The sequence below is a fragment of the Gluconobacter sp. genome (assembly GCF_047722525.1).
Lineage (GTDB): Bacteria > Pseudomonadota > Alphaproteobacteria > Acetobacterales > Acetobacteraceae > Gluconobacter.
The window spans coordinates 1-40,860 of the sequence record NZ_JBDNYY010000017.1; the positions used below are offsets into that span (position 1 = coordinate 1).

Here is a 40,860-nt window from a genome sequence, read left to right on the forward strand (position 1 = left end):
TCTCCCTATACTCCCGAACGCATCCGCAGCTTGCACCGGAAAAGCGCGACAATCATTCTCTCTCCAAAGTATATTGCGATTGAGTCGGATGAAATCTGGGGCGGGACCTACTTTTCGCGGACGGGTTGGTGTGCGCACGCGCCCTGCGACGCCTCCGCTCTGTGGATAGGCGACAATTTTCGTAAGGCTCTGGAAAGCAGCGAATATTTTAACAAGCCTGGCGTCCCCTCTCTTGGTCGTGACGAAATCAATGCGATGAAAGAGGTTTCCAATACGCGGAGGCTGGCATTCTGGGGCGAAATTGCACAGACCTATGGTTACAAGGACATCGATCAGGCCGGGCGAAGATGCGATCTCGTGTTCACGTCCTGGCATGATCTGATCGAGGACTTCGTGACCCTGATGGCGACACTCCGTCTTCCGGGGAGCCATCGGGCCTGGGGCCCTATGGAAAAGAAGAAATACGCGGAGAAGCGGATTGCCGTTCCCTTGTCTGTGTCGGACGAGGCGTTAGGGCTTGCCATCCGCGATGCTCTCTCGCGCTGTGAAGCCTCGGGACGGCAGAAAATCAATACTCCGTCAGAGTAGTTTTCTTGCTGGGACGAAAGCGAAGAAACAGGTTTTTCCGTGCAGCGTTCGATACCAGTGAGCACGATTTTGGACAGATTATCGTTCAGGTCGAGATGTGCCGTAACAGTTATCATCGAATTGGATGACGTCCACTTTCAGGCTGCGCCTCGTTGCTGATCTATGACCGAAATGAGGCGTAAGCGGACCTGCTGCTTACGCCTCATCTCGGCCTTAGAGCCTGTTTGGAAAATCACGAGTGAACACTTCTGCGCATGAGATTGGCGCCCATGGCGACGAAGATGGAGGGTTCGAACAATCCCTTGGTTTCGATGGATCCTCTATGATTCCATCTCTCATCTTGTGATGAGGGGCGGATGGCATGAAGCAGCCAGGTTTCTTTGATGTTGAAGAGCGTCTTGCCCGTCTGAGCGGGCGTGGCGATCAGCTCGAGGCATTTTCCCGGACTGTGGATTTTGAAGTATTCCGTCCGGACCTGAACAAGGCTCTGGCCTATGCGGACGGCAGCAAAGGCAGTCGTCCCCTGTTTGATCCGGTACTAACGTTCAGGATTCTGGTGATCCCGACGCTAAACAACCTCTCAGACAAGTGGAAGGAATATCTGATCAACGACCGCCTTTCCTTCATGCGCTTTCTGGGACTGGACCTGTCGGATGGTGTGCCTGATGCCAAAACGGTCTGGCTGTTCCGCGAACGTCTGACGCAGGCAGGTGCGATTGAAAGACTGTTCAACCGGTTTGATACCATATTGCGGAACGCAGGTTATCTGCCGATGTCAGACCACATCCTGCACGCGCCACTAATTGCAGCTCCAAAGCAGCGCAATACCAACACTGAGAAGGCGGATCTGCGGGCAGAACGTATTCCCGAGGCCTGGAAAGACAAGCTGGCCAAGCTGTCCCACGAGAATCGACAGGCTCGCTGGACGCTGAAGTTCACGAAGGCGAAGCAGCAGGACGATGGAACCGTGCCCGCAACAGATCTTGCCATCCCGTTCTTTGGCTACAAATCCCATGTTTCCATCGACCGGAAGTTCAGGCTGATTCCTTCATCTGGAATTCCGAGCCAGAAAGATTCATCTTCAATCCAACCCATCAAAACACGGGTTTAATACACCTAGTATTTTATCCCTCACACAAACGTGGCACGCCACCGCATACAAACAGGTACAAACTTGCAGCCTAGTGGCATGGCAGGTGACAACAGATGTATATCGGGATCGATCTGGGTACGTCGGGGGTGAAAGTAGTCCTCGCGGACGAAGCGCAGCGTGTGCTGGCCTCGGAGACGGTGAAGCTGGAAGTTTCGCGCCCGCATGAGGGGTGGAGCGAGCAAAACCCCGAAGATTGGCTTGCGGCCACACTCGATGCCATCGACGCACTGGCAAAGGCCTATCCGTCCGAAGTGTCGCAGGTGACGGGCATCGGCTTGTCGGGACAGCAGCACGGTGCCGTTCTACTCGATGATAAAGACGTTGTGCTTCGGCCCTGCTTATTATGGAACGATACGCGGGCCGAAGCCGAGTGCGCAGTATTCGAGAGTCGCTTCCCCGAAAGCCGCGCGGTGACGGGCAATATTGCCATGCCGGGTTTCACGGCGCCGAAGCTGATCTGGGTAGCGGCGCATGAAAAAGAGGTTTTCGCGAAGACGCGTCGTGTACTTCTGCCCAAGGCGTGGCTGCGCTTTGTCATGACGGGCGAAGCGATTGAAGACATGTCGGACGCCTCGGGCACGTTGTGGCTTGACGTCGGGCGGCGCCGCTGGTCGGAGGAAGCGCTGTCGGCGACGGGGCTGTCGCTGTCCCACATGCCGGAGTTACGAGAGGGAAGTGAAGCGGCGGGTGTCCTCACGCCTGATCTGATGCGACGCTGGGGGATGCAGAAGGCACCGGTTTTTGCAGGCGGTGCCGGGGACAATGCCGCGGGAGCGGTCGGGCTGGGCGCGACGAAGCCGGGCGACGCGTTTCTCTCTCTTGGCACTTCTGGCGTGGTATGGGTGACGACGGACTCATATCGCGGGGGCGCCAAGGCCGCAATTCACACGTTCTGTCATGCCATACCGGGAGTGTGGCATCAGATGGGGGTGACGCTCTCGGCGGCGGCGTGTCTCGCATGGTGGTCGCGGGTGACGGGGATGAGCGAGACAGCACTTTTGGCCGAGTTACCTGACGCGCCCGATGCTCCCTCTCCCGTCCTGTTCGCGCCCTATCTTTCTGGCGAGCGCACGCCGCACAATGACGGTGCGGTGCGCGGCGGGTTTGCACTCCTCTCACAGGACACAACGCGCGCGCAGATGACACAGGCTGTGCTCGAGGGTGTAGCGTTTTCGTTCCGAGATGCTCTGGAGGGACTACGAGAATCTGGGTCTGAAATAGCCGAGGCGTCCGTGATTGGCGGCGGATCTCGTAGTACTCTGTGGGTAGCGATACTCGCCTCTGTACTGGGAATTCCCCTCCATCGTTTGGCGAATGGCGAGACGGGAGGAGCGTTCGGTGCGGCGCGGTTGGCGCGGTTGGCGGTGACGGGCGAGGATGTGGAGGCAGTGTGCCTCTCCCCCGAGCGCATAGGGACGGTTGCACCCGATGAGTCGCTGCGTCGTGCTTACGAGGTAGCCTATGCAGGATATCGCGCGCTGTATCCTGGTCTTAACACAGTGAAGACGATTATCTTGAAAAAGAAGGAGAGATTGAATAAATAACGGCTCGCTCCATCAATTATAGCCAGTATGTATCCACTGCACTTACAGTGCAACATGGTGGATATAAAATAAAATTAGTGCATACTCTCAACTCAGTACAAATTACGCCAGCCTTGATCTGAAATCCAGAGGAGGTTCCAAGATTCGATTAGTTGGAAAGTGCGTTGTTGAATTACAGAGGCGGCCACAAAGTGAGCTTTCCAAGACCACATCCTATCGGCAAAGATCTGAAGTTCCTGACATTTCAAGATATCAACGTCGAAGTTGATTGCCGTAATGATATTTCTCCTCTTGAGCGCCCCACGCGACGTCGTTAATTCAAGGACGTCGCCTTTGATCGCGATTTTTTTGGATCTGACAGTTCAGATGGAAAAAAGCATCCAAATGCTGCGAGCATAGAAAAAACTGGGCCGTGCCAACGCCATCTGCCCCGGGGTTAGCTCCAGACTATATGGACGACAGCAGCACCGTCACAATGGTGGCATAACGACAACCGATTATAGCTCATCAAGCTCACAAAACCGTCCGTACGGGCACGGCCACCTCTCCTCGCCTTTGCTTACACACTCAAAAGTACGGAATAGAAATCATATAACGAGAGATTTTTTTACTTCTTGTCCACAGGACATAGCCTCAGCCACAAAACGCTCAATAAGAAGACAGACATTTCGAGCCAACGGGCTCTGTCTCTCATGACTTGCCATGCCAATTTCGGAGAATAGCTCCCCCAGATTCAGTGGAATCCGGACGATGCCGGACGGCGCAGCATAAGTGGCATTGGCCGGGACAATCGCAACACCCAGTCCCGCCAGAGACGCCAGGTGAATAGCCGTCGTAAACTCTCGGAAATACCTGATTTTCAGCGGTACAAGACCATTCTGGTAAAAGCAGCTCAGCAGCGCGTCATGAAAACCCGGCGCATTTTCGCGTTCGAGCATCAAAAGTGTTTCCGCACTCAGGTCAGACGCTCTCAAAGAAACACGCTTCGCCAAAGGATGATATGAGGGCAAAACAGCAAAAAATGGCTCTTTCCCAATAGAACGAATATCAACATCAAGGTGCTGCAGAGGCAAACGCACAAAACCAATATCCAGTCGATGTTCTCCAATCGCCTCAACTTGACGTACGGAATTCATTTCCATCAGATCGAACTGGATGAAGGGGTAACGCTCTGCAAAATGCTGAAAAAGCTTTCCACCAAACATAGGAATAATAGACGATACGAAGCCGAGACGGACACTTCCAACAGTTCCGGCCGAAATATGTCTGGTCGACTTCCGTGCGTCATCAATAATTGAGAGAACACGTCTAGCCTCCAATAAAAAATTCTGTCCAGCAAGAGTAATAAAAACGTGATTCCGTGATCGATCTACGAGTTGAACACCAATTTCTTCTTCCAGATGCTTGATATGACCACTTAAAGCAGGCTGGACGATATTCAGCCTGGCAGCGGCACGGCCAAAATGCAGCGTTTCACCAAGCGTAGAGAACGAACGAAGGTGTTTGAGTTCCACGATATGAGTTCCTGATCACGCCATATGATCAGCTTCATCGCAAAATAGAATTGGAAGTTTGCCCTCGGACCAGAAAGAACTTCGTGATCACCCGCTCAGTCGAGCCGGAAAGAAAAGTATGACGAGGTTTTCTCATGTCCATTGCTCTTTCCAGGACGCGTCCATCCGGGCGTTGGTTGCGCATCATGCCGATCGTGTTCGTGACTTACAGCCTTGCTTACCTCGATCGCACAAATTACGGCTTCGGAGCAGCAGCAGGCCTCAATGAAGCCTTGCAGATTTCGCCTAATCGCGCAGCCTGGCTCGCATCGCTCTTCTTCCTGGGATATTTCTCGTTTCAGATTCCTGCTGCCGCCTACGCGCGTCGGCACAGCCCAACGAGAATGATCTTCTTCTGTATTCTTGGTTGGGGGGTGCTGGCCTCATTAACCGGCCTGATCAACAACTTCTGGCTGCTGGCGCTGGACCGGTTCCTGCTTGGCAGCATGGAAAGCCTGATCATTCCAGCCATGCTGATCCTGCTGACCGAGTGGTTCACCCGAAACGAACGTTCAAGGGCGAACACCTACCTCATCCTTGGCAATCCAGTCACTGTGTTATGGATGTCAGCCATTACTGGATATCTCATTTCACAATACGGCTGGCGAAATGTCTTCATCATTGAAGGTCTGCCATCTGTCATCTGGGCTTTTGTCTGGATCGCAACAATGTCGGATCATCCGGCGCAGGCCAAATGGCTGAAGGCAGAAGAGCGTCAGGTTCTCGAGCAACAGCTCGCAAAAGAACAGATGCAGATTCCAGACCGCCACGCAAGCACATGGTCAGTCCTTACGGACAGACGCGTCCTCAACTTGAGCGCTCAACTTCTTCTGTGGAGCGTGACAGCTTATGGTTTCATCATGTGGTTGCCCGATATCATCCACAGTGGCGGTTCGAGTATGGGAAATACCGGGCTGCTCGCAGCCGGGCCCTACGCTGCATCAGTGGTTCTGATGATCATCGTTTCGTACGTTTCCGACCGTTATCAGATCCGCAAGAATATTGTCTGGCCGCTTCTTGCCGTTTCAGCACTTTGCTTCTTTGGCAGCTACTGGCTGGCCGAATACAGCTTCACGCTCGCCTATTTTTGCATGGTGCTTGGATGTGCGACGATGCAGGCGCCCTTGGGGCCATTTTTTGCCATTGCTCCAGATATTCTGCCGCGTGAAGCTGCGGGAATTGCGATGGGCGTCATTAACAGCGCGGGCGCTCTGGGTGGTTTTCTTGGTTCCTGGATCATTGGTTATATCCAGGCACGGACCCATAGCGTCAGCCTGAGCTTCGCCTTCATGTCTGCGTTCATTCTGGCAGCGGCCATTCTGATGGCATTTTTCAAAACCCACCCAACCCCGAAAAATCAGACTTCTCCAGAGTTTTCTGGAGCGCATCCGGGTGTTTCCCCCTTCTAAACCTCATCATCTCATCTTCCTTACAAGGAAAAAAACAATGCTGCTCAAACGCTCACAGATTAATTCCAGCATTGATCTGGCAATTGATACCTTTCGCAAATATGGCGTCAGCCTTCCTGAATTTGCCTACTGGTCGGCAAAAGACTGGGCGACAAGAGGCCAGGAAACGAACGAGATCCGGGACTGCATGCTTGGATGGGACGTAACAGACTTCGGGCAGGGCGATTTTACACGGATCGGTCGTACTTTGTTTACCCTTAGAAATGGGTCCCTTCGTCGCCCAGGTTATACAAAAAGCTATGCTGAGAAACTTATTCTCGACCCAGAAGGACAGCGCTCTCCTGCACATTTCCATCGGACGAAAATGGAAGACATCATCAATCGAGCGGGTGGCGTCATTCTGGTGCAGCTCACAAAAGCTGGCGCAGACAACAAGCCTGCACAGGAAAGTTTTCCTATCCATGTCGACGGCATTGCACGTCAACTCAACCCAGGAGACATCATCCGACTGGAACCGGGCCAAAGTGTCTGTATTCCCCCTCGAACCATCCACCAGTTCTGGGGAGAAGACGGAACCGGCCTTACGGTCAGCGGTGAGGTTTCTTCTCTTTGCGATGACCATGAAGACAATTTCTTCCTTGAACCATCTGCTCGTTTTCCAGAAATAGATGAAGACGAGGAACGTCGATACTTCCTCTGCAATGAATATCCTCACTGTTCCTGAAATATCGTTCAGGAACAGTGAGGATATCTCTCTTCTCCTAACCTTCATGGTGAAGATGATGTGCCAATTCTTCGTCATCAGAGGCCGTATCTTCTGGATGATTTTCCTATTTTTTCTAACCTCTTCCCAATATGCACTCGCCCAGTACAGAGGTCCTATCTCGCAGACTGCTCCCTCTTTTTCTCTCGATACTCCCACATCCTACGAAAATACACCTTTCACGCCACCCGTTGAACATGTCGTGCCAGAATGGGCGGCGCTACAGAAAAAGTGGAACAAGTACGGCGTTGGCGTTCTGATTGATTACACAAGCGAGAGCGCCATGGCGCTGAATGGAGGACACGGAGGCAGTGCAGGTTATGCCCATCAGATCGGCGCAGAACTGGATCTGGACTGGGGAAAACTGGTTGGTTGGACAGGCTTCAAAACACATGCTGTCGTCATCAATCGGGCAGGCCATAATCTGGCGGCCGACTTTGGTGACCGGTCCCTAAACGGCTTTCAGGAAATATACGGCGGCGGCGGAAATGTCGGCGTCAAGCTGGTCTTTCTGTATGGAACACAGGATTTATGGCATGATCGCCTGCAGATTGCTGTCGGAAAAATGCCTGTCAATATAGACTTTTCCACGTCTCCTCTTTTCTGCACATTCATGAACAAATCGATTTGTGGAAATCCAAAATCTCTTACCCGAGGGGATCCGGGTTTTGGCACTTACCCGGGCTCTACATACGCTACCCGTGTCCGGGTATGGCCGTTGCATGGCCTCTATTTTCAGGCTGGTGTTTATGGAACAAACCCTGTCCTCGCCAGTAATGCTTATGATCGGGCCGGCTACAACTTCAGCACCAATCGTTACACAGGTGTTTATATGCCAGCAGAGATGGGCCTTATCCCATCTTTCGGAAAGAATAATCTTGTAGGGCATTATAAATTTGGTGTTGCTTACGACACGGCCAATTATTCGGATAACCTCCTCGACATCAATGGAAACGCCTGGGCAATAACCGGAAAAAAGGCCCAACAGAGGAATGGGAAAACACAGGTCTGGCTCGAAGGCGATCAGATGATTGTCCGCAATGGTGATGGTCCGCTTCATGGTTTCTATATCATGGCAGGACTTATCCGTAATGATCCAGAAACTGCCCCATATCTTTACCAATATTATGCCGGCGCTGTGAACCGAGGGTTCTTGAAGTCAAGACCAAAAGACATGCTGGGTATTATCATGACACGAGCCACAGCCAGCCCCAGACTAATTTCGACTCAGAAAATCAGGTATGCTGCCTACCAACCGCTCCCTGGAAATGCGACATTTCCGCAGAGCCACCTCACAATGCTGGAGGTGTCTTACAGTATCCATGTCTGGGACGGAGTTTCCATCCAACCCGACTATCAGCTAATTATTCGACCCAACCTGCAAAAAGACAAGAAGTCCATCAGCGCTTTTGGTTTCAGGATACATACTGTACTATGATATAAATTGTAGTTCTCAGATAGAATAAATATGATAGTATTAAAGGTATAATGCACTTATCCCTCAAATAAATCCTAAAACTATTTTAATATTCTAGAGGATTTTATGTACTTCGTTCGTAATTTTTTCAGTAATTCTGAATGACGCGAGTTTGGAAGCCGTATCCCTCTGACGTATCAGACGAAGAATGGTCGTTGGTTGTTCCGCATCTGGTTCTGACGCAAGAGGACGCGGAACAGCGGCGGCATGATCTACGCGAACTGTTCAACGGGTTGCGCTACATAATCCGATACGGGATTGCCTGGCGCGCCAAGCCGAACGATCTGCCGCCTTGATCGACAGTCTATCAGCAATCCCGTCGCTGGATGAAGGCAGGCTGTTTCGAAGCACTGGCGTCTGACTTGCGAGCTATGCTGCGCATAGCCTCCGGCCGCAAGGCGGAACCCACGGCGGCCATCCTTCTCTCAACACGCCGTCTGGATCCGGATCCACTCCGCCGTTGTGGTGTGTCCAAGAAACTAGGCTGTCTGGCTCCATCCTTCCAGTTCGTCAGGAGAGGCTCGGATGGACAGACGAGAAGAGCGGGTACGAGATAAGGATGGGATCTCAGGCATGGCGGGGCGCCCTAGTCTGGGGGTCAATGAAGAGAGGTACTCTCCCCTGCCAGCTGTCGACTCAGGACAAGAAGGCCCTACAGAATAGAATAGAAATTCAGATTTCAGATTTCAGAATAGAAAAAAGAAAATATTTTCCCCATGGTTTTATTTTAAGTATGAAAATATTCGTTCTAAACTTCCGTCTCTGTCAACTTACGAAATACATTTCACCCGTTGGAGAATCCAAACAACCGTCTACCCATCCTCCGACCTAAAGCCAATACCCTGTCCTAGCCACACACCGCCGCGAACGGGTCCCGAATAGTCGTCATGTCGAACACGGAAAGACCATTCTGCATATCCTCGGACAGCACCTTTGCCAGACCACTCTCAATGGCACAGGCCAAAATCATGCTGTCATGAGTCTGCAAGCCATAACGCCGTACAGTCGCCCAACATCTCGCATAAACGCCCGTTGTCAGGTCACGCACCGTGGTCAGACTTCTGATGCCAGAAACAAGTTCCCTGATATCATCCAAAGACAGTTTCGTCTTACGGCGCAGCGTATTCGTCATCTCTTTCAGAGACTAAACCGAGAAATGACAATCCGATTGGCTTAGAAGCGTGACCGCAATGCGCATCTTTTCTGCGTCCTGCTCCAGGCAAGCATAGAGCAGGATATGGGTGTCGAGAAAAATGGACATGCTCAGTCTTGAGGGCGTTCAAAGCGAAAGTCCTTAGGCAATTTACGGCCTATCGTTTTCAGGAACTGCAAAGCCTCTTCATGACTTTTCAGGCGAGAAAAAACAGCTTCAACATTGTCGCCTTCCTGCAAGCCAAGCTGCCTGACGATATGGGCGGGACGAGTCCCGCGGTTCGCACCACGTGTAAGTTATTAAAAATGGACGTCTTTTATGATTTTCAGTAGCCCGGATCCCCTTCTCTTCTACAAAGGGCTTCTACAAAATGAGCACTGTTGTGCTGTTTCGTCTGCAATCTGGTTTCCATTTCAGATGCGGGATTCCCGTTCGCTTTCGGCCCACTCTGGGAAAACGGGAAATCTGGCACTCCCTGGAGACCCTCGACAGAAATCTTGCCAGACCCCGTACCCGTGCCATGTATAGACTGACCTCTCAGCTTTTCGAGTGCATCAGTCTGGGCGGCAGGACCTGTTCCAGTCCATTGTCCAGACTTACGACAGTGAGATTCAGGCTCTGAAGGCTCACTATAAAACCATGAATGCCGAACACCTTCTGGCGCAGATGACCGAACATCAGGATTTCGATCTGGCTGCGGTCAGATACGGGCTCATGGCGTTCTGGCAGAAATCCGAAAATGACCTGGAAACGTTCCGGCACCTTCTCACCGAGAAAAACTGGTGCATGCGACCGGGAGAGCGGACTGAGCAGCGGCGGGAAGCGCACGTCATTGAGACAGATAACGGCGTGTGGATCGGATCATTCACACGACTGACTAAAGTCCGCATGAAGGATTTCCAAGGCCGCAAGACTGGGTCCCATTTCGAAACCTTCATGCCATTCTTCTTCAATAGACAAGCATATTAACAGTCTGACTCTCTGCCGTCTTTCAAAAGAAAATAGCTGTCACACAAAGCTCAGGCGGACTCATTCGCAAAATCCACAGTCAGGGCAGATGAGCCAATCGCTCTGTCAGAAGCCCGTAAACAGCATCAGCATCAACATGCCGGAGAACCAGCGCATTCTTCGGCAGATCCGTAATTCCCCACCAGTCAATCACACTCGCGCCCATGGTCAGTTCGCTACCTGTTTCAATCCGGACATTGACCTGCCGCCCACAATAAAAATCTGGTCGCAACAACCACAGAACCGTATTGGGATCGTGCAAGGGACCACCATCTGTCCCATATTTTTCTGCTTCAAAGCGCTTTTCAAAACGCAGCCAGTCTACCACGATCTGCGATGTTTTATTGGGAAGGGCACTGAACCTCTCAAGTCGGGCGGCACTGGTGTGCAATTGGTGTGTCACATCCAGAGGCACCATGACGATGGGAATACCCGACTCAAAAACCAGGGCAGCAGCGTGCGGGTCAACGTAGCTGTTGAATTCCGCACTTGGCGTAATGTTGCCCACTTCCGAGAAAGCTCCGATCATCGCCACGATCTGTTTCATTCTCGAACGAAGCGCAGGCTCCTTTGCAATCGCCAAGGCAATATTCGTCATGGGTCCGATCGCACAGACCGTCACGGTGCCTTCTTCACGCTCCATGACCGTTCGTATAATGAAATCAACAGCATGCTCAGAAGATGGGTTTCGGCTGGGAGGAGGCAGAACAGCCCCTTCAAACCCCGTTCTTCCATGAACATGCGCCGCATCGACAAGCGGACGTAACAGAGGCCGATCTGCCCCCGGACAGACTGGAACGTCTGCCCGTCCGACGACATCCAGCGCCACAAGTGCATTTCGTGTTGTTTGTGCGAGAGGAACATTTCCAGCCACGGTCGTGATCCCCAGAAGCTCAATTTCCGGACTGGCAAGCGCCAGAAAATACGTCAGCGCATCATCCTGTCCCGGATCAGTATCAATAATGATCGGCATGGGTGTGATCATGAGGGCTTTCTCCGACTTTTATGAGAAGGTGCCACGCCCATCCATTCAGGCAAACCATCAATCGGGCATCTGGTCCTTTATCAGTTCAACCAAAATGCTATTCCGCCCCCGTTTCCCCATCCAATAGATAATTCATATCAGCCAGAAACCATAGTTTACATAAGGCACATATATCCATTCTGGATATCATTTCAAGTATTTATAAATCAATATTAAGTATATAATTAATCACTGTTAAATTAATTATTTTATTACTCTTTCGCACCAAAATGCCAATTCTTCACAGCCTTATCCATAAGACCCATAAGCTCTCAGTTGGGGGTATAGCTCGTCGTCCAATATGAAAATCCAGAACAACTTACGAGAACCCTTTTACCTACACGGATAAGTGAGGAGAGAGGTTGCCAGCCACAAAAAACACGAAAAACAAATAACTTCATTAAAAACAATAAATTAGGATTCCATACGAATTTAAGTTCATCCTGAATGGACTTCAGTCCTGATCTTGTCATCCCGAGTGCTATTTTTTTTGCTTCGTTTTTTTGTTTGAAGGCTCTTGTGACTTCTTTTCTGACGGAGAGGAGGCGCAAAAGGAGTCTTTAAATACATGATTTATCATTCCGATCATCCCAGACGCAAAAAAGGGGTTATTTATGCAATTTCCTTAATGGTTCTATGGGTGCCATTCAGTACAAAAGCACAGAACTCTTCCAAAGAAGCTCGAGATCAGACCGGAAACCGCCATGATAACGAGATTCCTCATACCTCTATTAATTCTCCTTTACCAACCACAACGGTACGACCACATCGATTACTGGTACAACCCACACAAAAACCCAATGAAACAAAAGATGCAGCCCGGACATCAGACACGACCGAAAGCAGTTTTTTTCCGGACAGTTTTCGCGACTGGCTGACCCAGAGCACGATGACCGGAGATTGGGCTGGCTGGAGGACGTGGCTGACGAACAAGGGCGTCAATATCAGCGGCCATTATTTTCAGGACAGTGCGGGAAATCCGATGGGGGGCGCTTCGAAGAATGTCCGTTATGCCCACGAAGTCGGCGTCAATGTAGACTTCGACCTCAAGAAGCTGACGGGACTTTCAATCGGTCTGTTCCATCTCACCGTAACGTCCCGAGCGGGGCTCGGTCTGGGAGCGAAACTCCCGGCGCTCGATAGTCCTCAGGAAATTTACGGCTCTCCGACCGTGCGTCTGTCACTCCTGTCCTGGGAGATGCCCTGGAACCGCTACGTCACCACAAATGTGGGTGAGATAAACGCCGAAACGGACTTCGAATCATGGTCCATGTATTGGGGTATGAACAATTACTGCCAGTTCCAGAGCAACGCGATCTGCGGCATGCCGCAGTCGATCGCTTTCAACTCCGGATACAGTTATTACCCAACGGCCCATCCCGGAGCATGGGTCAAATTCTATCCCGCGGGAAACGACCATTATTCGATCCAGTTCGGTGCCTATTCCGTGGATCCCACAATCGGCAATACTCATAACGGATGGAAAATGAACCTGCATGGTGCGACGGGAACATTCCTTCCGTTCCAGCTTGTCTGGCATCAGGGGGGAAAGAACGATTACACCGGCCCGCTCCAGACCAACGTGAAAGTCGGTGGATACTGGGATTCATCCCAGGTCAATAACGTCTATTCCCAGCTTGGAACCTTCCAGATCCCGGCGCAGTATCTGGTCTCTGTTCCGGTTTCCAAGGTGCGCGGGCGTTTTGGCGGCTGGTTTCAGTTCGACCGGATGCTTGAACGCGACGGAAACGATCCGAACCGTGGTACGTCGTTTTTCGCCTCTTTCACATGGGGCGATCCCCGAACATCGGTTGCGCCTTATTTCGTCGACTGGGGCCTGACCCGTAAGGGAACGTTTCCTACACGCCCCAATGACACCATCAGCCTCGGCATGAAAATGCTGTGGGTCAATCCGAAGCTGACCAACTGGGTTCACGAACTCCAGGGCACGGGGGCGACTGGAATCTACAAACCCTCTGGCGAGCATGCAATCGAACTGAATTACGGCTGGCGTCCCACACCCTGGCTGCTGATCCGTCCCGGAGCTCAGTATATCTGGAGTACCGGGGGAACCAATAAATACAAAAATCCAATAATACTGGACTTTGAAACAGGAATTACACTTTGAAGTCGAAACCTCAGTAATTATCATAAGAACACCAAGTTATATCACAGAGATGTGAGGTATCTCGGAAGTTCTTATTTTTAATAACTTCGCGTGGTCAGTAATTTCCTATCCGGGAAAGGAAAACTCATGACAAATATATCCGGTTACGCAATGTTCCGGCATCTTCATAATGCCTCTTTTGTGGAATGGCTGGTACTGCTCCTTGGGATCATCATCACGCTTGTCGGTCTGGCGTTTGTCATCGGCGGAGCAGATCTCGCCATGCTGGGTGGCTCTTTTTACTACGCCATCTGCGGTCTGGTTCTGCTCGCAGGCGGTGTATTCATACTCCTGGGGCGCACGCTGGGCGCGTTCCTGTATCTCGGCGCCCTTGCCTACACCTGGCTGTGGTCCCTTTGGGAAGTCGGCTTCAGCCCGATCGATCTCCTGCCCCGCGCGTTCGGCCCCACCCTTCTGGGGATTCTCGTGGCTCTATCGATCCCGGTCCTGCGCCGTCAGGAAATGCGCTTTTCCAGTAAAGGAACAGTCTGATGCGTCGGTCATATCTTTTCGCCACAGTGGCGTCTCTGGCCCTGAGCTGTGCGCCATTTGTCGCACAGGCACAGTTTGCCCCCGCAGGTGCGGGCGGGCCGCCCTCAGCGACCATTCCGGGACCGGGCAAGGCCGACGAGCCGACCGAAAATGCGCCGGCTGATCCGAGTTATTTCGCCGGACCTTCGCCTTATGCCCCTCAGGCTCCGGGCGTGAATGCCGCCAATCTGCCGGATATCGGCTCAATCGATGCCTCCGCCCTGCCGCCCATGGTGCCGCAGCAGAGCGCCCGTCCAGCGCGTGAAGACTGGGCAACCTACGGACATGACGACAACCAGACGCGCTATTCGCCTCTGGATCAGATCACTCCGCAAAATGTTTCCAGACTGGAAGTGGCTTTCACCTACCATACGGGCAGCTATCCGCGTCCCGGCCAGACCAACAAATGGGCGGCCGAGACAACACCCATCAAGGTCGGCGACGGTCTGTACATGTGCTCAGCACAGAACGACATCATCAAACTTGATCCGACTACAGGAAAGCAGATCTGGCGGCACAATCTCAATGTGAAATATGAGTCCATTCCCTATACGGCAGCGTGTAAGGGAGTGACATATTTCACGTCTTCCCAGACGCCGGAAGGACAGCCCTGCCACAACCGCATCATCGAAGGCACGCTGGACATGCGTCTGGTGGAAGTGGATGCAGGGACCGGCGAATTCTGCCCCACTTTCGGTCATGGTGGGCAGGTCAACCTGATGCAGGGGCTGGGTGAGTCCGTTCCCGGTTTCGTGGCCATGACGGTTCCACCGATGGTCGTGAATGGTGTGGTTGTCGTCAATCACGAGGTCCTGGATGGTCAGCGCCGGTGGGCGCCATCCGGAGTCGTGCGTGGCTATGATGTGGAGAGCGGAAAGTTCGTCTGGGCCTGGGACGTCAAGCGCCCCGATGACCACTCGCAGCCGACCGGTAATAGCCATTACAGCCGTGGCACGCCTAATTCCTGGGCCGCTCTGACTGGCGATAATGCGCTGGGACTGGTCTATGTCCCGACCGGGAACTCTGCCGGCGACTATTTCAGCGGCTATCGCAGCCCCGAGGAAAATGCCGTTTCCACATCCATCGTCGCACTGGACGTCAAGACCGGATCACCGCGCTGGGTTTATCAGACGACCCGCAAGGACGTCTGGGACTACGACATGGGATCGCAGGTCACGATGATGGACATGCCGACGCCTGACGGGCAGACGGTTCCGGCTATCATCGTACCCACCAAACGTGGTCAGACATTCGTTCTGGATCGCAGAACGGGCAAGTCCATCCTTCCCGTGGAAGAGCGTCCTGCGCCGGCAGGCAATGTTCCGGGCGATACACGCGCACCCACGCAGCCCTGGTCCGTCGGGATGCCGGCCCTGCGCATGCCGGAACTTCAGGAAAAGGACATGTGGGGCATGTCCCCGCTCGACCAGCTCTACTGCCGCATCAAGTTCCGCAGCGCGCATTATGTGGGTGAGTTTACGCCTCCCAGTCTGGACAAGCCGTGGATCATGTATCCGGGCAATAATGGCGGCAGCGACTGGGGCTCCATGGCCTATGATCCGGAAACAGGGATCCTGATCGCGAACTGGAATGCGTCTCCGATGTATGCCCAGCTCATCACCCGCCGCAAGGCGGACAGTCTGAAGCTGATGCCGATCGATGCCGTGCACTACAAGCCCGGCGCCGGAGCCTCGGCGGAAGGCAATGGTCCGATGGAAGGGACGCCTTACGCAATCACGATTGCGCCGTTCTGGGACCCGTTCACCCGCATGCTGTGCCACAAGCCGCCTTACGGGATGATCACCGCCATCGACATGAAGCATGGGCAAAAGGTTCTGTGGCAGCATCCACTTGGAACGGCGCGTGCCAACGGTCCGTGGGGGCTGCCGACAGGACTGCCCTGGGAGATCGGCACGCCCAACAATGGTGGTTCCGTTATTACCAGGGGTGGTCTGGTTTTCATCGGAGCGGCGACCGACAACCTGATCCGGGCCATCGACGAGCGGACCGGCAAGGTCCTGTGGTCGCACGTCCTTCCGGGCGGCGGTCAGGCCAACCCGATGACGTATGAAGCCAATGGCCGTCAGTATGTTGCGATCATGGCCGGTGGCCACCACTTCATGATGACGCCGATCTCGGACCAGATTGTTGTTTTTGCACTTCCCAAGGACACCAACTGAAAGTTCCGGTGGTCGCAGGGCCTGTGACCACCGGAAAAGGGAGAACGGGCAGACCTCCATTATCTGAAATATTGCAAAAGCCGTTTTGCCTGCCGGCACAACGGCCAGCAGTATCCTCGGCCCTGCCCGAAGGACCTTTCAGGCAGGGCCGAGAACAGAATGCATTTCGATAATTTCGCCATATCCAGAGACAATATTTCATGCCGAAACCCCCAAAACTGATCCAGTCCATCGAGCGTGCTGTGGCTTTACTTGAAATCATCGCCCAGCAGGGCGGCGGGGCACGCCTGCGGGATCTGGCCACGATCTCGGGCCTTGGAAAAACAACGGCCCACAATATCCTTCAGACCCTGGAACAGCTTGGCTATGTTCATCGCCGCCTTGGAGACATGAATTATTATCTGGGGGGCCGCATTCTGAATCTTTCCCGCATTGTGGGGAATGATTACGTATTCCGGGACCGGATGCGGCCTGTTCTGGAAAACATCGCCCGCGACAGCGGGGCCACTGTCTATTTCGCCGTTCCCAGCGGGGACAAGGCTGCTTATGTTGATATTGTGGATCTGAAGGACCCCTTATTCGCCTCATCCCGTCTGCATGACCGCGAAAAACTGGAGGGATCCTCTGTCGGGCTGGTGTTTCTGGCTTTCGTGCCCGGGTTGGGAAAACGTGTTCTGGCAACACGCTCAAATGCCCTGAAAGAAAACATTCTGTCCGAGATCGAGAGCGTCCGGATCAAGGGATACGCCCTGGACCTTGAATCCTATCGACCCGGAATCAATGCCGTTGCCATTCCGTGGCGGGAAAGCAGCGGGGAGGTCCGGGCAAGTATCGCCCTGTCGGGACCAGCCGCCGAACTGCCACGACAGCGGCTGATCCAGCTTGCCTGGATGATGATGAAATACGTGGCCAGTGCCAATCCTTTATAAATATCGTTCAGGAATAACCTGCCGTCTTTTTTAAGTGATCTGAACTCCTGTCGTTCTCAACCATTGATTCGTCTCATCAATGGAGGCGACCATGCCTTTTCCAGTAAATACCCTCCCCAGAAATCCTACAAAAGCTCCCGGCTCTCCTGATGAACGGGAGCATTTTGATCCCTATCCTGACAAAAGCCCGATCACGGACGAGCCCCCTGAAGAAGAGCGTCCCGACACGTCATATCCACCGGAAAAGAAGGCTCCCCCTCCGTCTCCAGAGGAGACTCCCGCGCTTCCGGACGGCCCTGAAAACCCGACAAACCGGGTTCAGACCCCGCGGGAACATTGAAGGCGGACACCTGACAATGGCAAACGGCCAGGCCCCCCTCATTCTCTCGCCTGAGAGCAGGAAGCAGCTCCGGCTTGATGATCGTACATTTTCCACGATCACCTCATGCCCCGTATCCCCATGCAGAGACGCCCTGTTCTGGAAAAAGCAGAGAATTGTCGCAATTCCCGTGTGCAATGAGGAAGAGCATATCGTTCCCTGCCTCCTCGCTCTGGCAGCGCAGACGCAAACTCCCGACAGGGTTATCCTGTGGATCAACAATACGACCGATGACACATGCAAACGTGCAGTCGCCCTGAGCAGCCGTCTTCCTTTCGAACTGGAAGCCGTCACGGTCTTCTACGACCCGGAACTGGCAAGCGCAGGACTGGCACGACGGGACGCAATGGCCCATGCCGCCAAAAGCGCCTCCCCCGACGCCCTGCTGCTGACCACCGATGCCGATAGTGAAGTCGCCAGCGACTGGCTCGAAAATACGCTCTCGGCGTTTGTCCAGTATCCTGTCGAAGCAGTTTTCGGCCGGGTTCTTCTCCTGCCCCAGGAATACAGCAAGATCCCGTCCCATCTCCATGAGGACGAACGCGCGGAAAGAGCCTATGGCGCCCTCCTCGAACAGATCGGACTGCTGCTCTGTCCGGAGCCCCATGATCCCTGGCCACGGCATCTGGAACATTCAGGGGCCAGTATCGCCGTCACACATCAGGCGTGGAGCAGGGCAGGAGGCATCCCGCATGTGGCTTCGGGAGAAGATCGCCGCTTCCATCAGGCTCTGCGACTGAACGGGATTCCCGTTCGCCATGCTCCGGAAGTCAGGGTCTATGTGTCGGCACGCCTTCAGGGACGCGCCCGGGGAGGAATGGCGGAAACCCTGGCCCGGCGCCTGATCGCTCAGGATGAATATATCGACAATGCGTTCGAACCGGTCTCCAGACGCCTGCTGCGCATCCGAAGAGAAATCACCTACTGGCACGAAAGCCACTTATTTTTCCCCGCGAAACCTTACCCGGAACTTCCCGTCATCCCTATCCGGCGCAACGAACTGCACAGACATCATGAGCGCGCCCGCCGCGTTCTCAGCTCTCTTCGTCAGATGCAAGGCCATTCTTCCGGGAGTTTCCAGACAGGGACAGCCGGTCAATACGATATCCCTCACCCCTCTCTGACAGATCAGGGTGCCACTGCCTTTCACGACAGGCCCGGATGAAACACGCAGCAGCCTCGTCTCCCGTACATGGCGTATCCGTCCGGCCGGTCCAGTTCACGATCAGGATGGACCCGGCCGGAGTCAGGCTCTGCGTCACCAGAATGGCAAGTCGCTGAATGTCTTCCGCCATCAGGAAATAAAGAACTTCCGAAACAAGGACGAGGTCACAGCCAGATGCCTCAGCGACCGGATATTCCTCCGGAAGGAAAGCCTTGAGAAAACGGATGTGTCCTTGTCCTGAGCACCGCTGTCTCGCGATGGCCAACGCGTTTTCCGACGCATCGACTGCCAGAACATGCTGATAGTATTGCGAAAGCGCCAGTGTGCCCACCCCGATCGCACATCCGAGTTCCACGGCAAAGGACACAGGCAGGGGTGGAAGACATTCCAGAACCCTTGCGAGTTTCCTCTGCTCATACGGACTGTTTTCAAAGTTCCACGGATCTGGATTGCCCTGGAAAAGGCTCTCGAAGACCTCAGGTTTCCACGTCTCGTTGCTCATGACGCAATAAAGATTTCATAAGGCCGGAGCATTTTCTCCAGAAGATGGTCCGGCAGGACAAAACCCTCCGGATCATCCTCCACAACCAGTCCCCTCTGGCTCCGATGCGCCTGAACGGCCTGCCGCTTCCTGTCCAGAACAGCCCGGACATCAAGCCGCCATCCTGTCGGAACCGTCTCTTCAATGTCCATGTCAGGTGAAAGCGTCAGGCCCCAGATTGGGTAAGCGAGTATCCTGAGCCTCGGCAGCAGGCTTCTCAGTTTCTGCCCCATGATCCAGACAGCCTCATGATCGCAGTGAGGATCATACCGCCATGGAACCAGAACCGTCCTGCAGTCATGACGGCGGACGATCTCCAGAAGATGACACAACGCGGCATCGAACTCCTCCCCTTCGGTGGGAACGGCCGCATCCCGCAACCCCAGAAAAAACAGCCTGTCAGAAGGAAGACCAAGCATCGCCGCAGCATCCCGGCTCTCTGCCTGACGCAGCCGGGCCAGCCGCGGGGGTGGCCAGACCGCTGATCCCCGATGGGATGCAGAACCGTCTGAAACGATCACCACCACCGGCGGTCGCCCATCCCTTGCCGCAGTGGCGATAAATCCCCCACATCCCAGACTTTCATCATCCGGATGGGGAGACAGGACAAGCGTGGTTCCCGGAGCAATCGTCTCAAGGGGCGCCACCGGAAAGCTGGCAAAATGCTGAAGCATCTCCTGGATTTTCATGCATTGCCCTCCGGCCAGTCATGCCTGGCAAACCATGTGGCCGCTTCGGTCAACGCCTCGTCCGGGGCCGGCTGCCGCAGATAGGTCGCCAGATCCCGCATGACCTGCTCAACCGCCCTCCCCTTCACGAAAGCCGAAAGACCCAGACTTCTCTGGACAAGGGTGATGAGTTCCAGAGCGGCCCGCTCAACGGCAAGCCGCGCAAGATTGACCGTCGCGATCACCTCTTCCGGCTTCATCCCTGAACCGCCACATGCCGCGCAGGCAGCCTGCCCGACCCACATGGCGGCTGTCTTCTGAAGGATAAGCGCCTCTCCAATCCGGCCCAACTGGTGCGGATTGTCTGCCCGCCCCCGCGCCAGAAGTTCCTGCCGCAACAGATCAACCAGCCGATCCATGCCTCCAAGAGCAACCGCCGATCCACGCCAGGCGCCCGCCGAAAATTCCGGCTGCCGCAGATAATCCCCGGCCGACCCCACAATATTTTCGGAAGTAACGGTCATCCCTGTGAAATCATAGGCCCCCGTCCCACTTGCCTGCATGCCGGTCAGCAGACCCGGACCCGCTCTTCTGCGCTCCGCATCGATGGTCGGGGCCAGAATCATGACTGACTCTCCCTCCCCGGTCGTGGCTGTTATCAAGGCCAGACCGACTTCCCTGATCCCGCTGGCGAACCCCTTGATCCCGGAAAGCCTGTACGCCTCACCTTCCTTCCTCAGCGTTACCGGAGAACTGCCATCCGTAACCCATATCCCTGCCAGAACCCCTTTTTTCAGACGCCGGCCCAGCGCATGACACTGCTTCCGGGTGCCATACAGCCCAACAAGACGAACAACATTCAGATGACCTTCCACACACCGCCCAAGCGACAGGCTCAGATATCCGATCCTCTGCAGAAGGGTCAGAAGAACCTTTCCCCCGTCAGGCGCGTCAACCAGCCCCACACCCCCATCCTCTACAGCAAGAAGCGCATCCAGCGCCCCGATCTCCCTCAGGGATGTCAGAAGCTCCGCAGGGAAGAGGTTTTCCGAGGACACAAAGGGCCGGGATTTCCACGCTTCGAACACCTGCTGCAGCCGGGCACGAAAAACAAAAAGATCCTCACCAGAAATGTTCCGCCCCCAATTCGACATACCCGAGCATCCTTCCACGCAGCACCCAGCGTCATGAACGTCAGACAGCCAGCCCGGGATCCCGCCTCGAAGACGGTCGCGCGTTCACTATTCTGGGGGAAGACGACAGGCCCTCTTCACGCTGGATCAGAAACCGCAGGATGATTCGTTTCCGGCATGCCCCATGCAAACAGGCAGGCCACTACTGCCCCCGTCAGGCCCAGGATCATGAAGGTCGTGTTGAACCCGTAGGCTGATGTCAGGGCGCCGCCCGCAAGATTGGACAGGAGCGCACCGATGGTCCCCAGAGCCAACCCCAGCCCGATAAGCAGATTGCGCCGCCCACTTCCAGACGCGATATCCGAAAGAATGGCATAGAACAGCACAAGGATAATGCCCGACGAAAGGCCGTCCAGAATCTGGACAAGCGCAAGCGTCGGCCATCCAGCACTCAGAACCACCAGTCCATCCCGGACGGGCTGCAAAGCAAGCGCCAGAATGAAAAGGGGTTTGCGCGGCCAGTGAGGCGCCTTTCTGCCAACGAAAAAAGCAACGGGCGCCATGGTGATCTGGGCGACCACGATACAGATGGCCGTGACAACAGCCGGATCACCCAGATGGAAAAAGGCATAACGCTCGATCATGAGCGGAACTACGGCGCCATTCGCCACATTGAACAGCAGATAGGTCGTCAGAAAGATCGCCAGTCCCGGCTCCGACAGCAACATACAGACCGCATGGAGAGTCTCCCTGGCCGAAGCCTCTTTCCGGGACTGTCCTGACGGTTCGTCCGCCCGGGCAGAAAAACCACCGACAAGAAAAAGACTGAGTGCCGCAAGGACGCCAACGCCCCATAAGGGCGCCACAGGCCCCATCATTCTCCCCAGAAGACTCATCAGAAAGCCGGAAGACGCATTTCCCAGATGGTTGAAGGACTCATTGCGCCCCATACGCGCGATATAGCCCCTCGCCCCTGCCGTATGATGGCTGATCGCTGCCAGAATGGGCGTAAAGAGCGCACCCGCCCCGCCGGCAATGAAATGCGCCAGAACAATAGGGCAAAACAGCGGCGCCCATGCCATCACTGCGACCGACACGAAAGTCACGACGCAGCAGACCGCCAGCATCAACCGCCGGCACGCAAAAATATCCAGAGCCCATCCACACACAAACCGCGCCAGAACGGCTCCCAGCCCGCCTGCGGCGATGGCCGCCCCGATCCGGTTCGAAGGCCAGTTCTGGATCGTCAGGAACGCCGTCAGGAAATTCCCCAGATTGTCCTGAACATCCGCAAGAAGAAAGCTCAGACCGTCCAGGGAAAGATCATCCTTGCGATGCCGGGTCTGCGTCCTGTTTTCCGTCACCATGGTTCCCATCAAGGTATTTTCAAAAGCCTGGCAGATACTGAAACGCTGCCATTTCAGTATTGAACGGCCAGGTCACGGTCACGTTACGGAAACATTGAAAGAAAATTCCTTTTCGGCCGGTATTCGCGGCTCCTCACCGCTTTTTCGTGCAACCAGCAGATCTGTATCCCGAATTATCGGGAACACCATGAAACTTGCCTTTGCCGCTGCTCTTACACTCCTGATGCCGAAAAAATTGACGCTGAACGGAGCGATTTTCCCATGACTGATGTGTCCGTCACCAGCCCCTGTCGTCTCCAGATCAATGGAAAACCCCACACTCTCGATATCCCGCCATCTGTGACATTACTGGACCTGCTACGGGAGCGTCTGGACCTCACAGGCACCAAAAAAGGATGCGACCACGGACAGTGCGGTGCCTGCACGGTTCTGGTCGATGGCAAGCGCGTGAAAAGCTGTCTCATCCTGGCCGTCTCGATCCCGGATGCGGACGTCACGACGATCGAAGGTCTGGAGCACGATGGCCACCTGCATCCCATGCAGCAGGCTTTTATCGACCGGGACGCCTTTCAGTGCGGATACTGCACTCCGGGACAGATCATGTCCGCAGTAGCTCTTCTGGAAGAGGGACATGTGCGAACCCGCGAGGAAATCCGGGAGTTCATGAGCGGCAATCTCTGCCGGTGCGGCGCCTATAACGGTATTATCGATGCCATCGAGCAGGTCGTTGCGCACCAGCATCAGAACCGGGCCGGAGAAGCCGCATGAGACATTTCTCCTATTCCCGCCCCGAGACACTCGATAACGCCTGTCATGCGTCCGACCATGCGCGATACCTCGCTGGCGGGACAAACCTCATCGACCTCATGAAATCGGACGTCGAGCGGCCTGAACACGTCATCGATCTCAACGCCCTTTCCATGAGCCAGATCGAGGAGCGCCCTGATGGCGGCCTGCGCCTCGGCGCACTGGCTACCAATGCGGACACGGCAGCCCACCCGATTGTCAGCGAACACTATCCCCTTCTGGCTTCCGCCATCCTCGCCGGTGCCAGCCCGCAGATCCGCAACAGGGCCACGAATGGCGGGAACCTGAACCAGCGCACGCGCTGCCATTATTTCTATGACCCGGATATGGCCTGCAACAAGCGCTCCCCCGGCACGGGATGTTCCGCCAAAGGCGGACGCAACCGGATCATGGCCATCCTCGGCACCAGCGACGCCTGTATCGCCACGTTCCCGTCTGATATGTGCGTGGCCCTCGCGGCCCTGAACGCAACAGTCAACCTCACCGGCCCGGAAGGTGAGCGTACTGTTCCCATCCGCGACTATCACCGCCTCCCGGAAGATACACCCTGGCAGGACAACATCCTGCGCACCGGTGAAATCGTCACGTCCATCGACCTTCCGTCGCTCAGCTTCGGCGCCCATCACACCTATCTCAAGATCCGCGACCGCCTGTCTTTCGCCTTCGCCATCGTCTCCGTCGCAGCAGGGTTGCAGATCGAAAACAATACAATCCGCAAGGCCCACATCGCCATGGGCGGCGTCGGCACGAAACCCTGGTGCGTCCCGGAAGCCGAAGCCCTCCTTGAAGGGAAAACGCCTTCCCCCTCCCTGTTCCGCGACACCGCCGAGTGTCTTCTGCAAGGCGCTGTCACCGACCGCGACAACGCCGCAAAGCTGAGACTGGCCCCCCGCGTGATCATCCGCGCCCTGTGGCAGGCCGCCGCTGGTACGCCCCAGTCCCAGACGCAAAAGACCATTTTCTGAAAGAACCCGGGTATGACCCTCCATTCAGCAAAAATCGGACAGCCTGTCTCCCGGATCGACGGCCTCGCCAAGGTGACGGGACAGGCCCGATACGCCGCCGAACCGCATCCCGCCGGCATGCTGTACGGCTTCATCGTCAACAGCCCCATCGCCCGCGGCCGGATCGAGACGATCCGGGAAGATGCGGCCCGTGCGGTACCCGGGGTGGTGGAGATCATGACGCATCTCAACCGCCCCCACACCGCGCTGTTTGAAAAATCCTACGTGGATGGTCTGGGCGTCCCCGGCTCTCCCTACAGGCCGCTCCATGACGCGGAAATAAACTTCAACGGCCAGCCCGTCGCTGTTGTCTTGGCAGAGACATTCGAAGCCGCCCGTGAAGCCGCCATGCTTCTCGAGGTAGATTACGAACGCTGGCCACATAACGCGGATTTCGAGGCCTCCCTGCACCAGAAATACATGCCCGGCAAACCCCGCAGCAATTACGTGCCCCCCAAATCGCGTGGAGACGCCGCCGAGGCTTATGCCCTCAGCCCGATCAAGGTCGAAGGGCGCTATCATCTCGCCCCTGAGCATCACAATCCCATGGAAATGCATGCGACCACTGTCATCACCGAAGATGACGGCAGCTTCACGGTCTGGGACAAGACACAGGGCCCGCAGGCCGTACAGGCGTATCTGAGCAGCGCCCTGTCCCTTTCGAAAGATCAGGTCCGTGTGCGCAATCCCTATGTCGGCGGCGCATTCGGCTCCGGCCTGCGCGCCCAGCACAACGTTTTTCTCGCAGCCCTGGGCGCAAAAATGCTGAAGCGTTCGGTACGGATCACCCTGACACGGCAGCAGATGTTCACGCATGTCTTCCGTCCGGAAGCCGTCATGAATATCGCGCTCGGGGCCCGGCCAGACGGCACATTGCAGTCCATGATCGTCGACGGCGTGACGGACACGTCCCGCTTTGAACACAACATGGAAAATCTCGTGATCTGGGGCCTGATCAATTACAAATGCCCCAACGCCACGGCCGACTACAAGGTCGCCCCGCGTGACACTTATACCTCCAGCGACATGCGGGCGCCCGGAGCCGCCACGGGCGTCAATCTCTTCGAAATGGCCATCGATGAAATGGCCTATGCCTGCAACATGGACCCGCTGGCCTTCCGCCTGCACAACTATTCCGACATCGACGCCATGCATGACATGCCCCTGACCAGCAAGGCGCTGAAAGAGGCCATGCATGAGGGCGCAGAGCGTTTCGGCTGGCAGAACCGCCCGATGGCCCCGAAAAGCATGCGCGACGGCCGGGACCTGATCGGCTGGGGCATGGCGACAGGCATCTGGGACGCAATGTTCTCCGCCACCTCCGCACGCGCTACGCTGACCGCTGACGGACGTCTGCATATCGCAACCGCCGCCTCCGACATCGGGACCGGAACCTACACGATTCTGGCGCAGACAGCCTCGGAAGCCTTCGGCATCCCTATTGAGATGATCGATATCGAACTGGGCGATTCAACCCTCCCCGAATGCCCCACGGAAGGCGGATCCTGGACAGCCGCCTCCGCGGGTGCCGCAGTCTGGCTCGCCTGTCAGAGCCTTCGCGAGAAGCTATTCAAAACACTGGGTAAAAGTGGAAACATCTCCGCCTGGCTGACGGCAGGACTGTCGAATAATACCACAGTGCTACAGGACGGATTTCTTCAGGACACGGGCGCAGACGAAAATCTCAGACTGTCCCTTTCCGAAGCCCTGTCTCTGACAGGCCACGACAGGCTCGAAGTCGAGGAAACCGCAAAACCGGGCCTGCGCGGAACCATCAGCCAGATGAGAAAAGCGCGTTTCACCCATAGCGCTGTTTTCTGCGAAGTCCGTGTGGATGAAGAACTCGGCACTGTCCGCGTCACGCGTCTGGTCAACGCCGTCGCGGCCGGCCGCATCATGAACCCCAAGACGGCAGCCAGCCAGGTCCGGGGCGCCATGGTCATGGCAACAGGCATGGCCCTTCATGAAGAGTCCCTGATGGACGAACGCGTCGGCCGCTTCATGAACCACAATTTCTCCGAATATCACATCCCGGCCCATGCGGACATTCCGGACATGGACGTCCTTTTCGTCGCGGAAAAAGACCCCGAAGTCAGTCCGCTCGGCGTCAAGGGCGTAGGAGAAATCGGCATGTGCGGCACAGCCGCCGCGATCGCCAACGCCATTTTCCACGCAACAGGGCAGCGCCATCGCAATCTGCCTGTCATGCCCGGAAACGAAGCCTCATCTTCCCTCTGACCCACCGGGAGTCCGGAAGAAAACCGTCAGGCCTCAGGCTTCACGGAAGACACTGCCGGCGTGCATGGGCTTCACGAAAGCGGACCTCAAGCTGGGCCCGGGAAGCTTCAATAGCGTCGGACAGGCTCTTCCCATCGGCCAGTGCCGCGGCAAGACCGCTCGCCAGTTGACACCCCGTTCCCCTGAGGTCGAACGGATAACGCGGGGAGCGGAAAGACAGGGGCGGCTTTCCCGCTCGATACAGGATATCAGTTGATCCATCGGAACGGCGGTCATGACCCCCTTTCAGAAAGACACTCTCACAGCCACGCTCAAGAAGAGCCTCGACAACATCGATGCGCTCCGAAGAAGGATCCATTCCCAAGGCTGATTTCAGGGCCGTCAGTTCCGGCAGATTTGGTGTCAGGACAGTAGTGCGGGGCAGAAGCAGTCCGAGAAGCGCCTGAATCCCTTCCGGCTCCAGAAGGGCATGACCGGAACTGGAGCAGAGAACCGGATCGAGAATGACTGGCACATCGGGAAGACGCGCTGCCATAGTCCGGACAAGCCCTGCGTTGCACAGGGCACCAATCTTGATGGCCCCAACCCCCTCTTCCAGCGCCGCCTCGATCTGGGCTGCGAGCAGATCCGGCGAAACAGGATCCACAGCCAGAACCCTGCGGTCCGTCTGGGCAGTGACGGCCGTGACGGCGACGCGTGCCGTCAGTCCTGCGTCATGGACAGCGAGCAGGTCACGGGCAATGCCAGCCCCTCCACTGGAATCCATCCCGCCGATCAGAAGAACGGGACGTGTCATCGCCCTGTGGTCGCAATGAACGCATCGACGCCGCTCTGCCCGGAAAAGCGTTTCGCCGCCCGCCAGGCCCGCAGGCCACTGGCACAGACGAACACGGTTCTTCCCGCCTTCACATCCAGCATTTCCGGACGCTCGATCGGCCCACGGGCAGCCCACTCCACAGAGGGCGGTCCCTTTTCATCCCTGCTCCGGAGATCAAATACACGATCAGCTTCAGTGATCTCTTCAAGACCGAGAATAAAGGGACCCTCCTCTTCCGGCGCAGGCGCGCCATCAAAACGGAAGGAAGAACTCCGCCAGTGTTCCAGATCCAGACTGATCATCTGGCCCAGTGGGGAAGGCTGCATTTCAAGCAGGATCGACAGCGTCATCTGCGCCTGTATGGCACCCAGCGCCGCTACGGCTGGCCCCAGCACTCCGGCCTCCGAGCAGGTTGGAAAACTGGCAGGGATATCGGGGAAAACAGCGCGATAACCGGGTGCGCCACCACAGAATCCCCCGACATAACCAGACTGCCCCAGCACCGAGGCGCTGACGAGAGGAATCCCTGCCTCAAGGCAGAGGTCAGACAGCATATAGGTCACGGCCACACTGTCTGCCGCATCAACAACGGCGGACACGCCGGAAAGAAGACACGCCGCAGAAGCGGGCTCAAGGCGTTGCTCAACCGGCACGATATCACAGTCCGGATTCAGACCGGACAACCGTTCCGCCACACAAGCAACCTTTGGTTTGCCAATGTCCTCCGTACGAAACAGGGTCTGCCGATGAAGATTGCTTTCATCCACCCGGTCATGATCCACCACCGTGATCCTGCCACACCCGGCTCCAACGAGTGCTGGCAGCACGGTCGCCCCCAGGCCACCGGCACCGACAACCAGAACATGGGCATCCAGAAGACGCTTCTGATCGGCCTCACCCTGCGGAAAAAGACTGATCTGCCGCAAGTACCGGCTCATCGTACATAAGCCCGCGTCGCGGCGACCCATTCCCGGCAGCGGGCAACCGGGTCGTCCGCCATCTGGATATCCGTCACCACAGCGGCGCTGTCCGCACCTGCGGCAAAGACCCTGGGGAGGCGCTCGGGCGTCAGGCCCCCGATGGCGACAAGCGGCGTCTGACCTGCCCGTTTCTTCCAGTCGCCTACCCGCTCCAACCCTTGCGGACCCCATTTCATTTTCTTCAGAAGGGTCGGATAGACGGGACCAAGAGCAACATATGCCGGTTCGAAAGACAGGGCATGTTCCAGTTCCGCCGGGTCATGGGTGGACAGGCCGAACCGGACTCCGGCTTTCCGGAGCGCGGCAAAATCCGCCGTTTCCATGTCTTCCTGACCCAGATGAACGAAATCGCATCCCAGCTCCATGGCAAGACGCCAGTAGTCGTTGATGACAAGCTGGGCGTCATGCTGCGCGCACAGATCACGGGCATGACAGATCTGGCGGCGGATTTCCGCTTCCGGTTTGTCCTTGAGGCGAAGCTGTACCAGTCGCACACCGCAGGGCAGAAGCGTTTCAAGCAGCCCGACTTCCCCGACTAGCAGATAAAACGGATCAAGCGCCATCATGCCAGCTCCGCCAGACCGAAAACGGGCGTCGAGGCGCTGGCCATGTCCCGCTCCAGCATGAGTCCGGCCTGATGGCCTTCCCGTCCCGCCTGTATGGCGCGCCCGAAGGCCCGCGCCATCCCCACAGGATCGACCGCCTTCGCCACAGCAGTATTGAGCAGCACGGCATCAAATCCCAGTTCCATGGTCTGCGCGGCCTGACTGGGCGCACCGATCCCCGCATCCACGACCAGTGGAACATCCGGGAAATGTGCCCTCATGGTCCGCAGTCCCTGAAGGTTCCGCAATCCCTGCCCCGAACCGATGGGCGCGCCCCAGGGCATCAGGACTTTGCAACCGGCCTCAAGCAGCTTTTCGCCCACGATCAGGTCTTCGGTCGTGTAGGGAAAGACATCAAACCCTTCCGCACACAGCACGCGCGCGGCCTCGATGAGCGCAAACGGGTCGGGTTGCAGCGTGTCGGCATGACCGATCACTTCCAGCTTGATCCATGACGTTCCAAACACTTCACGCGCCATCCGGGCAGTGGTCACGGCTTCCCGAACGGTATGACAGCCCGCCGTGTTGGGCAGCAGGCGGCAGCGGCTTTTCGCCAGAAGGTCACGAAACGCCCCCCCGGCCGCCCCTTCGCGCCTCAGCGAGACGGTAATGACCTCCGCGCCGGATGCCTCGATGGCCTCCAGCAAAACCTGCGGCGACGGATATTGCGCAGTCCCAAGCATCAGACGGGACGTCAGATCAACACCATAGAACATGTCAGCCTCCCTGCATCGGCGACAGGACTTCAACCTTCACGCCATCATTCAACGGTGTTCCGGAACGAAGGGGCCGGGCAATGAAATCGCCATCCACGGCCGTGGCCACGCAGGGGGATTCAAAACCCTGCTCCGTCAGCAGGTCGGCCAGTGTCCGAGCCTGCGTTTCGATGGTCTGGCCGTTCAGATCAATCCGCATGGACGTGAAGCTCCGCAAGTTCCGTGGCCAGTTGCTCCGCGCAGACAGGCGCCATCAGGAAACCGTGGCGATACATCCCGTTGACATGGATGCGGTCCGCCGCGTGCCGGATGGCCGGAATATTGTCAGGAAAGGACGGACGCAGCCCTGCGCCCAGTTCAAGGATTTCCGCTTCGGCAAAACCGGGATGAAGCGTATAGGCCGCGGAAAGCAGTTCCATCGCAGCCCGCGCCGTAACGCCCCCACGACGCGCGCTTTCCACCATGGTCGCGCCGATCATGTAGCGCCCGTTCTCGCGCGGCACGATGTAGCAGGGGAAGCGGGGATGCAGCAGTCGAACAGGGCGTGTCAGCGCCACGTCGGGCGCGTGCACGATCAGCATTTCCCCCCGCACACCGCGCAGATCGGCCAGATCCTCCCGGGACGCCAGCCCCCGACAGTCCACGATCGGGCCCCGTGGCGCCCCGGTCCGGAACGACACGCCTCTGCTTTCCAGACGGCTTCGCAGACTGGCCAGTGCTTGACGCGGGTCCAGATGCGCTTCGCTCGAAAAGAACAGCCCCCGTGCGAAACGCCCTGCCAGATCCGGCTCCAGATCCCCGGGAGACACCCAGTCATGCTCCCGCGTCGCCCGTGCAAAACGCTCCAGTTCGGAAACATCCCGCGGCGGTGCGACAACAAGCGTGCCACGCCGCACAACGCCGGGCACATGCGCGGCCCACCAGTTCACGGAAGCCTGCCCTTTTGCCACGATCAGATCCGGCGCGCTTTCCCCTTCGCAGAAAGGCGCCAGCATGCCCCCCGCAAACTTTGACGCCGGTTCCGGGGCGCCATCCGGGACGATGACTTCCACGTCAAGGCCCCGGTCGGAAAGGGCCGTGGCACAACACAGTGCCGTAACCCCTCCCCCCAGGACGGAATGGATCATTCCGCCGGTTCCGTCACGGGAACATAGAGCTGCCCGCCTTCACGGAATTTCTCCGCCATCTGCTCCATGCCGTCCTGCTTTTCCGCTGCCGCACGAATGTCATGCGAAATCTTCATCGAGCAGAACTTCGGCCCACACATCGAGCAGAAATGGGACACCTTGTGCGCCTGCTTGGGCAGGGTCTCATCATGCATGGCGCGGGCGGTATCGGGATCGAGACCCAGATTGAACTGGTCCTCCCACCGGAACTCGAACCGCGCCCGCGACAGGGCGTCATCCCGCATCTGCGCGCCCGGATGGCCTTTGGCGAGATCCGCCGCATGAGCTGCAAGCTTGTAGGTGATGACACCCGTCTTGACGTCATTCCGATCCGGCAAGCCCAGATGTTCCTTCGGCGTGACGTAGCAGAGCATGGCCGTGCCAAACCAGCCGATCATGGCCGCACCGATGGCCGAGGTGATGTGATCGTAACCGGGGGCGATATCGGTCGTCAGCGGGCCAAGCGTATAGAACGGCGCTTCGTGGCAGTGCTCAAGCTGCTTGTCCATGTTGGCCTTGATCTTGTGCATCGGCACGTGACCCGGCCCCTCGATCATGACCTGACAGTCCTTCGCCCAGGCGATTTTCGTCAACTCGCCAAGCGTTTCCAGCTCCGCAAACTGCGCCGCATCATTGGCATCGGCAATCGAACCGGGACGCAGGCCATCCCCGAGCGAGAACGACACGTCATAACGGCGGCAGATGTCGCAGATCTCCTCGAAATGCTCGTACAGGAAGCTCTCACGGTGATGATGCAGGCACCATTTCGCCATAATGGACCCACCACGCGACACGATGCCCGTCACCCGTCGGGCCGTCAGAGGGATCATGTGCAGCCGGACGCCTGCATGGATGGTAAAGTAATCCACGCCCTGCTCCGCCTGCTCAATCAGCGTGTCACGGAAGATCTCCCATGTCAGGTCTTCCGCAATCCCGCCCACCTTTTCCAGCGCCTGATAAAGTGGCACCGTCCCGATCGGCACAGGGGCGTTCCGGATGATCCAGTCACGGATATTATGGATGTTGCGGCCTGTGGAGAGATCCATGACGGTATCCGCGCCCCAGCGGATCGACCAGACCATCTTTTCGACTTCCTCTTCCATGGAAGAGGTCACGGCCGAATTGCCGATATTGGCATTGATCTTCACCAAAAAGTTCCGGCCGATGATCATCGGCTCCAGTTCGCGGTGATTGATGTTGGCGGGGATGATCGCCCGGCCCGAGGCAATTTCCTGCCGGACAAATTCCGGCGTCACGAAGTCCGGAATGCTGGCGCCGAAATCCTCGCCATCCCGCTCTTCCTCCAGCGCCTGCGTGCGGCCGATATTTTCCCGGATGGCAACGAATTCCATCTCGGGCGTAATAATGCCAGCCCGGGCATAGGCCATCTGGGTCACAGCACGATCGCCGACTGCACGCAGGGGACGCCGCTGGTTCGGAAACGCAGGCGTCAGTCGCTCACCCACGGCAAAACCGTTATCCGCCGCCGTAATCGTGCGACCGTCATACTCTTCCACATCGCCGCGATTACGAAGCCAGTCGCCACGACTGTCCGCGAGACCTTTTGCGATATCGATGCTGATGGTGGTGTCAGTATAAGGGCCGGAACTGTCATAGACGTTCAGCGGACATTCATCCGAAACCTCGATCTGCCGCATGGGCACACTGATGTCGTGGAGCGTGCCCTGAACATGGACCTTGCTGGAAGCCGGCAGCGGGCCCGTCGTAATGGCGGGAATGGAAGCGTTCATGTGGTGTCTCCTCAAGCGCACTCGAAAAGACCCAGGAAGAACGTGAAGCAGAAAGGGAACCGCCGCCCTGTGCCTGCAGGCACAAAAAAAGGGCCGGACCGGCCCGAAAGGTGCATTTCCCACACAGATGGCGGGGAGCGATGCCCTTCGGTCTTCCTACGCCAGTATCAACTGGGTCAGGTTCAAAGGGTCGCCACACCGTGCAGCCGGTTTCCCGGCAACACCAATTGGCCTCTCAGTCCCTTGGGCGGGACTCCCCTGACAGGCCGGGAGAGTGACGGAGAAATAAAAGGAGATCAAGGGCGCAGCACGATCCGCCGATCACATCTCGTAATGTTGCCGGCAAAGACTGCCCCGGATCCATGACTGCACCCGGACGTCAGGCATTTTCCGAAACCGCCCAGATATGACTTTCTCCAGTTCGCAAACCCGCATACCTTCCCCCGTCACTGTCGATTTTATTTAACGGAAAGCCGATCCCTCAATGCCAGACCTCTTCCAGAACGGTTCACAGGACAATACCCGGTCCGTTCTGGTTGCCCTTCTGGCAAGCGCCATCGTCATCAGCGCCATCTGGATCCTCAAGCCGTTTCTTCCCGCCATGATCTGGGCCGTCACCATCGCGGTGACCACCTGGCCCATGCTGCGCCGCCTTCAGGCTGTCGTCGGGAACAGCCGCAGAGTGGCCGTTTCGCTTACGATCCTTATTGCAATGCTGGTCTTCATCCTGCCGGTGTGGCTGGCCATCACGACGGTTTCCAGCCATTTCGGCGATATTGTCAGCCTGATTTCCTCATCCTCGACCCTCCACATCCCCAATGAGCCGAAATGGTTCGGCCGCCTCCCGCTGATCGGCCCGCATATCGCGCCGTTCTGGACCCGCCTGCAACACATGCAGTTCCCCGAGATGGTCCGCCAGATCATCCCCGCTCCGGAAACCCTGATCCACACCTTCCTGACTTACGCGGGCAGCTTCAGTATCCTTGCCCTTCAGTTCGTGCTCACCCTGATCATCCTCGGCGTCCTGCTCATGCGCGCTGAATCGGCGATTGCCGTTGCCGACAGCCTTGTCACCATTCTGGCAGGAAGCCGCGGCAAGGAAATGCTCCAGCTCGCCGCCTACACGATCCGGGGCGTTGCCTTTGGCGTCACCGTCACGGCGGTCGTTGAATCCGCCGTCGCCGGCATCGGCCTGAAACTCGCCGGCGCCCCCTGGGTCAGCATCCTCACAGCCGGCACCTTCATGGTCTGCCTGCTTCAGGCCGGACCCGGCGTCACCCTGATCCCGGCCGTGATCTGGGTCTATTTCGACCGCGGTCTCGCACCCGCTGCCCTTCTGCTCGTCGTCACCATCATCACCATCGTCATCGACAACGTCCTACGCCCATTCCTGATCCGCAAACAGGCTGACATTCCGCTCATTCTCATCATGCTCGGCGTTATCGGCGGTCTGGGCGGCCTGGGGCTGGTCGGAATCTTCATCGGCCCCCTGGTCCTGTCCGTGGCCTATACGCTGACCAAAAGCTGGATCAGTGATTCCCGTCCGGCAACCATCCCCGCTCCAACACCCATGGAAGAATGAAAATATTACTTATCCGGAACAGACCGATAGATCTGCCGGATCCGACGGGCCTGATGAATGAAATAGAGCTTGGCCCCCGTCATCCGGACTGACCGGAACACGAGATAAAGCGGCGCCGTCAGGGCCGTGCGGGAAGAGAGCGGAATATAGACCACCTGCCCCGCATGATGCTGCTGCATGGATTGTGGGACGAGGGAAATGCCCAGACCACCCGCCACAAGATTCAGGGCCGCCAGAAGCTGCGGCCCTTTCTGTCTGATACGGGGCGTAAACCCTGCACCCAGACAGGCATCGACGATCGTCTTGTACAGACCGTTGTTGTACTGGCTCTGATACAGGATGAAGTCCTCATCCTCGAGTTCGGCCAGCTTCAGGCCCGCCGCGGGCACCTCCTTCGCCAGTCTGTGAGTGCGAGGGACAGCCACCACCATGGGCTCCTCCACGATCAGTTCGACCATCACATCCGACACATAGGGAATGGACGTGCGGATGAATGCAACGTCCACGGTATCTTCCCGCAACGCTCCCAGAAGCTGGCTGGAATTGCCTTCCGTCAGCGTCAGCCCGACATCCGGCCAGGTCTCGCGGAACTGTCCCAGCATGTCGGGCAGGCTGGGATGACACAGCGCCGAGTTCGTAAAGCCGATCGACAGTTCACCGGCCTCACCCCGAACGATGCGGCGGACATCCTCGACCGTCTCCTCCATGCGTTCGACGATATCATAGGCCCCCTTGACCATACTGCGCCCCGCAGACGTCAGACGCATGCCCCGGGCGTGACGTTCAAAAAGCTGGACACCAAGCTCCTGTTCCATACCCTTCAGCAACCGGGTCAGCGGCGGCTGCTGGATCCCGAGGCGCTCGGCCGCGCGGGTCAGGTTGCGTTCCTCGGCAATGGCGATGACGGCATGGAGATGTCTGAGCTCGATCATTCCATACCTTTAAGGTATGATCAAAGCCTCCTGCAAACATTGGTTCACACACGAAACTTCTTTAAGGTCCGCCGCGTCACAGACCCATCCCTTGACCAGATAGGAGCGCGCCATGACCAAGACCATTCCCGCCACACTCATCGCCGGTGACGGAATTGGCCCGGAAATCATGCAGTCGGTCACAACCGTCATGGACGCCCTTGAGGCCCCTTTCCTCTGGGATCATCAGAGCGCAGGCGTAGGCGCCTTCGAGCAACATGGGACCGCCCTTCCCGAGGCTACGCTCGACAGTATCCGCCGCACCGGCCTTGTGCTGAAAGGCCCTCTGACCACCCCCGTGGGTAAGGGTTTCCGCTCCATCAACGTCACGCTGCGTCAGGCCTTCGACCTGTACGCCAACGTCCGCCCGACCCAGACGATCGTCCCCGGCGGCCGCTATGAGAACGTCGATCTGGTCGTGATCCGCGAGAACATTGAAGGCCTGTATGCCGCGATGGAGCACTACATGGCCGTGGACGGGGACCCAGAAGCGGTGGCGTATGGCGCCGGGTTCAATACCCGCGCCGAATGCAACCGGATCGTCCGCTTCGCTTTCGAATATGCCGTAAAGAACAACCGCAAGAAGGTGACGCTTGTCCACAAGGCGAACATCCTGAAAATCCTGAGCGGTCTATTCCTGCATGAAGGCCGCAAGGTCGCTGCGGAATATGAAGGCCGCGTGGCGCTGGAAGAACGCATCGTTGACGCCTGCGCGATGGAGCTTGTGATCCGTCCGGAGAATTACGACGTCATCGTCACGACCAATCTGTTCGGCGATATCCTGTCCGACCTGACGGCCGGTCTCGTAGGCGGTCTTGGTATGGCGCCGGGTGCGAATATCGGCGAGAAAATGGGAATCTTCGAGGCCGTGCATGGCTCAGCACCCGACATTGCCGGACAGGGCATCGCCAATCCGCTGGCGCTGATGATGGCGGGCAGCATGATGCTGGCGCATGTCGGACGGCAGGACCTGTCCCAGCGTCTGGACGGTGCGATGAAGCAGATCCTTCAGGTCGAAGGCCTCCGCACCCGCGATCTGGGCGGCAAGGCCACCACGCAGGACGTCACGCAGGCCCTTCTGCGCGCCATTCAGTAATATTCTGACAGCCCTTCAAGGAACATTCCCATCATGAAACAGGTTGGACACGACCTTCTGGACTGCCAGCGCGACCTTTCGATCGAGGGCCGCTCCTATCGCTATTTCTCCCTGCCCGTCGCGGCTGAAAAGCTGGGCGACATTTCGCGCCTGCCCGTCAGCCTAAAGGTGCTGCTCGAAAACGTCCTGCGCTTTACGGATGGCACGACCTATCGTGTCGAGGACGCGCAGGCGATCATTGACTGGACGAAAGCCGCGCACTCCACGCAGGAAGTCCCGTTCAAGCCCGCGCGCATCCTGATGCAGGATTTTACCGGCGTTCCGGCCGTCGTCGATCTGGCCGCCATGCGCGACGGCATTGTCTCGCTCGGTGGTGATCCGCAGAAGGTCAATCCGCTCGTGCCCGTCGATCTGGTGATCGACCATTCCGTGATGGTGGACGTGGCCGGACGCAAGGACGCGCTCCAGCAGAATGTCTCGCTGGAATTCGAGCGCAATGGCGAGCGTTATGCGTTCCTGCGCTGGGGTCAGGAAGCGTTCGACCAGTTCCGCGTCGTCCCGCCGGGGGCTGGCATCTGCCATCAGGTCAATCTGGAATATCTGTCCCAGGTCGTCTGGACGGGCACGGTCGGCGACGTCACCTACGCCTATCCGGACACGCTGTATGGCACGGATTCTCACACGACCATGGTCAATGGTCTCGGCGTTCTGGGCTGGGGCGTCGGCGGAATCGAGGCCGAAGCCGCGATGCTCGGGCAGCCAATTTCCATGCTTATTCCCGATGTCGTGGGTTTCAGGATGAAAGGACGTCTGCCAGAAGGCACGACTGCGACCGATCTGGTCCTGACGGTCACGCAGATGCTGCGCGCCAAGGGCGTGGTCGGCAAGTTCGTGGAGTTCTTTGGCCCGGCGCTGGATCATCTGCCGGTCGCGGACCGGGCAACGATTGCCAACATGGCCCCGGAATATGGCGCGACCTGCGGCTTCTTCCCCGTCGATGCACTGGCGCTCGATTATCTGCGCCAGACCGGCCGTGACGAACATCGCATTGCGCTGACCGAAACATGGCTGCGCGCGCAGGGCATGTTCCGCGACGCCTCCACACCGGAGCCGGTGTTTTCGGACGTTCTGACGCTGGATCTGGGCACGGTCACGCCCTGCATTTCCGGCCCCAAGCGCCCGCAGGACCGGATCGAACTTTCCGCTGCTACCCCGGCTTTCGAAAAAGCCCTGATTGACGCGCTGGGCGTCAAACCCGCCGACATCCACAAGACCGCCCCCGTCGCTGGCACGGATTATGCGATCGGGCACGGCTCCATCGTCATCGCTGCCATCACGTCCTGCACCAACACGTCCAACCCCGCCGTTCTGGTCGCGGCCGGACTGGTGGCCCGCAAGGCCAGAGCACTCGGCCTGATGCCGAAGCCCTGGGTCAAGACGTCGCTCGCACCGGGCTCTCAGGTCGTGACAGACTATCTGGATCGCGCCGGTCTGAGCGCCGATCTGGACGCATTGGGTTTCGAGACGGTCGGCTATGGCTGCACAACCTGCATCGGCAATTCCGGGCCGCTGGCGAAGGAACTTGTGGACGCCATTGAAGGAAATGGTCTGGTCGCGACTTCGGTCCTGTCCGGCAACCGGAACTTCGAAGGCCGGATTTCGCCCAATGTCCGCGCCAACTATCTCGCAAGCCCGCCGCTGGTCGTCGCCTATGCGCTTCTGGGGACGATGCGCGAAGACATCACGACGGCCGTTCTGGGACACGCGCCCGACGGCACGCCGGTCCATCTGCGTGATATCTGGCCGAGCAACCACGAGATCGCAGAGCTTGTCGGCTCTGCCGTCACGCGCGAAGCGTTCGTCGAGCGTTACAGCCACATCACGGAAGGCACGAAGGAATGGCAGGCTCTGGCCTCGGCCGGGACTTCGGCGACCTATGACTGGCAGCCGGGCTCGACCTATGTGCAGAACCCGCCCTACTTCGACGGGCTGACCGCCGAACCCGCGCCCACGAAAGACATTTCCGACGCGCGGATTTTGGCACTGCTGGGCGACAACATCACGACCGACCATATCTCCCCCGCCGGTGCGATTGCGGCCTCCTCCCCGGCAGGCGTGTATCTGCAGGAGCATCAGGTCGCGGTGAAAGATTTCAATTCCTACGGCTCACGTCGCGGCAATGACCGCGTCATGGTCCGGGGGACTTTCGCCAATATCCGCATCCGCAACGAGATGGCTCCCGGGACCGAGGGCGGCGTCACGCTGCATCAGCCCGATGGCGTAAAAATGTCCATCTATGATGCCGCCAGCCGCTATGCGCAGGACGACGTGCCGCTTGTCGTGTTCGGCGGCAAGGAATACGGCATGGGCTCATCCCGTGACTGGGCCGCGAAGGGGACGCGCCTGCTGGGCATCAAGGCCGTCATCGCGGAGAGCTTCGAGCGCATCCACCGCTCCAACCTCGTCGGCATGGGCGTCCTCCCCCTGACATTCGAGCCGGGCACAACCCGGAAAACACTGGGACTGGATGGAACGGAGACGATCGCCATCCACGGGATCGAAACCCTGACACCACGCGCCACCCTGACCATGACGATCACCCGTCAGGATGGCAGCACACAGGATGTCCCGCTGCTGTGCCGTGTCGATACGGTCGATGAAGCGGACTATTACCGCAACGGGGGCATCCTGCCCTACGTTCTGCGAGGAATGGCCTCAGCAGACTGAAAAAATGGCGGGGCTTCGGCTCCGCCATTTTTTATGGTGTCAGTTTCCCATCAGTGATGGGCGACCCCATAGGACACGATGGCGCAGGTCGCACCCACAAGAAAACTGGTCATGAAAAGGTAGATTTTGGTCATGGTTCAGGCCCGACGACTGAAAGCCAGCTTCAGACTGAACGCCAGAAAGATGCTCCCCGTCAACCTGTCCATGCGGCGCACGACCGTCGTGCTCGACAGGAACCGCCCAAGCGGCACGGTCATGGCGACAAGCAGTGCCAGCCACGAGAAGGACAATATGGCCTGAATGGCCGTCAGCAGGAGTGAAAACTCCTGCACGTTCACATGCGGCGGAATGAACTGCGGCATGAACGTCATATAGAAAATGCCGACCTTGGGATTAAGCAGATTGGTCAGCAGCCCACGGCGGAAGGCCGCGCGGGCATCGTCATGCGCTGACGGTCCCGAGACTTCGGCTGTGCCCAGTGATGACCGGGGATGCAGGATCAACCCGATCCCGAGCCATGCGAGATAAAGCGCCCCGGCCCATTTGACGACCGTGAACGCCGTTTCCGAAGCCGCAAGCAACGCCGTAAGGCCAAACGCTGCCGCCAGCCCCCAGATTCCCAGACCAAGACAGATCCCCACAACCGCCGCCAGACCTGCCTTCCAGCCTGACGTCGTGGCGGTTCGCAGCGTCATGGCCGTATCGAGGCCCGGCGTGATAGTGAAAACGGCCGCGGCTGCCGCAAAAGTCAGGAGGGGGATCAGATAAGGATGCATGGCCAAAACCTACACTCCGGCCCGTGAATCCCCAATCCCCCTTTCTTCAGCCCGCTTTTGCAGTCACCGGCAGACGGATCAGATAGTCGAAGGCCACCAGAGACGCCTTGGCCCCCTCACCCATCGCGATAACGATCTGCTTGTAAGGCACCGTCGTCGCATCACCGGCAGCAAACACCCCCGGAACAGATGTTGCACAGTGATCGTCGATGACGATCTCGCCGTACGGGCTGAGCTTCACCGCACCCTTCAGCCATTCCGTATTGGGCAGCAGACCGATCTGGACGAACACGCCATCGGTTTTGACCTGATGCAGCCCCCCATCACCGTCACTATACGTCAGACCGGTGACTTCCTTGCCGTTACCCTCGATTTCCGTTGTCAGGGCATTGGTCAGGACCGTCACGTTCGACAGGCTCAGCAGCTTGTCCTGCAACACCTTGTCCGCCTTCAGATGCGCCCCGCGCTGAAGCAGCGTAACGTGCGAGACAATGCCCGCAAGATCAATCGCCGCTTCCACACCGCTATTGCCGCCGCCCGCCACCACAACCGGACGCCCCTTGTAGAACGGGCCATCGCAATGCGGGCAATAGGCCACGCCTTTCGTGCGATACTCGTCCTCACCCGGCACGCCCAGATGCCGCCAGCGTGCACCGGTCGCAATAATGATCGTCTTCGAGCGCAGGGTCGCACCGCTTTCCAGAACAATCTGGTGCAGACCGCCGGTTTCCGTGGCCGGGATCAGCTTTGCCGCCAACTGGGAGGGGATGATCTGCACGTCATACTGCCGCACATGCGCCTCAAGCGCCGCGGAGAGTTTCGGGCCTTCCGTTTCCTGCACGGAAATGAAGTTCTCGATCCCGGCCGTGTCCATGACCTGACCGCCAAACCG

Annotated in this window: 36 protein-coding genes, 2 pseudogenes and 1 riboswitch; of the genes and pseudogenes, 21 read left to right on the top strand and 17 right to left on the bottom strand. The window is 57.4% G+C overall.

Annotated elements, in window-relative coordinates:
• From ABF859_RS12345 to xylB, 3 genes and pseudogenes are all read left to right on the top strand, one after another.
• Nucleotides 1-588 (top strand): hypothetical protein (locus tag ABF859_RS12345; RefSeq protein ID WP_415528060.1); only part of this gene is annotated, 588 nt, incomplete at its 5' end.
• A gap of 361 nt (nt 589-949) precedes the next feature.
• A pseudogene (locus ABF859_RS12350) lies at nt 950-1,633 on the top strand (transposase); the annotation flags it as partial.
• A 161-nt stretch (nt 1,634-1,794) separates the two neighbouring features.
• Nucleotides 1,795-3,285, top strand: coding sequence for a xylulokinase (xylB, locus tag ABF859_RS12355; RefSeq protein WP_415528061.1), 1,491 nt, complete (start codon nt 1,795-1,797; stop codon nt 3,283-3,285).
• 587 nt (nt 3,286-3,872) lie between these two features.
• On the opposite strand, the gene ABF859_RS12360 is transcribed toward xylB, so the two are convergent.
• A complete protein-coding gene (locus ABF859_RS12360) occupies nt 3,873-4,799 on the bottom strand; it encodes a LysR family transcriptional regulator (RefSeq protein ID WP_415528062.1) in 927 nt (308 codons plus the stop codon).
• Between the two features lie 134 nt (nt 4,800-4,933).
• Between ABF859_RS12360 and ABF859_RS12365 the strand changes: the two genes are divergently transcribed.
• The 4 genes from ABF859_RS12365 (at nt 4,934) to ABF859_RS12380 (ending at nt 8,783) form a co-directional block, all read left to right on the top strand.
• Nucleotides 4,934-6,247 carry an MFS transporter gene (locus tag ABF859_RS12365; RefSeq protein ID WP_415528063.1) on the top strand — a complete coding sequence of 438 codons (1,314 nt, stop codon included), beginning with the start codon at nt 4,934-4,936 and terminating at the stop codon, nt 6,245-6,247.
• A 37-nt stretch (nt 6,248-6,284) separates the two neighbouring features.
• Entirely contained in the window at nt 6,285-6,971 is a 687-nt protein-coding gene (locus tag ABF859_RS12370; protein ID WP_415528064.1) for a D-lyxose/D-mannose family sugar isomerase, read from the top strand.
• Nucleotides 6,949-8,448 carry a carbohydrate porin gene (locus tag ABF859_RS12375; RefSeq protein ID WP_415528065.1) on the top strand — a complete coding sequence of 500 codons (1,500 nt, stop codon included), beginning with the start codon at nt 6,949-6,951 and terminating at the stop codon, nt 8,446-8,448. The genes ABF859_RS12370 and ABF859_RS12375 overlap by 23 nt, the downstream gene beginning before the upstream one ends.
• 140 nt (nt 8,449-8,588) lie before the next feature.
• Entirely contained in the window at nt 8,589-8,783 is a 195-nt protein-coding gene (locus ABF859_RS12380) for a transposase (protein ID WP_415528066.1), read from the top strand.
• 551 nt (nt 8,784-9,334) lie between these two features.
• On the opposite strand, the gene ABF859_RS12385 is transcribed toward ABF859_RS12380, so the two are convergent.
• Nucleotides 9,335-9,619 carry a PIN domain-containing protein gene (locus tag ABF859_RS12385; protein WP_415528067.1) on the bottom strand — a complete coding sequence of 95 codons (285 nt, stop codon included), beginning with the start codon at nt 9,617-9,619 and terminating at the stop codon, nt 9,335-9,337.
• A gap of 391 nt (nt 9,620-10,010) precedes the next feature.
• On the opposite strand from ABF859_RS12385, the gene ABF859_RS12390 reads away from it, so the two are divergent.
• Both ABF859_RS12390 and ABF859_RS12395 read left to right on the top strand, forming a co-directional pair.
• Complete coding sequence (locus ABF859_RS12390) at nt 10,011-10,262, top strand: DUF6538 domain-containing protein (protein ID WP_415528068.1); 252 nt, start codon at nt 10,011-10,013, stop codon at nt 10,260-10,262.
• A gap of 17 nt (nt 10,263-10,279) precedes the next feature.
• Complete coding sequence (locus ABF859_RS12395) at nt 10,280-10,609, top strand: hypothetical protein (RefSeq protein ID WP_415528069.1); 330 nt, start codon at nt 10,280-10,282, stop codon at nt 10,607-10,609.
• Nucleotides 10,610-10,688: 79 nt separating this feature from the next.
• Here the strand turns inward: ABF859_RS12395 and ABF859_RS12400 are convergent, their stop codons facing one another.
• On the bottom strand, nt 10,689-11,621 hold the full coding sequence (locus tag ABF859_RS12400) for a nucleoside hydrolase (RefSeq protein WP_415528094.1): 933 nt from the start codon (nt 11,619-11,621) through the stop codon (nt 10,689-10,691).
• A 679-nt stretch (nt 11,622-12,300) separates the two neighbouring features.
• On the opposite strand from ABF859_RS12400, the gene ABF859_RS12405 reads away from it, so the two are divergent.
• The 5 genes from ABF859_RS12405 to ABF859_RS12425 all read left to right on the top strand — a co-directional run bounded on the left by ABF859_RS12405 (nt 12,301) and on the right by ABF859_RS12425 (nt 19,023).
• On the top strand, nt 12,301-13,800 hold the full coding sequence (locus tag ABF859_RS12405; protein WP_415528095.1) for a carbohydrate porin: 1,500 nt from the start codon (nt 12,301-12,303) through the stop codon (nt 13,798-13,800).
• Nucleotides 13,801-13,926: 126 nt separating this feature from the next.
• A complete protein-coding gene (locus ABF859_RS12410; RefSeq protein WP_415528070.1) occupies nt 13,927-14,331 on the top strand; it encodes a glycerol dehydrogenase in 405 nt (134 codons plus the stop codon).
• On the top strand, nt 14,331-16,550 hold the full coding sequence (locus ABF859_RS12415) for a PQQ-binding-like beta-propeller repeat protein (RefSeq protein ID WP_415528071.1): 2,220 nt from the start codon (nt 14,331-14,333) through the stop codon (nt 16,548-16,550). Before ABF859_RS12410 ends, ABF859_RS12415 begins: the two co-directional genes overlap by 1 nt.
• Before the next feature lie 200 nt (nt 16,551-16,750).
• A complete protein-coding gene (locus ABF859_RS12420) occupies nt 16,751-17,479 on the top strand; it encodes an IclR family transcriptional regulator (RefSeq protein ID WP_415528072.1) in 729 nt (242 codons plus the stop codon).
• Nucleotides 17,480-17,835: 356 nt separating this feature from the next.
• Nucleotides 17,836-19,023, top strand: a complete 1,188-nt coding sequence (locus tag ABF859_RS12425) for a glycosyltransferase (protein ID WP_415528073.1) — start codon at nt 17,836-17,838, stop codon at nt 19,021-19,023.
• Nucleotides 19,024-19,057: 34 nt separating this feature from the next.
• On the opposite strand, the pseudogene ABF859_RS12430 reads toward ABF859_RS12425, so the two are convergent.
• The 4 genes and pseudogenes from ABF859_RS12430 to ABF859_RS12445 form a co-directional block, all read right to left on the bottom strand.
• A pseudogene (locus tag ABF859_RS12430) lies at nt 19,058-19,525 on the bottom strand (class I SAM-dependent DNA methyltransferase); the annotation flags it as partial.
• Nucleotides 19,522-20,253, bottom strand: coding sequence for a PIG-L deacetylase family protein (locus ABF859_RS12435; RefSeq protein WP_415528074.1), 732 nt, complete (start codon nt 20,251-20,253; stop codon nt 19,522-19,524). The pseudogene ABF859_RS12430 and the gene ABF859_RS12435, both read right to left, overlap by 4 nt.
• Entirely contained in the window at nt 20,250-21,386 is a 1,137-nt protein-coding gene (locus ABF859_RS12440; RefSeq protein WP_415528075.1) for an acyl-CoA dehydrogenase, read from the bottom strand. The genes ABF859_RS12435 and ABF859_RS12440 overlap by 4 nt, the downstream gene beginning before the upstream one ends.
• A gap of 116 nt (nt 21,387-21,502) precedes the next feature.
• The gene (locus tag ABF859_RS12445) at nt 21,503-22,732 is read right to left on the bottom strand and encodes an MFS transporter (protein ID WP_415528076.1); all 1,230 of its coding nucleotides are present in this window, start codon (nt 22,730-22,732) and stop codon (nt 21,503-21,505) included.
• Between ABF859_RS12445 and ABF859_RS12450 the strand changes: the two genes are divergently transcribed.
• The 4 genes from ABF859_RS12450 to ABF859_RS12465 are packed head-to-tail and all read left to right on the top strand — an operon-like array spanning nt 22,731 to nt 26,781.
• On the top strand, nt 22,731-22,997 hold the full coding sequence (locus ABF859_RS12450) for a hypothetical protein (protein WP_415528077.1): 267 nt from the start codon (nt 22,731-22,733) through the stop codon (nt 22,995-22,997). The genes ABF859_RS12445 and ABF859_RS12450 overlap by 2 nt on opposite strands.
• Nucleotides 22,994-23,500 (top strand): (2Fe-2S)-binding protein, encoded by a 507-nt coding sequence (locus tag ABF859_RS12455; RefSeq protein WP_415528078.1) that lies wholly within the window; start codon nt 22,994-22,996, stop codon nt 23,498-23,500. The genes ABF859_RS12450 and ABF859_RS12455 overlap by 4 nt, the downstream gene beginning before the upstream one ends.
• The gene (locus ABF859_RS12460; RefSeq protein WP_415528079.1) at nt 23,497-24,504 is read left to right on the top strand and encodes an FAD binding domain-containing protein; all 1,008 of its coding nucleotides are present in this window, start codon (nt 23,497-23,499) and stop codon (nt 24,502-24,504) included. Before ABF859_RS12455 ends, ABF859_RS12460 begins: the two co-directional genes overlap by 4 nt.
• Before the next feature lie 12 nt (nt 24,505-24,516).
• Nucleotides 24,517-26,781, top strand: coding sequence for a xanthine dehydrogenase family protein molybdopterin-binding subunit (locus tag ABF859_RS12465; protein WP_415528080.1), 2,265 nt, complete (start codon nt 24,517-24,519; stop codon nt 26,779-26,781).
• A gap of 40 nt (nt 26,782-26,821) precedes the next feature.
• Here the strand turns inward: ABF859_RS12465 and thiD are convergent, their stop codons facing one another.
• The 7 genes from thiD to thiC are packed head-to-tail and all read right to left on the bottom strand — an operon-like array spanning nt 26,822 to nt 32,816.
• On the bottom strand, nt 26,822-27,577 hold the full coding sequence (thiD, locus tag ABF859_RS12470; protein WP_415528081.1) for a bifunctional hydroxymethylpyrimidine kinase/phosphomethylpyrimidine kinase: 756 nt from the start codon (nt 27,575-27,577) through the stop codon (nt 26,822-26,824).
• Nucleotides 27,574-28,524, bottom strand: a complete 951-nt coding sequence (locus tag ABF859_RS12475; protein ID WP_415528082.1) for a HesA/MoeB/ThiF family protein — start codon at nt 28,522-28,524, stop codon at nt 27,574-27,576. Before ABF859_RS12475 ends, thiD begins: the two co-directional genes overlap by 4 nt.
• An 8-nt stretch (nt 28,525-28,532) precedes the next feature.
• Nucleotides 28,533-29,144, bottom strand: coding sequence for a thiamine phosphate synthase (locus ABF859_RS12480; protein WP_415528083.1), 612 nt, complete (start codon nt 29,142-29,144; stop codon nt 28,533-28,535).
• Complete coding sequence (locus ABF859_RS12485; RefSeq protein ID WP_415528084.1) at nt 29,141-29,899, bottom strand: thiazole synthase; 759 nt, start codon at nt 29,897-29,899, stop codon at nt 29,141-29,143. The genes ABF859_RS12480 and ABF859_RS12485 overlap by 4 nt, the downstream gene beginning before the upstream one ends.
• Nucleotide 29,900: 1 nt before the next feature.
• On the bottom strand, nt 29,901-30,098 hold the full coding sequence (gene thiS / locus ABF859_RS12490) for a sulfur carrier protein ThiS (RefSeq protein WP_415528085.1): 198 nt from the start codon (nt 30,096-30,098) through the stop codon (nt 29,901-29,903).
• A complete protein-coding gene (locus tag ABF859_RS12495) occupies nt 30,088-31,026 on the bottom strand; it encodes an FAD-dependent oxidoreductase (protein WP_415528086.1) in 939 nt (312 codons plus the stop codon). The genes thiS and ABF859_RS12495 overlap by 11 nt, the downstream gene beginning before the upstream one ends.
• Complete coding sequence (gene thiC, locus ABF859_RS12500; protein WP_415528087.1) at nt 31,023-32,816, bottom strand: phosphomethylpyrimidine synthase ThiC; 1,794 nt, start codon at nt 32,814-32,816, stop codon at nt 31,023-31,025. Before thiC ends, ABF859_RS12495 begins: the two co-directional genes overlap by 4 nt.
• Nucleotides 32,817-32,952: 136 nt before the next feature.
• Nucleotides 32,953-33,086, bottom strand: a riboswitch (TPP riboswitch).
• A 214-nt stretch (nt 33,087-33,300) separates the two neighbouring features.
• Between thiC and ABF859_RS12505 the strand changes: the two genes are divergently transcribed.
• A complete protein-coding gene (locus tag ABF859_RS12505) occupies nt 33,301-34,398 on the top strand; it encodes an AI-2E family transporter (protein ID WP_415528088.1) in 1,098 nt (365 codons plus the stop codon).
• Between the two features lie 5 nt (nt 34,399-34,403).
• Here the strand turns inward: ABF859_RS12505 and ABF859_RS12510 are convergent, their stop codons facing one another.
• The gene (locus ABF859_RS12510; RefSeq protein WP_415528089.1) at nt 34,404-35,330 is read right to left on the bottom strand and encodes a LysR family transcriptional regulator; all 927 of its coding nucleotides are present in this window, start codon (nt 35,328-35,330) and stop codon (nt 34,404-34,406) included.
• Between the two features lie 112 nt (nt 35,331-35,442).
• Here ABF859_RS12510 and ABF859_RS12515 point away from each other — a divergent pair, with 112 nt between their 5' ends.
• Both ABF859_RS12515 and acnA read left to right on the top strand, forming a co-directional pair.
• Nucleotides 35,443-36,465 carry an isocitrate/isopropylmalate dehydrogenase family protein gene (locus tag ABF859_RS12515; RefSeq protein ID WP_415528090.1) on the top strand — a complete coding sequence of 341 codons (1,023 nt, stop codon included), beginning with the start codon at nt 35,443-35,445 and terminating at the stop codon, nt 36,463-36,465.
• Between the two features lie 33 nt (nt 36,466-36,498).
• Nucleotides 36,499-39,192, top strand: a complete 2,694-nt coding sequence (gene acnA / locus ABF859_RS12520) for an aconitate hydratase AcnA (protein ID WP_415528091.1) — start codon at nt 36,499-36,501, stop codon at nt 39,190-39,192.
• Nucleotides 39,193-39,329: 137 nt separating this feature from the next.
• Here acnA and ABF859_RS12525 read toward each other — a convergent pair whose 3' ends face one another.
• Both ABF859_RS12525 and ABF859_RS12530 read right to left on the bottom strand, forming a co-directional pair.
• Nucleotides 39,330-39,968 carry a LysE family translocator gene (locus tag ABF859_RS12525; RefSeq protein ID WP_415528092.1) on the bottom strand — a complete coding sequence of 213 codons (639 nt, stop codon included), beginning with the start codon at nt 39,966-39,968 and terminating at the stop codon, nt 39,330-39,332.
• A 46-nt stretch (nt 39,969-40,014) separates the two neighbouring features.
• On the bottom strand, nt 40,015-40,860 hold an 846-nt coding region (locus ABF859_RS12530), incomplete at its 5' end, for an FAD-dependent oxidoreductase (protein WP_415528093.1).

What these genes read in the sequence shown, in the direction of transcription:
- xylB (WP_415528061.1), top strand. Translation starts at nt 1,795, where the DNA reads ATGTATATCGGGATCGATCTGGGTACGTCGGGGGTGAAAGTAGTCCTC.
- ABF859_RS12365 (WP_415528063.1), top strand. Translation starts at nt 4,934, where the DNA reads ATGTCCATTGCTCTTTCCAGGACGCGTCCATCCGGGCGTTGGTTGCGC.
- ABF859_RS12370 (WP_415528064.1), top strand. Translation starts at nt 6,285, where the DNA reads ATGCTGCTCAAACGCTCACAGATTAATTCCAGCATTGATCTGGCAATT.
- ABF859_RS12375 (WP_415528065.1), top strand. Translation starts at nt 6,949, where the DNA reads ATGAATATCCTCACTGTTCCTGAAATATCGTTCAGGAACAGTGAGGAT.
- ABF859_RS12380 (WP_415528066.1), top strand. Translation starts at nt 8,589, where the DNA reads ATGACGCGAGTTTGGAAGCCGTATCCCTCTGACGTATCAGACGAAGAA.
- ABF859_RS12385 (WP_415528067.1), bottom strand. Translation starts at nt 9,619, where the DNA reads ATGACGAATACGCTGCGCCGTAAGACGAAACTGTCTTTGGATGATATC.
- ABF859_RS12390 (WP_415528068.1), top strand. Translation starts at nt 10,011, where the DNA reads ATGAGCACTGTTGTGCTGTTTCGTCTGCAATCTGGTTTCCATTTCAGA.
- ABF859_RS12395 (WP_415528069.1), top strand. Translation starts at nt 10,280, where the DNA reads ATGAATGCCGAACACCTTCTGGCGCAGATGACCGAACATCAGGATTTC.
- ABF859_RS12400 (WP_415528094.1), bottom strand. Translation starts at nt 11,621, where the DNA reads ATGCCGATCATTATTGATACTGATCCGGGACAGGATGATGCGCTGACG.
- ABF859_RS12405 (WP_415528095.1), top strand. Translation starts at nt 12,301, where the DNA reads ATGGTTCTATGGGTGCCATTCAGTACAAAAGCACAGAACTCTTCCAAA.
- ABF859_RS12410 (WP_415528070.1), top strand. Translation starts at nt 13,927, where the DNA reads ATGACAAATATATCCGGTTACGCAATGTTCCGGCATCTTCATAATGCC.
- ABF859_RS12415 (WP_415528071.1), top strand. Translation starts at nt 14,331, where the DNA reads ATGCGTCGGTCATATCTTTTCGCCACAGTGGCGTCTCTGGCCCTGAGC.
- ABF859_RS12420 (WP_415528072.1), top strand. Translation starts at nt 16,751, where the DNA reads ATGCCGAAACCCCCAAAACTGATCCAGTCCATCGAGCGTGCTGTGGCT.
- ABF859_RS12425 (WP_415528073.1), top strand. Translation starts at nt 17,836, where the DNA reads ATGGCAAACGGCCAGGCCCCCCTCATTCTCTCGCCTGAGAGCAGGAAG.
- ABF859_RS12435 (WP_415528074.1), bottom strand. Translation starts at nt 20,253, where the DNA reads ATGAAAATCCAGGAGATGCTTCAGCATTTTGCCAGCTTTCCGGTGGCG.
- ABF859_RS12440 (WP_415528075.1), bottom strand. Translation starts at nt 21,386, where the DNA reads ATGTCGAATTGGGGGCGGAACATTTCTGGTGAGGATCTTTTTGTTTTT.
- ABF859_RS12450 (WP_415528077.1), top strand. Translation starts at nt 22,731, where the DNA reads ATGGTTCCCATCAAGGTATTTTCAAAAGCCTGGCAGATACTGAAACGC.
- ABF859_RS12445 (WP_415528076.1), bottom strand. Translation starts at nt 22,732, where the DNA reads ATGGTGACGGAAAACAGGACGCAGACCCGGCATCGCAAGGATGATCTT.
- ABF859_RS12455 (WP_415528078.1), top strand. Translation starts at nt 22,994, where the DNA reads ATGACTGATGTGTCCGTCACCAGCCCCTGTCGTCTCCAGATCAATGGA.
- ABF859_RS12460 (WP_415528079.1), top strand. Translation starts at nt 23,497, where the DNA reads ATGAGACATTTCTCCTATTCCCGCCCCGAGACACTCGATAACGCCTGT.
- ABF859_RS12465 (WP_415528080.1), top strand. Translation starts at nt 24,517, where the DNA reads ATGACCCTCCATTCAGCAAAAATCGGACAGCCTGTCTCCCGGATCGAC.
- thiD (WP_415528081.1), bottom strand. Translation starts at nt 27,577, where the DNA reads ATGACACGTCCCGTTCTTCTGATCGGCGGGATGGATTCCAGTGGAGGG.
- ABF859_RS12480 (WP_415528083.1), bottom strand. Translation starts at nt 29,144, where the DNA reads ATGATGGCGCTTGATCCGTTTTATCTGCTAGTCGGGGAAGTCGGGCTG.
- ABF859_RS12485 (WP_415528084.1), bottom strand. Translation starts at nt 29,899, where the DNA reads ATGTTCTATGGTGTTGATCTGACGTCCCGTCTGATGCTTGGGACTGCG.
- thiS (WP_415528085.1), bottom strand. Translation starts at nt 30,098, where the DNA reads ATGCGGATTGATCTGAACGGCCAGACCATCGAAACGCAGGCTCGGACA.
- ABF859_RS12495 (WP_415528086.1), bottom strand. Translation starts at nt 31,026, where the DNA reads ATGATCCATTCCGTCCTGGGGGGAGGGGTTACGGCACTGTGTTGTGCC.
- thiC (WP_415528087.1), bottom strand. Translation starts at nt 32,816, where the DNA reads ATGAACGCTTCCATTCCCGCCATTACGACGGGCCCGCTGCCGGCTTCC.
- ABF859_RS12505 (WP_415528088.1), top strand. Translation starts at nt 33,301, where the DNA reads ATGCCAGACCTCTTCCAGAACGGTTCACAGGACAATACCCGGTCCGTT.
- ABF859_RS12510 (WP_415528089.1), bottom strand. Translation starts at nt 35,330, where the DNA reads ATGATCGAGCTCAGACATCTCCATGCCGTCATCGCCATTGCCGAGGAA.
- ABF859_RS12515 (WP_415528090.1), top strand. Translation starts at nt 35,443, where the DNA reads ATGACCAAGACCATTCCCGCCACACTCATCGCCGGTGACGGAATTGGC.
- acnA (WP_415528091.1), top strand. Translation starts at nt 36,499, where the DNA reads ATGAAACAGGTTGGACACGACCTTCTGGACTGCCAGCGCGACCTTTCG.
- ABF859_RS12525 (WP_415528092.1), bottom strand. Translation starts at nt 39,968, where the DNA reads ATGCATCCTTATCTGATCCCCCTCCTGACTTTTGCGGCAGCCGCGGCC.